The organism is Rosenbergiella metrosideri (assembly GCF_022602565.1).
GTDB lineage: Bacteria > Pseudomonadota > Gammaproteobacteria > Enterobacterales > Enterobacteriaceae > Rosenbergiella > Rosenbergiella metrosideri.
The window spans coordinates 115344-169123 of record NZ_JALBCV010000006.1; the positions used below are offsets into that span (position 1 = coordinate 115344).

The 53780-nt window shown below is 47.3% G+C and carries 47 protein-coding genes and 2 tRNA genes; 20 read left to right on the forward strand and 29 right to left on the reverse strand.

Annotated features, from left to right (window positions below; translation table 11 throughout):
• Positions 1-125 precede the first annotated feature (125 nt).
• A complete protein-coding gene (gene mmuP / locus MKR94_RS08135) occupies positions 126-1529 on the forward strand; it encodes an S-methylmethionine permease (protein WP_241646513.1) in 1404 nt (467 codons plus the stop codon).
• Positions 1516-2466 (forward strand): homocysteine S-methyltransferase, encoded by a 951-nt coding sequence (gene mmuM / locus MKR94_RS08140; protein WP_241646462.1) that lies wholly within the window; start codon positions 1516-1518, stop codon positions 2464-2466. The genes mmuP and mmuM overlap by 14 nt, the downstream gene beginning before the upstream one ends.
• Here mmuM and oxlT read toward each other — a convergent pair.
• Positions 2456-3712, reverse strand: coding sequence for an oxalate/formate MFS antiporter (gene oxlT, locus MKR94_RS08145; protein WP_241646463.1), 1257 nt, complete (start codon positions 3710-3712; stop codon positions 2456-2458). The genes mmuM and oxlT overlap by 11 nt on opposite strands.
• Positions 3713-3862: 150 nt before the next feature.
• Here oxlT and MKR94_RS08150 point away from each other — a divergent pair, with 150 nt between their 5' ends.
• Both MKR94_RS08150 and MKR94_RS08155 read left to right on the forward strand, forming a co-directional pair.
• Positions 3863-4864 (forward strand): LacI family DNA-binding transcriptional regulator, encoded by a 1002-nt coding sequence (locus MKR94_RS08150; RefSeq protein WP_241646464.1) that lies wholly within the window; start codon positions 3863-3865, stop codon positions 4862-4864.
• A 252-nt stretch (positions 4865-5116) separates the two neighbouring features.
• On the forward strand, positions 5117-6430 hold the full coding sequence (locus tag MKR94_RS08155) for an MFS transporter (protein WP_241646465.1): 1314 nt from the start codon (positions 5117-5119) through the stop codon (positions 6428-6430).
• Positions 6431-6495: 65 nt separating this feature from the next.
• Here the strand turns inward: MKR94_RS08155 and MKR94_RS08160 are convergent, their stop codons facing one another.
• The 7 genes from MKR94_RS08160 to MKR94_RS08190 all read right to left on the reverse strand — a co-directional run bounded on the left by MKR94_RS08160 (position 6496) and on the right by MKR94_RS08190 (position 14818).
• Positions 6496-7326: a fumarylacetoacetate hydrolase family protein gene (locus MKR94_RS08160; RefSeq protein WP_241646466.1), complete on the reverse strand. Its 831-nt coding sequence runs from the start codon at positions 7324-7326 to the stop codon at positions 6496-6498.
• A 178-nt stretch (positions 7327-7504) separates the two neighbouring features.
• The gene (locus MKR94_RS08165) at positions 7505-8350 is read right to left on the reverse strand and encodes an aldo/keto reductase (protein WP_241646467.1); all 846 of its coding nucleotides are present in this window, start codon (positions 8348-8350) and stop codon (positions 7505-7507) included.
• A 254-nt stretch (positions 8351-8604) separates the two neighbouring features.
• Positions 8605-9417: a helix-turn-helix domain-containing protein gene (locus MKR94_RS08170; RefSeq protein ID WP_241646468.1), complete on the reverse strand. Its 813-nt coding sequence runs from the start codon at positions 9415-9417 to the stop codon at positions 8605-8607.
• A 30-nt stretch (positions 9418-9447) separates the two neighbouring features.
• Positions 9448-9759 carry a DUF6506 family protein gene (locus MKR94_RS08175; protein WP_241646469.1) on the reverse strand — a complete coding sequence of 104 codons (312 nt, stop codon included), beginning with the start codon at positions 9757-9759 and terminating at the stop codon, positions 9448-9450.
• A gap of 365 nt (positions 9760-10124) precedes the next feature.
• A complete protein-coding gene (locus MKR94_RS08180; RefSeq protein ID WP_241646470.1) occupies positions 10125-12554 on the reverse strand; it encodes a glucose/quinate/shikimate family membrane-bound PQQ-dependent dehydrogenase in 2430 nt (809 codons plus the stop codon).
• Between the two features lie 82 nt (positions 12555-12636).
• Complete coding sequence (locus MKR94_RS08185) at positions 12637-13800, reverse strand: TDT family transporter (protein ID WP_241646471.1); 1164 nt, start codon at positions 13798-13800, stop codon at positions 12637-12639.
• A 130-nt stretch (positions 13801-13930) separates the two neighbouring features.
• Complete coding sequence (locus tag MKR94_RS08190) at positions 13931-14818, reverse strand: LysR family transcriptional regulator (protein WP_241646472.1); 888 nt, start codon at positions 14816-14818, stop codon at positions 13931-13933.
• A 129-nt stretch (positions 14819-14947) separates the two neighbouring features.
• Here MKR94_RS08190 and lldD point away from each other — a divergent pair, with 129 nt between their 5' ends.
• A complete protein-coding gene (gene lldD, locus MKR94_RS08195) occupies positions 14948-16087 on the forward strand; it encodes an FMN-dependent L-lactate dehydrogenase LldD (protein ID WP_241646473.1) in 1140 nt (379 codons plus the stop codon).
• Positions 16088-16224: 137 nt separating this feature from the next.
• Here lldD and MKR94_RS08200 read toward each other — a convergent pair whose 3' ends face one another.
• On the reverse strand, positions 16225-17430 hold the full coding sequence (locus MKR94_RS08200; RefSeq protein WP_241646474.1) for a BaiN/RdsA family NAD(P)/FAD-dependent oxidoreductase: 1206 nt from the start codon (positions 17428-17430) through the stop codon (positions 16225-16227).
• A gap of 229 nt (positions 17431-17659) precedes the next feature.
• Here MKR94_RS08200 and pitA point away from each other — a divergent pair, with 229 nt between their 5' ends.
• Both pitA and uspA read left to right on the forward strand, forming a co-directional pair.
• Positions 17660-19147: an inorganic phosphate transporter PitA gene (gene pitA / locus MKR94_RS08205; protein WP_241646475.1), complete on the forward strand. Its 1488-nt coding sequence runs from the start codon at positions 17660-17662 to the stop codon at positions 19145-19147.
• 209 nt (positions 19148-19356) lie between these two features.
• Positions 19357-19788 (forward strand): universal stress protein UspA, encoded by a 432-nt coding sequence (uspA, locus tag MKR94_RS08210; protein WP_241646476.1) that lies wholly within the window; start codon positions 19357-19359, stop codon positions 19786-19788.
• Positions 19789-19834: 46 nt separating this feature from the next.
• On the opposite strand, the gene rsmJ is transcribed toward uspA, so the two are convergent.
• On the reverse strand, positions 19835-20596 hold the full coding sequence (gene rsmJ, locus MKR94_RS08215) for a 16S rRNA (guanine(1516)-N(2))-methyltransferase RsmJ (protein ID WP_241646477.1): 762 nt from the start codon (positions 20594-20596) through the stop codon (positions 19835-19837).
• Between the two features lie 3 nt (positions 20597-20599).
• On the reverse strand, positions 20600-22642 hold the full coding sequence (prlC, locus tag MKR94_RS08220; protein WP_241646478.1) for an oligopeptidase A: 2043 nt from the start codon (positions 22640-22642) through the stop codon (positions 20600-20602).
• Positions 22643-22835: 193 nt separating this feature from the next.
• Here prlC and MKR94_RS08225 point away from each other — a divergent pair, with 193 nt between their 5' ends.
• A complete protein-coding gene (locus MKR94_RS08225; protein WP_241646479.1) occupies positions 22836-23678 on the forward strand; it encodes a 23S rRNA (adenine(2030)-N(6))-methyltransferase RlmJ in 843 nt (280 codons plus the stop codon).
• A gap of 62 nt (positions 23679-23740) precedes the next feature.
• On the opposite strand, the gene rnz is transcribed toward MKR94_RS08225, so the two are convergent.
• Complete coding sequence (gene rnz / locus MKR94_RS08230) at positions 23741-24652, reverse strand: ribonuclease Z (RefSeq protein ID WP_241646480.1); 912 nt, start codon at positions 24650-24652, stop codon at positions 23741-23743.
• A 141-nt stretch (positions 24653-24793) separates the two neighbouring features.
• Between rnz and gorA the strand changes: the two genes are divergently transcribed.
• Positions 24794-26146 carry a glutathione-disulfide reductase gene (gorA, locus tag MKR94_RS08235; protein WP_241646481.1) on the forward strand — a complete coding sequence of 451 codons (1353 nt, stop codon included), beginning with the start codon at positions 24794-24796 and terminating at the stop codon, positions 26144-26146.
• Between the two features lie 76 nt (positions 26147-26222).
• Here gorA and MKR94_RS08240 read toward each other — a convergent pair whose 3' ends face one another.
• From MKR94_RS08240 to mntP, 6 genes are all read right to left on the reverse strand, one after another.
• Positions 26223-27923, reverse strand: a complete 1701-nt coding sequence (locus MKR94_RS08240) for a DUF2534 family protein (protein ID WP_241646482.1) — start codon at positions 27921-27923, stop codon at positions 26223-26225.
• A gap of 61 nt (positions 27924-27984) precedes the next feature.
• Positions 27985-28401: a DUF2946 domain-containing protein gene (locus MKR94_RS08245; protein WP_241646483.1), complete on the reverse strand. Its 417-nt coding sequence runs from the start codon at positions 28399-28401 to the stop codon at positions 27985-27987.
• A gap of 68 nt (positions 28402-28469) precedes the next feature.
• Entirely contained in the window at positions 28470-28973 is a 504-nt protein-coding gene (locus MKR94_RS08250) for a TIGR00645 family protein (RefSeq protein ID WP_241646484.1), read from the reverse strand.
• A 78-nt stretch (positions 28974-29051) separates the two neighbouring features.
• Positions 29052-30887 (reverse strand): ABC transporter ATP-binding protein, encoded by a 1836-nt coding sequence (locus tag MKR94_RS08255; protein WP_241646485.1) that lies wholly within the window; start codon positions 30885-30887, stop codon positions 29052-29054.
• A gap of 198 nt (positions 30888-31085) precedes the next feature.
• Positions 31086-31448 (reverse strand): protease inhibitor I42 family protein, encoded by a 363-nt coding sequence (locus tag MKR94_RS08260; protein WP_241646486.1) that lies wholly within the window; start codon positions 31446-31448, stop codon positions 31086-31088.
• A 33-nt stretch (positions 31449-31481) separates the two neighbouring features.
• Positions 31482-32054, reverse strand: a complete 573-nt coding sequence (gene mntP / locus MKR94_RS08265) for a manganese efflux pump MntP (protein ID WP_241646487.1) — start codon at positions 32052-32054, stop codon at positions 31482-31484.
• A gap of 247 nt (positions 32055-32301) precedes the next feature.
• Between mntP and MKR94_RS08270 the strand changes: the two genes are divergently transcribed.
• A complete protein-coding gene (locus MKR94_RS08270; RefSeq protein WP_048914050.1) occupies positions 32302-32550 on the forward strand; it encodes a DUF1158 family protein in 249 nt (82 codons plus the stop codon).
• A 378-nt stretch (positions 32551-32928) separates the two neighbouring features.
• Complete coding sequence (mqo, locus tag MKR94_RS08275; RefSeq protein WP_241646488.1) at positions 32929-34554, forward strand: malate dehydrogenase (quinone); 1626 nt, start codon at positions 32929-32931, stop codon at positions 34552-34554.
• A 33-nt stretch (positions 34555-34587) separates the two neighbouring features.
• Here the strand turns inward: mqo and MKR94_RS08280 are convergent, their stop codons facing one another.
• Entirely contained in the window at positions 34588-35172 is a 585-nt protein-coding gene (locus tag MKR94_RS08280; protein WP_241646489.1) for a LysE family translocator, read from the reverse strand.
• Between the two features lie 141 nt (positions 35173-35313).
• Here MKR94_RS08280 and MKR94_RS08285 point away from each other — a divergent pair, with 141 nt between their 5' ends.
• From MKR94_RS08285 to MKR94_RS08310, 6 genes are all read left to right on the forward strand, one after another.
• Complete coding sequence (locus MKR94_RS08285) at positions 35314-36804, forward strand: aminotransferase-like domain-containing protein (protein ID WP_241646490.1); 1491 nt, start codon at positions 35314-35316, stop codon at positions 36802-36804.
• Between the two features lie 53 nt (positions 36805-36857).
• Positions 36858-37871, forward strand: a complete 1014-nt coding sequence (yhjD, locus tag MKR94_RS08290; protein ID WP_241646491.1) for an inner membrane protein YhjD — start codon at positions 36858-36860, stop codon at positions 37869-37871.
• A 219-nt stretch (positions 37872-38090) separates the two neighbouring features.
• Positions 38091-39425: an MFS transporter gene (locus tag MKR94_RS08295; RefSeq protein WP_241646492.1), complete on the forward strand. Its 1335-nt coding sequence runs from the start codon at positions 38091-38093 to the stop codon at positions 39423-39425.
• Positions 39426-39869: 444 nt separating this feature from the next.
• Complete coding sequence (locus tag MKR94_RS08300) at positions 39870-40358, forward strand: peptidoglycan-binding protein (protein ID WP_241646493.1); 489 nt, start codon at positions 39870-39872, stop codon at positions 40356-40358.
• Between the two features lie 28 nt (positions 40359-40386).
• Positions 40387-40638, forward strand: coding sequence for a glycoside hydrolase family protein (locus tag MKR94_RS08305; protein ID WP_241646494.1), 252 nt, complete (start codon positions 40387-40389; stop codon positions 40636-40638).
• Positions 40635-41009: a hypothetical protein gene (locus tag MKR94_RS08310; protein ID WP_241646495.1), complete on the forward strand. Its 375-nt coding sequence runs from the start codon at positions 40635-40637 to the stop codon at positions 41007-41009. The genes MKR94_RS08305 and MKR94_RS08310 overlap by 4 nt, the downstream gene beginning before the upstream one ends.
• Before the next feature lie 161 nt (positions 41010-41170).
• On the opposite strand, the gene ilvC is transcribed toward MKR94_RS08310, so the two are convergent.
• The gene (gene ilvC, locus MKR94_RS08315) at positions 41171-42649 is read right to left on the reverse strand and encodes a ketol-acid reductoisomerase (protein WP_241646496.1); all 1479 of its coding nucleotides are present in this window, start codon (positions 42647-42649) and stop codon (positions 41171-41173) included.
• Between the two features lie 155 nt (positions 42650-42804).
• Here ilvC and ilvY point away from each other — a divergent pair, with 155 nt between their 5' ends.
• Positions 42805-43689 (forward strand): HTH-type transcriptional activator IlvY, encoded by an 885-nt coding sequence (ilvY, locus tag MKR94_RS08320; RefSeq protein WP_241646514.1) that lies wholly within the window; start codon positions 42805-42807, stop codon positions 43687-43689.
• Here ilvY and ilvA read toward each other — a convergent pair whose 3' ends face one another.
• The 6 genes from ilvA to ilvL all read right to left on the reverse strand — a co-directional run bounded on the left by ilvA (position 43690) and on the right by ilvL (position 50247).
• Positions 43690-45237 (reverse strand): threonine ammonia-lyase, biosynthetic, encoded by a 1548-nt coding sequence (gene ilvA / locus MKR94_RS08325; RefSeq protein ID WP_241646497.1) that lies wholly within the window; start codon positions 45235-45237, stop codon positions 43690-43692.
• A 4-nt stretch (positions 45238-45241) separates the two neighbouring features.
• Positions 45242-47092: a dihydroxy-acid dehydratase gene (gene ilvD, locus MKR94_RS08330; RefSeq protein WP_241646498.1), complete on the reverse strand. Its 1851-nt coding sequence runs from the start codon at positions 47090-47092 to the stop codon at positions 45242-45244.
• 62 nt (positions 47093-47154) lie between these two features.
• Positions 47155-48084 carry a branched-chain amino acid transaminase gene (locus MKR94_RS08335; protein WP_241646499.1) on the reverse strand — a complete coding sequence of 310 codons (930 nt, stop codon included), beginning with the start codon at positions 48082-48084 and terminating at the stop codon, positions 47155-47157.
• A gap of 16 nt (positions 48085-48100) precedes the next feature.
• Positions 48101-48358: an acetolactate synthase 2 small subunit gene (ilvM, locus tag MKR94_RS08340; RefSeq protein WP_241646500.1), complete on the reverse strand. Its 258-nt coding sequence runs from the start codon at positions 48356-48358 to the stop codon at positions 48101-48103.
• Positions 48355-50001, reverse strand: a complete 1647-nt coding sequence (gene ilvG / locus MKR94_RS08345) for an acetolactate synthase 2 catalytic subunit (protein ID WP_241646501.1) — start codon at positions 49999-50001, stop codon at positions 48355-48357. The genes ilvM and ilvG overlap by 4 nt, the downstream gene beginning before the upstream one ends.
• A 147-nt stretch (positions 50002-50148) precedes the next feature.
• On the reverse strand, positions 50149-50247 hold the full coding sequence (gene ilvL / locus MKR94_RS08350) for an ilv operon leader peptide (protein ID WP_099824934.1): 99 nt from the start codon (positions 50245-50247) through the stop codon (positions 50149-50151).
• A 273-nt stretch (positions 50248-50520) separates the two neighbouring features.
• On the opposite strand from ilvL, the gene MKR94_RS08355 reads away from it, so the two are divergent.
• Positions 50521-52032, forward strand: a complete 1512-nt coding sequence (locus tag MKR94_RS08355; protein WP_241646502.1) for a YifB family Mg chelatase-like AAA ATPase — start codon at positions 50521-50523, stop codon at positions 52030-52032.
• Between the two features lie 29 nt (positions 52033-52061).
• On the opposite strand, the gene MKR94_RS08360 is transcribed toward MKR94_RS08355, so the two are convergent.
• Entirely contained in the window at positions 52062-52400 is a 339-nt protein-coding gene (locus tag MKR94_RS08360; RefSeq protein WP_048912960.1) for a MaoP family protein, read from the reverse strand.
• 121 nt (positions 52401-52521) lie between these two features.
• Here MKR94_RS08360 and hdfR point away from each other — a divergent pair, with 121 nt between their 5' ends.
• Positions 52522-53346: an HTH-type transcriptional regulator HdfR gene (gene hdfR, locus MKR94_RS08365; RefSeq protein ID WP_241646503.1), complete on the forward strand. Its 825-nt coding sequence runs from the start codon at positions 52522-52524 to the stop codon at positions 53344-53346.
• 112 nt (positions 53347-53458) lie between these two features.
• Here hdfR and MKR94_RS08370 read toward each other — a convergent pair.
• Positions 53459-53534, reverse strand: a tRNA-Trp gene (locus MKR94_RS08370).
• A 7-nt stretch (positions 53535-53541) separates the two neighbouring features.
• Positions 53542-53618, reverse strand: a tRNA-Asp gene (locus MKR94_RS08375).
• Between the last annotated feature and the right edge of the window lie 162 nt (positions 53619-53780).

Sequence of the window (53780 nt, forward strand, 5' to 3'; positions counted from 1 at the left end):
GGAGGAAATAAACATCAACTTTCAGTTATTTTTTTGCACACGTAAAGTGGAACTTTGCATTCTAAAAAAATTCAACGTATAAAGTGCTTATAGCTATTTAGATGTCTAAACGTTTAGAAGGTCGTATGCAACCAGAAGCAGAACAGAGCAAAACCTTACACCGCACAATGAAAGCCCGCCATTTGGTTATGCTGTCATTGGGGGGGGTGATCGGCACAGGATTATTTTTCAACACCGGTTATATCATCTCCACTACCGGTGCCGCAGGAACACTACTTGCCTACCTAATCGGCGCCTTGGTGGTGTGGTTAGTGATGCAAAGCTTAGGCGAACTTTCCGTCGCAATGCCTGAAACGGGAGCCTTCCATGTCTATGCCACCCGCTATTTAGGCCCTGCTACCGGCTATACCGTGGCTTGGCTGTACTGGCTGACTTGGACGGTAGCCTTAGGGTCTAGCTTTACCGCCGCCGGATTTTGTATGCAGTATTGGTTCCCGCTGGTCCCTATCTGGCAATGGTGTCTGCTCTTCTGCGTGATCATTTTTGGATTGAATATTATTTCGACCCGCTTTTTCGCGGAGGGTGAGTTTTGGTTTTCTCTCGTTAAAGTCATCACCATTCTGGTCTTTATCATCTTGGGAGCTGCCGCCATCTTCGGTATTCTGCCGATGCACGACGGTACCCCAGCACCTTTCTTACACAACCTCACCGTTGAAGGCTGGTTCCCCCATGGCACCTTACCCATCTTAATGACTATGGTTGCCGTCAATTTTGCGTTTTCAGGTACTGAGCTGATTGGCATCGCGGCGGGTGAAACAGAGAATCCAGAGAAGGTCATCCCGGTCGCGATTCGTACCACAATTGCCCGCTTAATTATCTTTTTCTTAGGTACCGTCTTTGTCTTAGCCGCACTCATTCCGATGCAGCAGGCGGGTGTGGAAAAGAGTCCTTTCGTACTGGTGTTTGAGAAAATCGGCATCCCTTATGCCGCCGATATCTTTAATTTCGTGATTTTGACGGCCATTCTGTCAGCAGCAAATTCCGGACTTTATGCTTCAGGTCGGATGCTATGGTCATTGGCAAATCAGCGCACCTTACCTCGCGCCTTTGCACGGGTGAATCGGCGGGGAATACCGGTCTTTGCGATCAGCATCAGTATGCTGGGTGGTATTTTAGCGCTCTTTACCAGTATTATCGCCCCGGATACGGTGTTTGTGGCTCTCTCTGCTATCTCTGGCTTCGCCGTTGTTGCCGTATGGCTTAGTATCTGTGCCTCACACTACCGTTTCCGCCGTCGTTACGTGGCCTCGGGACAATCGGTCGAGGCGCTGGCTTACCGGGCCCCATGGTTCCCAGTACTGCCTATTTTAGGGTTTATTTTGTGCCTCATCGCCTGTTTAGGCCTCGCTTTTGACCCTAGCCAAAGAATCGCGTTATGGTGTGGTATTCCCTTTGTTGCGTGTTGTTATGCGGCCTACTATTTAACTTCTGCAAAAAAATCTAAGGACGTGAAGCATGTCTCTGACTAATCCACTTACTTCGTTACTGGAACAGTCTCCCTTTATCGTACTGGACGGGGCCCTGGCAACCGAGCTTGAAACACGCGGCTGTCAGATCACCGACAGTCTTTGGTCAGCAAATGTCTTAATTAATCAACCCGACATTATCCGCCAAGTTCATCTCGACTATTTTCGGGCCGGCGCACAGTGTGCCATTACCGCCAGTTATCAGGCTTCATTGGCAGGCTTTGCACAACGAGGGTTGGATCGCGAAGAAGCCGAAGCGCTTATCGCACGCAGCGTAGTCCTGGCCGTCGACGCCCGCACGGAGTTTCTCGCCGAGTCGCCAAGTTCGCCTCGCCCATTAGTCGCAGGTTCCGTAGGCCCCTACGGCGCTTACTTGGCCGATGGTTCGGAATATCGTGGCGATTATTCGCTAAGCCGTGAGGCCTTTATTGATTTCCATCGCCCACGCATTACCCAGCTTCTGGCCGCAGGTGCCGATATCTTGGCGTGCGAGACCCAGCCCTCTTTCGCTGAAATCCAAGCCTTATGCGAGCTGATCCGAACGTTTCCTGAGGCAAGCGCATGGTTTAGCATGACGCTTAAGGATGCGTATCATCTGAGTGATGGTACGCCATTGACCACGGTAGTGAGTTACCTAACCGCTCAGCCACAAGTCGTCGCCCTAGGCATTAACTGTATTGCCTTGACGGAGACGACGGCGGCATTGAACCATCTGCATACCCTTACCGCGTTACCATTAGTGGTGTACCCTAACTCCGGTGAGACCTACGATGCGCAGAGTAAAACCTGGCACCAAGGTGGCGATCACTGCCAACAATTAACGGATTATCTTCCTGATTGGCTTGCCGCGGGCGCCAAGCTTATCGGAGGCTGTTGCCGGACTTCGCCAAAAGATATCCAAGCACTGGCTTCACAGCAGCATGCGCGCTCTAGCGACTGATAAAGCGTTGACGCCAAGGCTTCAAGACCGCTATTGCTAATAATGCGGTCAAAATATCAAGTCCAATCGCTAAACTAAACACGGGGACCCAACCGTGGCTTGCTTGATAGAGCAGCGCTGCGAGGGGGCCTCCTAGTATTGAACCCACCCCTTGTGACATATACAACCAGCCATAGTTACTGGCGGCATGTTGGCTACCAAAGGTATCGGTCAACGTGGCCGGAAAAAGAGAGAATATCTCGCCCCATCCTAAGAAAACCACCCCCGAAAGGAGAATAAATAACAACGGATCATGGCGGAACGTTAGCCATAAGCTCATCGCACCCGCTTCGAGGATAAAGGCGACAAACATCGTATTCTCACGGCCAATCCGATCAGAAACCCAACCAAATAATGGCCGCGTTAAGCCATTGGTTAAGCGGTCAAGACTCATCGCCAAGGGTAATGCTGCCATGCCCCAAATCAGAACTTGCCCCACCCCGACATCTACGGCAAAGCTTGCCAGCTGGGAAGTGACCATAAGCCCTGAGGTTGACATACAGGCCATCATAAAAAACAGTAGCCAGAACAGTGGTTGCTTGAGCATTTGCGAAGAGGAGTAGTGGCGTTCAACGCACGCTTGATGACTGATCACAGGACTGACACTGGGGGCATCGCGTAGCCCTCGGCTGGCCACTCCGCCAAGTGCGGCAAAGCCCACGCCAAAGATCAGTAGTGTTGAAGTAAGTCCATAATGGCTGAGCGATAGTGAAATCGGTAGCGTCGTCACAATAGCGCCCATTCCATACCCTGCTGCAACCATACCGGCTGCAAAGCCGCGTTGCGCCGGAAACCAGCGTACGACTTGTCCCACTATCCCGATATACACAATACCGGTACCAATTCCGCCAACGACTCCATACAGCACATAGAGTGTCCACAGGGAGTGGCTGTAAGCGGCACCCACCCAGCTCGCCCCAGTAAACAGTGTCCCAACACCGATCAAGCGCCGTGCACCAAAGCGGTCAATCAACTTGCCCTGCAATGGTGACAAGAAGGTTTGAAAGATAATCAGTAAGGAAAAGGTCACTTGTAACAGCGGTAAGTGAACGTCAAGACGCTCGAGAAACGGCTTAGTTAATAGCGTCCAGACGTACTGCGGGCTAGATATGGAAGCCATACAGAGTAACCCTAAGGCTAACTGTTGCCATTTTTGTGCGGAGCGGATATGAATCGGGTTAAGGCTGACGTCGGTCTGTACGCTCATTGGCTATTCTCCCCTGGTGTCGAACGTTAATCGAAGCAAACTTTGTGCCAGCCTCAATTGGTAAAAATAACTTAAGCGTCTTGGCGCCAGACATATCTTTTTTATGTGGCTCACGGCATAATGTGTGCCCAACCTCTCGATACGTAATCTATGAAAAAACAACGTATTACCTTAAATGACATCGCGGTACTTGCGGGTGTGACCAAAATGACGGTAAGCCGTTTTCTGCGCACGCCCGAAAAAGTGAAAGCCGATACGGCCGAACGAATCGCCAGTGTTGTTAAGGAGGTGGGGTTTGAACCCGATTCTGATAATCCGCAGATCACTAGCCAATCAATCCCGCGGATAGGCATACTTATTCCCTCATTTAATAATCAGATATTTAGCGAGTTATTAGCGGGGATTGAGGCCGTCACGGAAGCTCAGGGCTACCAAACGCTAGTCGTCACCTACGACTATTCTCTTCAAAAAGAAGAGGAACAGATTGCGGCGTTACTTGCCTTCAATATCAAAGCGTTGATATTGACCGACACCGCCCATAGCCTTAGAGCTGAGAAATATTTACACGCTGCTAAAGTCCCTATTGCCGAAGTCATGGGAATTGCCACACAGCCTGAGCGTATTAATGTCGGCTTTGATAACTTCCGTGCGGGCTACGAGGCGACACAAGCCTTGATCGAAGCGGGTCGAAAGCATATCGCTTACTTCGGTTCTATGTCTGATTTACGCGATCAGCAACGCTACCAAGGCTACTGCGATGCACTCAGTGCCGCTGGCTTAGCGATAACCCACATTAGTCCTCAAAAAGTGTCGTCCATCGAAACCGGAGCGACGATGATGCAGGAAGCTTTAGATAGCGTGCCGAATCTTGACGCCATTTTTTGCACCAATGATGATTTGGCGATCGGCGTGTTACGGGCTTGCCAAGCCGCTAATATTGACATTCCACAGCGTATCGCGATAGTTGGATTTCATGGCTTGGAGATAGGACAAATCACGACGCCCCGCCTCACCAGTATCAAAACCCCCCGCTATGAGGTCGGTAAACAGGCCACTGAGCTGTTGTTGCAACGTGTTCAGGGGCATGAGACCGTCAGCCAGGTCATCCTTGAGACGCATTTTCTCATTGGCGATACTTTCCCACTTTCCTGATAACTTGGGAAAACGCCCGCCGGATCACGTTATCCGTAACATCATTTGTTAACACGATTCAGCGTGATGCAACTCGCAAAAACATTTGTAAAAACATTGTTTCATAGTCGTCATAAAATAACCGTCCTTTTACCGAAGATAATGACTATGCTTATAAACTAAGAAAGTAAAAGATGACGATAATGGAATATTTTTCACGGAAGATAAGCGAAGATTTATTTCAGAAAACTGTTTTCTGAAGGGAGGAGTACTATGAGTCATAATGTTCCACGGACCCGCTGGTATCGAATAATTGTCCCCATACTGATTGCTTGTATTATCTCATTTATGGATCGGGTAAACATCAGTTTTGCCTTACCGGGGGGGATGGATCAAGAGTTAGGGATCACCAGCCAAATGGCTGGAGTGGTGAGTGGGATCTTCTTTATTGGCTATCTCTTCCTACAAATACCTGGTGGGCGCATCGCCGTCCACGGTAGCGGTAAGAAATTTATTGCCGCCTCGCTAACGGCTTGGGCGGTTATCTCTGTCACCACTGGCTTTGTCACCCACGAGTATCAACTCCTAATTTTACGTTTCTTGCTCGGTATCGCCGAGGGGGGAATGCTGCCGGTGGTGTTAACCATGGTCAGCAACTGGTTCCCTGAAAAAGAATTAGGCCGTGCAAACGCCATCGTCATGATGTTTGCCCCACTGGGTGGTATTTTCACTGCGCCAGTCTCTGGAGCCATCATCTCGGCGCTGGATTGGCGCTGGCTATTCTTTATTGAAGGGATCCTCTCCGCTATCGTGATGATGTTATGGTGGGCGCTCATCAGCGATCGCCCAGAAGAAGCGCGTTGGTTGCCTGAAAAAGAACGTGAATACTTACTAACACAACTCAAAGCGGAACGTGAAGCACGTGAAGAAAAAGTTAAAGTGAGTAATGCACCGTTACGCGATGTTTTCAAAAACCGAGGGCTAGTAACGCTTATTTTCCTCAACTTCTTTTACCAAACGGGCGATTATGGTTACACCCTATGGCTACCTGCCATTCTTAAGAATCTGACGGGGGGAAATATGGCTGATGTCGGCGGACTGGCGATTCTTCCCTTTGTCGCCATGGCAGCGGGTATCTACGTCATCTCGCTCTTCAGCGATCGTTCAGGTAAGCGCCGCTTATGGGTTTGCGTGTCACTGCTTTGCTTTGCCGCCTCGTTGGTTGCCTCGGTGGTTCTGCGCCACCACGTGGTCGCAGCCTATATTGCCTTAGTGGTCTGTGGGTTTTTCTTGAAAGCTGCCACCAGCCCATTCTGGAGTATTCCAGGACGCATTGCGTCGGCAGAAGCCGCAGGGGCCGCACGGGGAGTAATTAACGGATTAGGTAATTTGGGCGGGTTCTGTGGACCCTACTTAGTCGGCGTGATGATTAACTTCTACGGCCAAAACGTTGCCATCTATGCGCTGTCTCTCTCACTCCTGATTGCAGCAATCTTATCGGTAACACTACCTAAACAGTGTGATATTCAGCCTGATGATGAGGCGGTCAACCACCCGGGAAAGGAGATCGCCGCGTCTAACCGTTAAGCGTTTTGCGGTAGGGAAGACTTACCGCACTTCAACCGATAGCGACTCCCTGCTATCGGTTCTTTTTAACGTATTACGTGTGATAAGCGGCCAATCTGACTAATTTCGACAGCGACATCGTCGCCAGGGAACATAAACAGTTGTGGTGTTCGGGATTTACCGACACCGCCTGGCGATCCGGTAATAATGACATCACCCGGTGACAGAGGCGTGAAGTGCGTAACATAGGCGATGATCGCTGCAACGCTGTGGACCATATTTTGTGTGGAGTCTTTTTGAACCTGTACACCGTTTAAGAACGTTTTTAATTCAAGTTGTTGCGGATCAGGGATTTCATCGTGAGTCGTCATCCAAGGTCCAAATCCCCCAGTGGCTGGCCAGTTCTTACCCGCGGTAAACCACGTAAACTGCATGTCACGCACGGTGGCGTCCATAAAGCAGCTGTATCCAGCAACGTAATCTAAGGCTTCATCTTCAGTCACTTGGTGAGCCGGTTTACCGATCACTACGGCCAGCTCGCCTTCATAGTCAAATTGCTCACTGCTCACCGGTTTTTGGATCGGTTGGAGATGCGCGGTAAGGCTATCAGCAAAGCGGATAAATAGGGTCGGTGCTGGATTGGTTTCACCAAATTCGATGCGCTTTTCTGAATAATTCATCCCCACACACAAAATTTTATTAGGGGTCTTAATCACTGGCAGAAAACTAATCTCATGGAACGCATAATCTGCAGAGCGCGCAGCGAGTGGCTGTAATGCGGCAAGGCCATCATCTTCCAGTAGGTGTTTAAAATCGCAATAGTCGAGCAGTTTTCCTGCATCAATTACACCTTGTTCACAGACCAGACCAAAGGATTCATGGCCACTACTATTAATAATAAAGCTACATACCTGCATAAAATTCGGCTTTCGTTGATGTCTATGAGAAAATCGTCATCTCCCTGCATGCGAATTCTTGATGTCATTGAGCATTGCGGTGGTGACGCCGTGAGCGGCTGATTCTAACAGCCCGATGATCCCGCAGCTAATCTTTTCACCACCCTTTTACTAAAAATACCCTCTTTATTGACGCGACTTAGCGAATTTCAAGCGGTTCGGCGATCTCAGGGGCGGGATAATAGCGCGTGAGCTGCGCGCAATCTTGCTCGCTGATCTCAAGTTGTAGGGCGCGTGCGTTGTCTTCAACATGCTGAACACTGCCGGATTCAGGTATCGCCAAAATCTTATTCTGCCGGATCACCCAAGCGAGTAATAACGCTGCAGGCGTCACCTGATAGTGAGTGGCAAGCGTTTTGACTTCCTCCATATCGAGCAAGTGTGATCCCGCGCCGCCGAGCGGACAGTACGCCATCATGGTAATGTCATGCTCTGCGCACCACGGAGCAAGATCGTATTCAATACCTCGACCCGCAAGGTTGTAGAAGACTTGGTTAACCGCACATTGCTTCCCACCGTCAACCTGTAATAGGGATTGCATCGCGGGTAAGTCGAAGTTAGAAACGCCCCAAGCGGTAATCTTTCCTTTCTGCTTCATCTCTTCCATAAGATTAACCACTTCTTGTAGATCATTACCGGACTGCCAGTGTAAGAGGTAGAGATCGAGGTTGTCTGTGCGTAGCCGATGAAGGGATGCATCGAGGCTGGCTTCAAGCTGTTTCCCCGTCGCGTTCCAAGGATAGACTTTTGAGACCAGATAGGTCTGGTCTCGACGGCCTTTGATCGCTTTACCGATCAACGTTTCAGATTTCCCGTCACCGTACATTTCAGCGGTATCAATAACCCGTAATCCAAGGTCTACCCCACGGTGTAGGGCGGATATTTCTTGCTGTTCACTATAACGGCCTTGACCTAACCGCCAACTCCCCATACCTAGTGATGGAAGTGTATGGCCTGCTATCTGTAGCGTTGCATGGTGCGTCATGGGTCGCTCCTAAGTCGTGACGGGAAATCCTAAGCGTAGCCCATCATTACCGCTGGTGCAGCGATAAATGTTAAATTCATTTATTTTAAAATGATATTATCTTAGAAAGATAAAATAACTGCATCAATCGCCGTTGCCACTTAAAAAAATTCCTCAACAGCTATTCTATTATAAATTTACATGTGGAAACTATCTTTAAATACATGGGGGGGGGTTGTTCAATGAATGTTTCGAAAAATAGTTCTAAATTACTGCTAAATATAGCCAGCTATGATATAGGTATTAACATTATAATGATTTAAGGTAATATGCTGATTAGTGAACAGTTTTTTAGGAGACAACGAAGTATAGGTGACACAGTTTTTAATAAAGTGAGATTGATCATAAAATCCATAATCTAGTATTGTATTAAGTAGTGGCCTTCCTTTGAACAACTCCTTTATAACCTTCTGAAATCTGGCATTTTTTTGTAAAGATCGAATATCCACACCCACATGGTGATGTATTTTTCTTTGTAATGTTCGTTTGTTAAATACTACACTTCCGAATAATAAATCGTAATTGAAATTATGATAAAATTTTTCTATCGGCTCCAACAAAATCAATTCGTTGTTTTTCTTTACTGAAATTTTTTTTCTTAACCATTCTCCCAGTGTTTCGGCTTTATTAATTAACAAATTATTAATATTAGGATAATCGATATTTAAATCATTTAAGGAGATAATACAGTCTTTAATTAGATTAACAGGAATACCGAATATATCGAAAAAAGCTGCCGTTTTAAACCTCAAGGTTAAAAAATGAATTTTTCTACTTGACGAAAATTTTACTCTATATTCTCTTGGTGTTATTATCACTGCTGCTCCCGAAGCAATGATCGTTTGAGATACGGTTGTATTATCTTTCAATACAGAAACATTCATTTCATCGCCTAGATTGAATAATATCTCATTACCTGTTCCAGGAAATATCTCAGGAATAAAATCACCTTTATCAAAAAACCACTCTAAACATAAAGACAACCAAGGTGATATGTCTCCGTAAGGAATATATTTGTTACATTTCATACTGAGGATCTATCACCTTGATTATCGTCTCTACTTGTTAAATAAACTATCACCACTGGTATTGTTCAGACAAGGATGATTATCGAATCTTACCACACCAATATTAAGCCTACCTGCTGAGGCTTTGGTTACCTCAGAAACACCTTGATTTCCAAAACCCGCACAGAGCTCAACGGCTTGTATACCTTCACTATGTAATGTATCAAGCAGTTCACACGCCTCTTTGTAGGTCTTCACACCGACCGTTTTCAGATGAACATTTTTTGTTTTTATCCAAGTAAAATCTGTAGAGGGTGATGCTTCTGGAGCGATGAAGATAAAGGCTGCTTTAAAAATAGTCATAATGAATAATCCTTAATATTTGTTTTTAAAAAAGATATCCAATTTTGACGAATAATTATTGTAAGATAACGACAACTAATTTCTAGCCAATTTATTCCACCTCATGAAATTTCTAATTACTATCCATCCTATAAAAACCACCAACAACGCTAGGATTACTACGTATTGCGAACTGATGTTTGTAACATTTGGTCTAGGCTAGGTAAGCCAATTGAGCACCCCCTCTAAAGGCTATTAGATTAATTATCTCTATACCACGAAAGGATAATGCTAAGAAAAAGCGCATAGGAATATGCATAATATGCAACAAAGTGTTGATTAATGTTCAACACTTTGTTGGCAATGCTTCTTATGCAAGAAGTATCTTAATTTAATGCATAGGCAATAACGTAATCACCCCGGTCTGGGGATTGACGCGCCCCACCCGCTGAAATCAAGATGTACTGCTTACCTGTTTTTGGGGAGACATAACTAATTGGACCACCTTGACTACCGACCGGTAGTCGAGCTTTCCAAACTTCCTTGCCGGTTGAACTGTCAAAAGCTCGCAAGTAGTAGTCTTGGGTCCCCGCAATAAAGACCAACCCCCCCTGTGTGGCGAGGCTCCCCCCGAGTGAAGGCATACCGATTGGCATTTTCATGCCCATCTTAATCCCCATCGGTCCGGTATCCTGAACGGTACCCAGTGGAACCTGCCACAGAATTTTTTGTGTGGTCATGTCGATAGCAGAAAGCGTCCCGAATGGCGGCGCTTGGCAAGGGATACCCAATGGCGACATAAAGCGATTTTTATTCACCGAATACGGTGCGCCTTTCATCGGTACGGCACCCATCCCAGTATTCACCGCCTCTCCACCTGTATTTGCTGATGTCGACGCGTTAGGATCAGCCTTGATCAGCTGCTGCCATAAGCCTAAGCGCATGTCGTTGACGAAAATCAGATGGTTATTCGGATCCGTTGAGAGGCTTCCCCAGTTCATCCCACCAAGTGAGCCTGGGAAACTTAACGACTTATCGGTCCCCGGCACAGTGTAAAGACCATCGTAACGCATCGATTTAAAGTTAACGCGGCAGATCAACTGATCGAAGGGTGTGGCCCCCCACATATCCGACTCTTTTAACGTTTGAGCGCCAATCTGTGGCATCCCCACTGAACGCGGCTGGGTGTCACTGTATTGTTCGCCCGGAATATTACCGCGCTTCACTTTTACATTGTCGACTTTGGTTAACGGTTGTCCCGTCAAACGGTCCAAAACGTAGATCTGCCCCGCTTTCGTGCCGACGACTACCGCAGGACGGTTTTCACCCGCGGGTGTTTTGAAATCGATAAGGCTCGGTTGCATAGGAATATCAAAGTCCCAGAGATCATTATGGACCGTTTGATATACCCACTTCTCTTTACCAGTATTCGCATCAACCGCCAGTATTGAAGCACCGTATTTATGGTCTAACGGTGTGCGATTCGCGCCCCAGATATCGACAGAAGAACTGCCCATCGGCATAAAGACGGTATTGGATTGCGGATCGTAAGACATTGGCGCCCACGAGTTCGGGGTGCTGCGAACATAGTGCTGTCCCGGTTGCAGCGTAGCATTCGGGTTTGGATTACCCGGATCGAAAGCCCAGCGTAATGCGCCCGTCAACACATCAAAGCCCCGCAGCACGCCACCAGGCATATCAGTACTGACATTGTCTGAGATACGCCCGCCAACGACCACAGTGGTGCCTGCAAGGGTTGGCGCGGAGGTCAATACATACTGTGGATCGGGAGCATTGCCCATTCCGGTTAATAAATTCACCGTCCCGTGATCGCCAAATCCTTCGCAGAACTGGCCATTATCGGCATTTAATGCAATCAGACGTCCATCAATGGTATTCATCAGAATACGACGTGGACAATTCGCAATGTCGGCACTGTTGACGGCGAGAGGCTGGCTGCTCCCTGGTAGATCAGGGTGTGGCAGAGACTGCGTTGCATCAAAATACGCTAGCCCACGGCAGCGCATCCAGACCGATGACTTCGCATTGATTTCGGCTTTCCACAGCGCCTTACCACTGTCAGCATCCACAGCGATAACGTTGTTATGCGGCGTACAGAGGAAGATTTTGTCGCCAACTTGTAGCGGAGTCTGTTGATCTTCGGCGCCATTACCGTCTGGACTCAGCGGGGTATCGCCCGTATGGAAGGTCCATACCGGTTTTAAGTGTTGGACATTATCACGAGTAATCTGGTCTGCCGCGACGAATCGGCTTCCCCCCGGGGTGTTACCATAATTATCCCAGTTGGTGAGTGGCGCTTGTTTTGAGACGGGCACTAATGGCTTAGGCTCGCCTTGGAACGCAACGGGATCATGAGGTTGAAACATACCTGCAAACGCCGCGATGAACCCTATGGTCGTCACTAAGGCAAGAAGATAACTGGCGATACTTATTCGCCGCGTTGCCAGGGGTTGGCGCAGTGAAGGTAATAGCAGGAACGCAACAATTGCTAAACCTGCAGGGAACATAAGACGTGAAATCAACGGCCAGAAAACGAAGCCCACTTCCATCACCGCCCACACCAGTGTCCCCAGTGCGAACAGAAGGTAGAGCACCGCACCTGACGCTTTTAAACGAAAGAGTTGAAGACTACTCACTAACAGGACTATGCCTGAAATGAAGAAGTACCCGCTACCGCCTAAACTCAATAATTTCCCGCCCTCGATTGTAAAGAAGAGTGCGGTTAACAACAGTATTAGGCCAAATAAGCGGGTAGTAATCTTTAGCCACAATGGCTTTAGACGTGTATTTCCCATGGAATTTTCCTGCCAAAAATATATAAAGAGCCGTTATAATACTGTTACAATCGATAACATCAATATTTCATTACGACAACCTCTACTCATGGTCGTTATTAATTGGTTTACTTTCTTGTAAGCAGGGTGCGAAAAATAGCTTGCCACTCCATGCTCCCCGAGCCGTTTTCATCATCACCAGTGCCCATATTCCACTTAAAAGGATAAGTAGCGCTACCGCAAGGTTCGAGAAAAAAGGGAATGCGGTCAGCTGAGCGAGCTTAAACGTTGCTAAAGTGAATACCCCCAATGGAAAGGTGTAGCCCCACCAACCCAAATTGAAAGGAATTCCCTGTTTTACGTAATGGCAAGTGATACCCTGTGCGAGCAGTAACCACCATGCACCAAATCCCCATAATAAAATCCCCATTATCCAGCCAAACCCTGAAATAACCTGACTAAAAGGCTCGAAGATTGGATTACTGGCGAGCAGCGTGCTCTGTTGGCTCAGTAAAAACATCCCCAATGATCCGGTGCCTATAGGCCCTAATGCAAGCCAAGTGGTGGCGGATAAGGCGACGGGGGGAAGCTTATGTAGCGCCATACGCAAGAGTAAAATAGCGAGTAGAGATAAGGCGACTGGCACTGAGAATGCCCACAACACCATACTAAAAATAACCATCGTCTGCTGTTGCGCCGGATCGGACACATGTGGTGCAACAATCCAACCACTGGCCGCGGCAACTTCTGCGGCAACGATCGGTAATAACCACAAACCTGTCATAGACGAAAGTTGATGAGATTGTCGCGTGAACATAAACAGCGGTAATCCAATGCCGCAGGCTATGGCGAGAATTGCATCGACGCGCCATAACTGATGAGCAATATCGACCGCGAGACTTCCGAAGACAGGGAGGCCGAAGCTGATAAAGCCATTAATAATCGTCGCTAGCCCCATAGGAATAGTGCCGAGAAACATCGACATTTGAGGATGGTCGAAAATTTTACACGCCTCTTGCGGATAGAGGAGCCAGCGCCCAAGATACAGCAGCGTAAATACGCTAAAGAGAGCAATATTCATCGCCCAGAGTAGCCGAGCGAGAGTTAATAAGAGGCTATTGGGTGTGGCAACTTGCGCGAGAACTAAGGCAAGGACGCCAGTCCCCATCGTCACCGCAAACCAATTTGGTGTAAAAAATCGCACGACCTCGTGAAATGAGGCCAAATGGGTTAAAGGCTTGTTGAACTTTTTTATTGTTAGCGACATAAGCTCCTCCTGTAGAGAAGCACTATAAACCTCACCCACGAATATAAAAAACGGGTAAATATTGTTATACCTACCCAATAAAGTGGTAAGTGGAGTGAGCGCCACCATTATTCGAGGGGTTGAAGAAAGCTTACTCTTGTGGCGGAGCCAACGTTTTTGCCAATTCCAACCAAGCTATCGCCGCGGGAGGGAGCTGCGTTCCCGTACGCCAAGCTAAAGCTATCCGCCAGTCAGTATACGGTTCATTGAGAGGCACCAACGAGATACCGGGATGACGATGCTTAGTAGCCAGCATCCTCGGTAAAAATGCAACCCCCAGTCCCGCTGTCACGAGATCGACGATAAAATCGATTTGCCCACTTCGAGCCGTTATCCGAGGACTCACCTTTCGCCGTTCACAAGCGGCCAATATTAATTGGTTAAGGGTGAACCCCTCTTCAAACAAAATAAAGGGTTCAGCATGTAAATCCTTAAAATTGAGTTGGTGATAGCCTGCTAAGGGGTGATCTGCCTGTAAGACCACAACGAGTGGCTCATTCCGCACATCTTGATAGGCAATGGCATCGTCCTTCGATACCAGTAATGCGGCGATATCTATCGTTCCGGCCTCTAGAAACTCGCGTAATCTATTTCCGCCATGTTCAATTAATTCAATATCCACTTGCGGGTAACGACGTCGATACTCTGTAAACATCTTAGCAAATAACACCCCACAGCCTACCGGCGGCAAGCCTATACGAAGCGTACCTCCCTTAAGTTCCTGTAACGCATCGATCTCTGCGAGGAGGTGATTTTTCTCCGTAAGGAGGACGAGCGCGCGTCGATAAACGATTTCTCCTGCAGCCGTTAATTCCGTTTTGTGGCCAATACGGTTTAGCAAAGGAACTCCCAGTTCAACTTCTAGCGCTTTCACCGCTTTACTGACTGACGATTGGGTCAGCGACACGACATCCGCAGCTTGGGTAAAGCCGCCTTGACGGACAACTTCGACAAAAACACGTAACGTTCTAAGGTTCATAACTATTCTTTTTTTGACTTATATTCAGTTGAAAAAGTTGTTTTTATCATAATTAAAAATACCTTATTTTAGCTTTTACGCAAGCCGCCCTTATAGGGGGGGAATAGAACCCATACAGGAACGATGACTATGATTATCTCATCCGCATCAGATTACCGGGAAGCCGCACGACGTAAGTTACCCAGATTCTTATTTGATTACATCGATGGCGGCGCCTATACCGAGCATACTCTACGAGCCAATAGCGCCGATTTAGCGACGATTAGTTTACGCCAACGTATTTTACGAAATGTTGAAAATCTTAGTCTTAAAACAACACTCTTCGGCCAGCAGCACGACCTTCCCATCATTCTTAGCCCTGTCGGGTTAACGGGAATGTATGCGCGACGAGGTGAGGTGCAAGCAGCAAACGCCGCGGCAGCCAAAGGGATCCCTTTCTGTTTATCAACCGTCTCAGTGTGTTCGATTGAAGAGGTCGCCGCCCAAAGTGTACAACCGCTCTGGTTTCAACTCTACGTACTCAAAGATCGTGGGTTTATGCGTAACGCGCTAGAGCGAGCCCAGGCTGCGGGGATTACCACACTTATTTTCACCGTTGATATGCCAACGCCAGGCGCTCGCTATCGAGATGCGCATTCCGGTATGTCGGGCCCCTTTGCAGCTTCGCGTCGGATCTTACAAGCCTGTACGCGGCCGGAGTGGGCACTGAATGTGGGTCTGCGGGGTCGCCCTCACGATTTGGGTAATATCTCAAAATACTTAGGTAAAGCTACGACGCTGGAAGATTACGTTGGCTGGCTAGGAAATAATTTCGATCCCTCAATTAGTTGGAAAGATCTCGAATGGATTCGGAAGTTTTGGAAAGGGCCGATGATTATAAAAGGCATACTGGACCCGCAAGATGCTAAAGATGCCGTTAACTTTGGGGCGGATGGCATCGTGGTATCGAACCATGGTGGTCGGCAACTCGATGGCGTTTTATCGACGGCGAAAGCGCTACCGACCATTGCAGATAAAATCGGTGATGACCTCACTGTGTTAGTCGATTCAGGCATTCGTTCCGGACTGGATATTGTACGTATGCTGGCATTAGGGGCCAAGGCCTGCCTAATAGGACGCCCAATGGCCTATGCCCTCGCGGCAGATGGCCAACGCGGCGTTGAAAATTTATTGGAGATATTCTCTCAGGAAATACGTGTTGCGATGACCCTTACGGGTGTGACGTCGATCGATCGGATTGATCGCAGCGCCTTAGTGCTACCGGAGTAAGGGATGCCTATCATGGTACAATGAAGATAATACACCGCGAACCCGCGGCTGAGGCCTGATTATTATCGTCTGTACCATGACAAGGTCGATTTCTGGGTTGGGGGGATAAAAAGCTTCACGTAAGCGTTGAGCTGCTGTTATCGACCTGAATTATTCGCTAACGCCTGCGCGCAAGCCCACGCTGAACTCCACGCCCATTGGAAGTTATACCCGCCCAGCCAGCCCGTGACGTCTACCACTTCACCAATAAAGTAAAGGCCGGGCACGTCGCGCGCCTCAAAGGTTTGCGAGGATAAATGCTGGGTATCGACGCCGCCTAAAGTTACCTCGGCGGTACGGTAGCCTTCGGTACCATTCGGATAAACCGCCCACATCGTGAGTTGTTCGATGAGTTGCTGTTGTTGACGCGAATTCAGCTGTTTGAGCGTGACTTCAGGTAACAGAGAAAGCTCGACTAAACTGTCCACTAATCGCTTTGGTAACAAACGGGCTAAACTGTTCTTCAGGGAAAGGTTAGGATGTTCTCTGCGCTGTGCCTCAATAAAATGATTCACATCAGTATCAGGAACAAGGTTGATCGTCACCGCTTGCCCCGGACGCCAGTAACTGGAAATTTGTAGTACTGCCGGCCCCGATAGCCCACGGTGGGTAAACAGCATCGACTCTTTAAAACGGGTGCCATCTGCCGCATCGATGGTAATGGGTACCGCGACGCCCGAAATCTGTTGCAGAGTATCCAGTATTGGCTTGTGCAAGGTAAAAGGCACTAATGCAGCACTGACGGGACGAACCGATAAGCCAAACTGCTCCGCGACTTTGTAGCCAAAGGGTGTTGCCCCTAAGCCCGGCATCGACAGTCCGCCTGAAGCAACAACAAGTTTGCGAGTACTTACATTAGTTCCATTCAGCTTTAATAGGTATTCACCTGAATCATCTCTCTGTAGGTCAAGGATTTCGCTGCGTAGACGTATCGTAACCTTACCTAACTCGCATTCCGCCAGCAATAATTCAACGATCTGCTGAGCTGAGTCATCGCAAAATAATTGGCCTAAGGTTTTTTCATGCCAATTAATATTGTATTTCCCAACCAAGTCAATGAAATCCCACTGTGTATAGCGAGCAAGTGCTGACTTACAAAAATGAGGGTTAGCGGAGAGATAGGCTGAGGGCTCAATGTATAAGTTAGTAAAGTTGCAGCGCCCACCACCGGACATCAATATCTTTCGGCCGATTTTCTTACCGTTATCCACCACCAGGACATTCAGTCCTTGCTGGCCCGCTTGCGCGGCACAGAATAACCCGGCAGCCCCTGCACCAATGACTACGACATCAAATTTTTCCACACTACCCCCCTCTAAAAGGCCAGATTGTAGTGACCTGATAGGCTGGTGGCTAGTCAGAAAAAAAAAACTTAAACAATTATTAAATAACCTACTCTTTTTTATAAGAAAATTGATAGACAGTTAAGTGAAAATGGTAGGTCAAGGTAAAAAAGTATGATTTTTTGCTTTCCTGCAAGGACCTAACTCGCCGATAATGCCTCGGGTATGTCCCTTAAAATGGCGTAACATTATGTTCCATCTGTTTACCGGTCTTGATTTAAGTACCAGTCTATTCTTAGTTCTGGCACTTCTGTTTGTTCTGTTTTACGAAGCAATCAATGGCTTCCATGACACGGCGAATGCGGTTGCTACCGTTATCTATACCCGTGCCATGCGTGCGCAACTAGCTGTAATGATGGCTGGTTTATTCAATTTCCTCGGCGTCTTACTCGGCGGGTTAAGTGTTGCCTATGCAATAGTGCACATACTGCCTACTGATCTGCTGCTGAATGTTGGCTCTTCCCATGGGCTGGCAATGATATTCTCAATATTGCTTGCGGCAATTATTTGGAATTTAGGGACTTGGTATTTTGGTTTGCCTGCATCCAGCTCGCATACGTTAATCGGTGCCATTATTGGTATTGCGGTAACGAATGCCTTGGTGACGGGTGGCTCGCTAGTCGAAGCGCTTAACCTACCGAAAGTAATCAATATTTTTCTCTCATTGATTCTATCGCCCATCGTCGGGATGGTGATTGCCGGTTTTCTTATCTTCCTGCTCCGTAAGTACTGGAGTGGTACCAAGAAGCGCCGCCGTAATCATATGACGCCTGCTGAGCGCGAGAAGAAAGATGGTAAGAAGAAGCCACCTTTTTGGACGCGTATTGCTTTAATCGTTTCAGCGATTGGCGTGAGCTATTCCCATGGGGCGAACGATGGTCAGAAAGGCATCGGGCTAGTGATGTTAGTGCTGATTGGTGTTGCACCGGCCGGATTTGTGGTGAATATGAATGCCTCAGGGTATGACATCACCCGAACCCGTGACGCGGTGAATCACCTTGAGCAATACTATCAACAACATAACCCACAAGTTTCAACGCTGATTGCCCCTCCTAGCATTAAGAACACGGCGATTGACCCTAATGAGCCTTTCCACTGTAGCAGTGAAAATGGCTTGGTGACGGTCCACCATGCGCAAGATTTGCTGAATAACTTATCAAGCTACGATCAGTTGAGCGTCGAAAACCGCTCTCAAGTCCGTCGCTTGTTATTATGCATGTCGGATACCGCCGATAAGATTGCCAAGCTACCTGAAACCTCATCTGACGATAAGCGTTTCTTAGGGAACCTGAAAAGCGATCTTAACGGTACAATCGAGTATGCACCGATTTGGATTATTCTGGCGGTAGCACTGGCCCTGTCTCTCGGGACGATGGTCGGTTGGCGTCGTGTTGCGACCACCATCGGCGAAAAAATCGGTAAGAATGGCATGACTTACGCACAAGGTATGTCTGCCCAGATTACTGCCGCCGTGTCGATTGGCTTAGCGAGTTATACGGGAATGCCCGTGTCGACCACGCATATCCTCTCATCTTCCGTTGCCGGTACCATGATTGTTGATGGCGGTGGTGTACAGTCGAAAACGATTCGTAGTATCGCGTTAGCCTGGGTATTGACCCTTCCAGTCTCTATCCTGCTGTCGGGTGCGCTGTACTGGATAGCACTACAACTGCTTTAAGCTTAGTAAGACACAGGTCATTGATCTGTGTCTTACTTTTCCCTCTGATTCACTGCTCTCCTTGCCAAGTCAGGCTATACTTCTCCTAAGTGTATTCAATCGTTTCATCATGACAGTCCCTGCGCTTAACGTTATGATTGGGGCTTCACAGAAACATCAATAAGCGCGAATCGCTGAGTCGTGACTATTGCGCCAATAAGGAGTTTATCATGTCATATCATCATGTTTTGGTGGCCGTCGATCTCTCACCAGAAAGTGAAGAACTAGTCCAGAAAGCGGTTTCTTTAGCGAAACCTTATAATGCCAAAGTCTCGATTATTCATGTGGATGTTAACTATTCCGATCTCTACACCGGTCTGATCGATGTGAACTTAGGCGATATGCAAAAACGTATCTCCCAAGAGACCTCGCAAGCTTTGACCACTTTGGCGAACCAAGCGGGCTATCCTTTCAGCGAAATTTTGAGCGGAACAGGCGAGTTAGCGCAAGTGTTAGTCGACGCGATTAATAAGTACGATATCGATTTAGTGATTTGTGGCCATCATCAAGACTTCTGGAGTAAATTGATGTCCTCAGCGCGACAACTGATTAATAACGTTCACGTCGATATGTTGATTGTGCCATTTTGTGACGAAGAGTAGTCAGTGAAGGTCTCCCGGTCGTTGTTATCGTGATCGGGAGCGTTCCTTAAGGCGTTTCAGGATTAAGCGAAGGGTAAATATCGAAGCGATGACTTTTCGTGACGACTGCGGAACTGGTCTCGACACCATTTAATGGCGGCGCATAATCTGGACGTTTTACCACAATTCGGCGTTTCGCTAAGGCCCTAGCGGGGTCTAATAGACTGTCAGCATCGTTATCCGGACCGACCAAGGATTGAAATATCCTCATCTCTTTTTTAACCAGGGCGCTTTTCTGCCGATGCGGGTACATTGGATCGAGATAGACGACATCGGGACGCGGGCTTAAGGTACTAAGTTGTTGTGCGCTCGGGCCATAGATCAGGGTCAGTCGCTGCTGTAACCACTCACCGATTTCAGGGTCGCGATATCCGCGTTGCAGTCCATCTTCTAGCAGTGCCGCTACCACAGGATGTCTTTCAATCATACGGACTCGGCAACCTAGCGATGCCAATACGAAGGCATCTCGGCCTAAGCCTGCTGTCGCGTCAACAACATCGGGCAGATAGGTGCCTTTAATTCCGACGGCTTTCGCTACCGCTTCGCCGCGTCCGCCGCCAAATTTACGGCGGTGCGCCATTGCACCCGAGACAAAATCGACAAAAATGCCACCGAGCTTAGGCTCGTCACGTTTACGCAGTTCTAATTGGTCACCGGTTAACACTAAAGCCAATGACGCATTCTCATCGTGCACTAAGCCCCAGCGGTCGGCAATTTCAGATAAGGCACCCGATTGGGTGCCTGTTTCATCAAGTAAGTAAATATTCACTTACTAACCTTCGATACCGTATTGCTTAAGCATCGCATCGATTTGCGGCTCACGCCCACGGAAACGCTTGAACAGCGCCATTGGCGCTTCAGATCCGCCACGGCTTAAGACGTTATCGAGGAATGATTGTCCAGTTTCACGGTTAAAGATCCCCTCTTCCTCAAAACGCGACCAAGCGTCTGCCGCCAATACGTCAGCCCAGAGGTAGCTGTAGTAGCCCGCTGCATAGCCGCCAGCAAAGATGTGGCTGAAAGCATGAGGGAAACGTCCCCACGCAGGAGAAGGCATCACGGCAACTTTTTTCTTCACATCTTGCAGGATATCGAGAACTCGAGCCCCTTTTTCCGGTTGATATTCGGCATGCAGACGGAAGTCGAAAAGTCCGAACTCAAGCTGACGGAGAATAAACATGGCGGCATTGTAGTTTTTCGCTGCCAGCATTTTTTCCAGTAAGGCCTGAGGCAGTGGCTCGCCTGTCTCGTAGTGACCTGAGATAAAGGCAAGTGCCTCTGGCTCCCAGCACCAGTTTTCCATAAATTGACTAGGGAGCTCGACGGCATCCCATGGCACGCCATTGATACCGGAAACACCTGCCGTATCGATCTGCGTCAACATATGGTGCAGGCCGTGACCGAACTCATGGAATAGCGTAACCACTTCATCGTGAGTAAAGAGCGCTGGCTTATTGCCGACTGGACGGTTGAAGTTACAGGTGAGGTAAGCCACCGGTTTTTGTAATGAGCCATCGGCTTTTTTCATACGCCCGACACAGTCGTCCATCCAAGCTCCACCACGCTTATGTTCACGCGCATAGAGGTCGAGATAGAAGCTCCCCACCAGCTGGTCATCACCATCAAACAGGTCAAAGAAGCGTACTTCGGGATGCCATACATCGACATCGTGACGTTCTGCTGCACGCAGTCCATAGACTCGACGAATCACTTCGAACAGGCCGCTTAATGCGCGTTGCTCAGGGAAGTAAGGGCGTAATTGCTCGTCGCTGATGGTATAGAGATGCTGTTTCTGCTTTTCGGCATACCACGTGATATCCCAAGGCTGTAAATCACTCACCCCATAGTGCTGCTGAGCAAACTCGCGCAGCTGGGCAAGTTCACGCTGGCCTTGCGGTTGAGCGCGATCGGCAAGGTCGTTGAGGAAGCTAATAACTTGATCCGATGATTCTGCCATTTTGGTGGCTAACGACTTCTCTGCGAATGAACCGAAACCAAGTAACTGCGCAATTTCATGACGTAAAGCCAGTTCTTCTTCAATCAGTGGGCCATTATCCCATTTTCCAGCATTCGGCCCTTGGTCCGAGGCGCGGGTGCTGTAAGCGCGATACATTTCTTCACGTAGTGCTTGGTTGTCACAGTAGGTCATGACCGGTAGGTAACTGGGAATATCGAGGGTTAATAACCACCCTTGCTGCTGCTTCGCTTCGGCTTGTGCCTGCGCGGCAGCAAGAGCGCTTTCTGGCATACCAGCCAGTTCGCTTTCGTCTGTGATCAGCTTGCTCCAGCCCATGGTCGCGTCTAATACGTTATTGCTGTAAGCCGCGCCAATCTCTGACAGGCGCGCAGAGATTTCACCGTAGCGTTTTTGTTTATCACTCGGTAAGCCAATTCCTGAGAGTTCAAAGTCACGTAATGCGTTATCCACCGCTTTCTGTTCTGCTAAGGATAATGCGCCAAACTCAGGACTTTCCTTTAAGCTGCGGTAGGCTTGATAAAGACCAGCATGTTGTCCGACCCATGTTCCATACTCTGACAAGAGGGGTAATACCCCTTCGTAAGCTTCACGTAGCTCGGGGCTGTTTTTGACCGAATTAAGATGGCTGACAGGTGAAAAAATACGTCCCAAGTGGTCATCCGCTTCTGCCAAAGGCTGGCAAAGATTCTGCCACGTGTAGGGGCCTGGCTGGGCGACCACGCGTTCAACCGTTGCTCGGCACTCGTCTAGCGCCGCCGTGACCGCTGGCACAACATGCTCAGGCTTTATTGCTGAGAAAGGTGGCAAGCTGAAAGGGGTGAGTAGTGGATTTGTCATAGCACCATCCTATAAAATTTGAGTTGAACGCTGATCGTATTATTACGATATGGGGACGATTAGAAAAATATCAATCATCCCCCCACTGATCTTGCGTAATGCTACTGCCGTAGAGCGCAATTTGTTATACTTATCCCTCATAGACAGCTGCGCCTGTCTCGTTTTTGTCGTGTTTTGTTATAAAGGAAATCACATGCTGAGCTATCGCCACAGCTTCCACGCGGGTAACCATGCCGACGTTTTAAAGCACACCGTGCAAAGCCTTATTATTTCGGCATTAAAAGAGAAGGATAAACCTTTTCTCTATTTGGATACTCATGCAGGGGCTGGCCGTTATCTTCTTAACAGCGAACAAGCTGAGCGAACTGGCGAATATATGGAAGGTATCGCACGTATCTGGCAGCAAAATGACACGCCTGCTGAACTCGCACATTATCTTCAAGCAGTACGTGATTTAAACCCTTCTGGACAACTCAAATACTACCCTGGCTCACCATTGATCGCTCGCCACTTACTGCGCGAGCAAGATCAGTTACAACTGACAGAGTTACACCCTAGTGACTATCCGTTGCTACGCGGGGAGTTCCAAAAAGATCTTCGTGCAGTTGTCGCTCGGGGGGATGGATATCAGCAACTGAAAGCGAAGCTGCCGCCACCTTCTCGTCGTGGTTTGATCCTTATCGATCCCCCTTACGAGATCAAAACGGACTATCAAGCGGTGGTACAAGGGATCGCTGAAGGCTATAAACGCTTCTCCACTGGCGTCTATGCCTTATGGTATCCAGTTGTGTTACGCCAACAGATCAAACGGATGATTGCCGATCTGAAGGATACCGGTATTCGTCGGATCCTACAGATCGAGCTTGCCGTTAAGCCAGATAGCGACCAACGGGGCATGACCGCCTCCGGTATGATTGTGATTAATCCACCGTGGAAGTTGGAACAACAGATGCGTTCAGTGCTGCCATGGTTGCATGAGCAGTTAGTCCCACAAGGTATCGGGCATACGTTAGTGGAGTGGATTGTTCCAGAGTAATGACTCACGAGCGCTATCTTATATAGCGCTCTGATAATGGTTAGGCATAAGCCTCCCACCGATTAAAGATTCACCACCATAAAGTCGTAAGCTAAATCAGTATTCGCAAATTCTGCTCGGCATTCTGCCAGCAGTCGCGGCATATCTTGTTGACGGTAACGTGAACTAAAATGTGTCGCGATCAATTTACCCACCTGTGCCTGATGCGCAATCGAAGCCGCTTGCGCTGTCGTCGAGTGCCCCCTGCCATTCGCTTTCTCTGCCATCGCCGCTTCGAGGGTGGCTTCGTGCACTAAAATATCTGCCTGTTTCGCCAAAACAACCGCGTTATCACAAGGGGCGGTATCGCCGAGTATAGTGACAACCTTTCCTTTTTTGCTCGGTCCAAGATAGCGTTCTGCGATGATCTCACGCCCATCGGGTAAGCAAATATTTTTTCCTTTTTTAAGCTGCTGTAGCCAAGCCCCCGCAGGAATGTCATCGTCCTTTAAGCACTGTGGGTCCAATCTTCCGGGACGATCTCGCTGCTCAATGCGGTAGCCAAAACACGGGATAACGTGGTTCAATGGCTGGGCGATAACCCGATACTCGTCGTTCTCTATAACAATACCCGGCTCGACTTCAATAATCTCAAGCGGAAAATCTACCCATGATCCACTCACTGTCAGCGCCGTATCGATAAAGGTTTTCAAGCCTTTCGGGCCATAAATTGTCAGAGGTGTTGCGATGCTGCTCATCGAGCGACTGGTCAAGATACCGGGAAGACCAAAAATATGATCCCCATGAAGGTGAGTTATGAAAATTTTTTCTAAACGCCCCGGCTTCAAGTCCGTGCGCATAAACTGGTGCTGTGTCGCTTCACCGCAATCAAATAACCATGTCTCCCCCTTAGGAGAGAAGCTGAGTGCTATACTGGTGACATTACGTTGTATACTGGGTGAGCCCGCACAGGTACCAAGAAAAGTTAAATACATCGCTGCATCTCATTAGGTTTTATTTCATGATCTAAGCCTATCACAGCTATAGAAGCAAACTTTGCATAGTTTTTCTGCCGCAGGTTACACTGTACTGAGAAATTTATTCATTTATCGACCTCAACTAAGATGGAAGGAACGATGACGAAACATTATGACTATCTCGCTATTGGTGGCGGGAGTGGCGGTATCGCCTCGATCAATCGCGCAGCCATGCACGGTAAAAAATGTGCCTTAGTCGAAGCTAAAGCACTAGGCGGCACCTGTGTTAACGTAGGCTGTGTCCCTAAAAAAGTCATGTGGCACGCCGCGCAAATCGCAGAAGCGATTCATATGTACGGCCCAGATTATGGTTTCGATACCACAGTGAATAAGTTTGATTGGAAAACGCTGATCAAAAATCGCTCTGCGTACATTGATCGTATCCATCACTCCTACGACAACGTATTGGGAAAAAATAATGTCGACGTCATACGTGGTTTTGCGACCTTTGTCGACGCCCACACTGTTGAAGTGAATGGTGAAACCTATACAGCCGACCATATTTTGATTGCTACAGGCGGTCATCCTGTCCTGCCTAGCATCCCAGGGGCAGAATATGGGATTGATTCCGATGGTTTCTTCGAATTGGATGAACTTCCTGCACGCGTTGCGGTGATTGGTGCGGGCTATATTGCCGTAGAAGTGGCGGGCGTACTGAATTCGTTGGGTGCAGAAACAGACCTCTTCTTACGTAAAGATAAGCCATTACGGAGCTTTGACCCACTGCTTTCCGACACCTTGGTGGAAGTGATGGAAAAAGAGGGGCCTCAGCTGCATAAAGAGTGTGAAGCAGAACGTATCGAGAAGAATAGCGATGGCAGCTTAACTATCCATTTCACCAACGGTGAAGAACACAATACCGACTGCCTGATTTGGGCAATTGGCCGTGCGCCATCAACCGATAGCATTAATCTTTCGGTGACGGGCGTTGAACTGAACGATAAAGGCTACATTACTGTCGATAAGTTCCAAAATACCTCTGTCCCAGGGATTTATGCAGTCGGCGACAATACTGGTGCGGTGGAATTGACCCCCGTCGCGGTTGCTGCGGGACGTCGTCTGTCTGAGCGTTTATTCAATAATAAACCCGACGAGCATTTAGACTACTCTAATATCGCCACCGTCGTGTTCAGCCATCCACCGATTGGTACTGTTGGACTAAGCGAGCCAGATGCGCGTAAACAGTTCGGCGATGAGCAAGTGAAGGTTTATACCTCTTCGTTTACCGCGATGTATACGGCGGTCACCCAATATCGCCAACCTTGCCGGATGAAGTTGGTTTGCGTAGGTAAAGAAGAAAAAATTGTCGGTATCCATGGGATTGGCTACGGTATGGATGAGATGCTACAGGGCTTCGCCGTGGCATTGAAGATGGGCGCAACGAAGCGTGACTTCGATAATACGGTGGCGATTCACCCGACTTCTGCGGAAGAATTTGTAACCATGCGTTAAGTCACTTAAACGAAAAAAACCACCTTCGGGTGGTTTTTTTATACGTGTTATGCCGAGCGTCCTTGCTCAGCATCTACTATTGCCCTTGGGGATCACTTTCACCGAGGAAGAAATACCAGAGCGGGATCGACATTAAACCGGTGAAGACGCTGGTGTAAATGATGATCATCATCCCTTGCATGGCATACATACCGCCGGACCATTCAGTAAAGGGAAGGTGGTACTCGTCGATCACACCGCCGATGATAGCCCGACTCATCACGGTACAGGTGATTAACCAGATAACGATAACGCCACGGATAAAGTTACGCTTCTTCTTCCGCTGTTGATGCTGCGCTGCTGACTGGGATGACTCGCTTATCGATGTTTGTTGCATGGTTAACGCCCTCTTCCAGCGATAGATATCAATCAAAATAAAGAGTACAAGACTCACTCCAAGCACCGGTAAGGCATAACTTATCAGTGCAGCAAAGACGAGCACGAGACTGCGCGTGACAATCGGACAATTTCGCCACGCCTCACTTAAGGTCTGTGCGGGTGAGTGATTGGCCGGTTGAGGCCGACGTCGCCACCACTGACGATAACCCATGATAATCAGCGCGCAGAGCCCCAGTGCGAACAGGGCAAGTATTAACTGATTTACCCAGCCAAAAAGGAGTCCCATATGTGCATCAACTCCCCAGCGGGTTAATTTTGCCAGAAGGGGATAGTCACGAAACTCGACGTGATCAATAACGGCGAGAGTTTTAGGATCCAAGGCGACAGCATCGACCTGCACCGGCCAACGATGGTCAATTTCAGTGACGGTCCAAGTGTGGTGGCTATCCTTAGGGGGACGGATTTCAATTTTCGCGGCATGTATTCCATTTTGTCGTGCCCTGAACAGTGCGCGATCCCAGTCGTTATCCACCACATTATAAGTCGGTGCAGGGGTTGGCGAGGGTCGGCTCATATCCATACCGGGCATACTGCCCATGTCCATGGCCTGATGCGCGGCATGCGCATTTTTCGGAGCGGGCTCGGTGACGTCCCCAATAACTGCGGTCACTTGTGGAGTTAACCATCCAAAGGCATGTCGCAGTTGATTAACGTTGTCGCCCGCCCACTGTGACCAGGTAATTCCCGTCGCGGACAGAAACACCATCCCTAATAGTAACACCCCACCCAACCGACGGTGCCAACGCATGCTAAAACTCGCCTTACGGGGACGTTGTATAGTAGCTCGAACAGCACCTATCCAAAGAATGATTCCGCCCAGTGCAGCGATCCACATCCACGACGCGGCAAGTTCACTGTAAGCGCGTCCCACACTCCCTAATAGCAGGCTTTGATGGAGGTGATCCAGTGTGGTTCTAAACGGCAATATTCCTGATGTGCCATAGACGATGTAATCACCTGTTACCGTAAGACGATAAGGATCAATAAAGATAGCCCGAGTCTCCGAAGGGCCGAGTCCCGCCTGGGAGAATTGAACACGAGTGGTATCCGTCGCGCCCGGTGCAGGACGCACCGCGGCAAGCGTGGCAGGTTGATGGATCGCACGCTTCGCTGCGGCGACTTGCGCGGCAAGGGGCTGAGCCGTGCCATGCGGAACCACCTTAAGCGTCGAGGCGTATAGCCCACTCTCCACACTAGGGGTGATAACATAGAGCATTCCTGTTAGGGATGCAGTAAAAATAAACGGTCCGATAAACAGGCCAATATAGAAATGTAAACGACGAAGCAATAGCATAAAAGCATTGTTGCTATTCGACGTCGCTTTTACAGACTGAGTCATAGCGATCTCGCGGGTTAAAAAGAAAGTCAACGCACTGTATTCAGTACACTATTGATTTACTTCAGGCCCGCGGAGGCCCCCTCGAGAGTTGAGGCGGATAGCAAGGGGTCAAGATAATGGTACGATAAGGTAACGATGGAGGCGTTAACGATAAAGCGCTCAGAAGCCAAAGGATCGCCGCAGCAATCCATGCGAAAAAGGGGAAGTGAACCAGTAACTCACAGTAGCCACAAACCATCCCCGATGCTGGAAGTGTGGCATGGTCGCTTTTTTCAGCCGACATACTGTGTGACATCATCGCGTTAGACATCTCCCCACTACCCATTGTGTCGTCATTACAACGTTGTTCTGTCTGGGAGTTACGCGAAGCGTGGGCGAGATACAGTGACTGCGAGATTAACGGCGCAATAAACAGCAGTAAAATCGACAGTACGGCAAGTACTGCTGCAAGTCGATACTTTACGGGGGTCAAGAACATGAGCGCTGTCTATTTTATCAAGCCTTGGGACGAGAGTATAAACTGCCCCAAGACATAGGCGTTAATGTTTAGTGTGCAGATTTGTCATGACGGGAAAGTTTATCCAAATAGCCCATCACAAATGCAGAGAAAACAAAGGTAACGTGTAGCACGACATACCAAAGTATTTTGCTATTATCGATGGTGCGTACTTCCATAAACACACGCAGGAGATGAATTGACGAGATGGCAACGATTGACGCTGCAACCTTATTTTTCAGCGACCCGGCATCCATTTTTCCTAACCAGCTCAACTTTTCTTTGCTTTCATCGATATCAAGACGGGAAATAAAGTTCTCATACCCAGACAGCATCACCATAATCAGTAGTCCGCCCACCAGCGACATATCAATCAGCGATAGCAGTAATAAGATGAGGTCATTTTCACTTACCGTGAATAACTCAGGAAGAACGTGAATGACTTCTTGGAAAAATTTCACCGTTAACGCCAGTAGCCCAATTGATAGGCCAAAATAGACAGGCGCTAAAATCCAGCGGGTGGCATACATTAAATTTTCTACAAAACGTTCCATAATAATCCGAGCAAGAAAAAGACGTGTGGGCCAGTATAGCAAACCGTGCAGGCAAACTGCCCCACAAATATTCACCAATCACTCATCGACGCCCACAAACCCGCCGGTCTGACGCTGCCATAGCCGGGCATAAATACCTTGGTGTGCCAATAATTGTTGGTGAGTCCCCTGTTCCGCAATTCGTCCTTGATGTAATACAATAAGGCGATCCATACGCGCGATAGTCGAGAGACGATGTGCAATAGCGATAACGGTTTTCCCGCTCATTAACGACTCTAGGCTCTCTTGTATCGCCGCTTCAACCTCGGAATCCAACGCTGATGTCGCCTCATCCATAATCAAGATGGGTGCATTTTTTAATAGCACACGGGCAATTGCAATCCGTTGGCGCTGCCCACCGGATAATTTAACCCCGCGCTCCCCGACTTGAGCATCAAGCCCGACACGTCCTTCATTATCGGAGAGTTGGGGAATAAACTCGTCGGCGCGAGCACCGATAATTGCCGTAGCAAGCTCTTCCTCTGTCGCGTCAGGGCGGCCATATAATAGGTTATCCTTGATAGAACGATGCAGGAGTGAGGTATCTTGGGTAATCATCCCGATTTGACTGCGTAAACTATCTTGAGTGACCTGTGCAATATCCTGATGATCGATACTGATTTTGCCTTGGTCGACATCGTACATCCGCAATAGTAGGTTCACTAAAGTCGACTTACCCGCCCCCGAGGAACCGATTAAGCCAATTTTTTCACCTGGTTGGATAGTTAATGTGAGGTCATCAATGATGGTACGTTCTGTCGAGTAGCCAAAACGCACATGGTCGAACACAATCTCACCTTGTGTCACGACCAGCTGCTTCGCCTGAGGTGCGTCTTGCACACTGAGGGGTTGAGAGACGGTTTTCATCCCATCTTGGACGGTACCAATATTATCGAAAATACCGTTAACGACCCACATAATCCATCCAGACATATTAACCAGACGAATGACCAGCCCAGTCGCGAGCGCGATGGCCCCGACGGAGATCAACGATTGGCTCCACAGCCATAATGCTAATCCAGTGGTGGTTACGATTAATGCGCCATTCATGGTTGAAAGCGTAACGTCCATTGCCGTAATCATTCTACCGGCTAACTGCGTTTTTTCTGTCTGGTCTTGCAGGGTCTCGCGGGCGTTTTGCTCTTCGAGCGCACTGTGCGCAAACAGTTTTAAGGTAGCAATATTGGTGTAACCATCAACAATAAATCCCATTAATTTGGAGCGAGCTTCCGAAGAGACCACTGAGCGTTGTTTGACCCGTGGAACAAAGTAGCGCAATGCCGCTATGTAGATCACCATCCATATAACTAACGGGATCATCAATTTCCAATCGGTTTCGGCAAAGAGCACCAGAGAGGTCACGGCATAGATCACAACGTGCCAAATCGCATCGACAAGCTGTACCGCAGAGTCTCGTACCGAGTTACCGGTTTGCATAATACGTTGTGCAATGCGCCCGGCAAAATCGCCTTGGAAGAAGGATAGGCTTTGGCGTAAAACATACCGATGGTTTTGCCAGCGAATCATGCTGGTCATTCGCGGGTTAATCGTTTGGTGAATGAGTAAATCGTGCAACCAAATCATCACTGGGCGGATCACCAATGCGACTGCCCCCATCCACAAGAGAATCGGCCAATGCTCATGGAATATTGTTGCTGGCCGACTGTGGTTTACGAGGTCAATGATGGTACTTAAATAGCTGAAAAGCGCGACTTCAATGAGCGCACCAAGAAATCCCACCACCAGCAAGCCTGCAAAGCAAGGCCACACTTGCCGTAAATAAAAAAGGTAGAAAGCGCCAATCGCTTTAGGTGGCTCGGCGCTCGGCGCCTCGCGAAAAATATCAATCAATCGTTCAAAACGCTCAGAAATCATAACTATACCGACTCTATGCAGTGCATGAACCAATAAGTTTACTGTAAAAATGATGGAACTGCCGCCTTCAGTGACGATTATTCGGGCCGTAGTCTGTGCGGGGGATGAATCCGTAGCATGAAGAAAAGAGAGGATAGAATAATGATTTATTCATGATCAGGCTGTCCCACAAAGAGGAGCAGCCTGATGCAAGGAGACTTACTTGATCACCACAGGTACCGTTTTTTCTTGCCACGATGTTTTATCGAAAATACGACCGTAGATCAGCTGTAAGTGAACCGTCCCTGCTTGTTGAGCAAGGAAAGTGAAGATTTGTTTACCTGAGCAGCCTACCGTGCCTTTGGGGCAGTCTTTATTTTGTTGGAAATCACTTGAGACAAAAATTAAGGCTTGGGGCAATTTACTCATCATCCACTGATAACCGGTGGTGGGGTTACTCTCTACAGCTAATCGAACGATGTCCCCCTGCACAGCTTCAATTTTCGGCAGGGTATCTGCGGCGAATACAGGTAACGATGAGAGCATCATAGCGCCCGTAAGCAGTGGAGGGATAATCTTCATACCGTATTCCTCAAGTGTCAGCCGTAATAAGCGTTAGCTTAGTAAACCGAGGTGTTCAATCAAGATCGATGTGCCAATGCCTATCAGCACAATCCCCCCTAGGATTTCCGCCCACTTTCCTAAGACAGGGCCGATAAATCGTCCGATAAGCATACCGGTGGTCGCCATAATGGTGGTGCTAATGCCAATGGTCAGTGCGGTCAGTACAATATTGACCTGCAGAAACGCTAGCCCAACGCCGACAGCGAGCGCATCTAAGCTTGTCGCCACCGCTGTTAAGGCCAGTACCATAAATCCATGCCGCTCAGGGGGAGTGACTTCCTCATCATTACGATGTCGTAATCCACCAATGACCATACGGCCGCCGAGAACGGTGAGTAATACAAAGGCGATCCAGTGATCCCAAGCCATCACATATTTACTAGCAGCAATACCGAGGACCCATCCCAGTAAGGGAGTCAATGTTTCAATTACACCAAAAATCAATCCTGTACGTAAGGCTTCTTTAAGAGTGACCTGTTTGAGTACAGCGCCCTTACCTAAGGCTGCGGCAAAAGCATCCATCGACATGCCTAAAGCAAGAATAAATGTAGTCAGTATGTTCATAATAATCTGAGTTGCTATAAAAAGTAACAGTGATATTCCCTGTTAGGGAAGTCGTTATGCAGAGGAGTCTACCATGCAAAGCGTAAAATAAAAAAGTAATAAAATCATGAAGTTAAGTATAGCAAAGGCTATAACTTTTACCCTACTACATAAACGGGGCGCAAGCCGAGGATATTCTTGGTAAAATTAGTTTTTGTTTAAGAGTCAGTTGACATCACGCTCAACCTGAAGAAAAAACGAGTGCCCCATGAAAAATCCGCTTGAAACGCTCTTTATCCCCGCTGGAATCTTATTGCTGGGCTTTCTTTCGGCACTGCTGCTGCCTGCCCCGACGTTCGGTATTGGCGTGGCCAAATCCATCATGCAATGGTTCCATCTTATGGACCTTAATCAGCTCTATACCATTGTTTTTGCCTTGTGGTTTCTCTTTCTCGGGACGCTCGAGTACTTACTGATACGGTTTATTTGGCGGCGTTTTATCTCCAACGCATCGTGATCATTACGTGTTAAATTTAACAGTTAATTAACTGATATGTGACATAAGTCACATTCACGATAAGACGATAATTATAATGAGTACTATCATTAGCTTATGGAATAAAAGAGTAATTATTAGCAACACATCTAATAATAATGCCAAGCGTGCCAATAATAAGAGAATAAATGAATAATTTATTGATTTATCGCTTAAAAAATTACAGATAATTCTAGTTTTTTAGCGAAAATGACTGCGGCCGTTTTTCGAAAAATACTTCAAATCCGATGTTTAAATTAGACAGGGAAATGTTATATTTATCGGTATCTTACCGAGAGCTTCATTTACTGTCACCACGCTGTAAGCGGATCGGCGTCTTACAGAAGAGGATATTGCCTCATGTCGAAATCACCATTACACCTCTCCCTCTCAATGAGTGCGAGCCACGCTATGACTGCTAATGTACCCGACTCAGCTCCCCTCGATATGTTATTGATTGGCGCGGGGATCATGAGCGCCACACTGGGTACTTTTCTGCAAGAAGTTGAACCGACTTGGCGTCTTGAGATAGTGGAACGCCTGCCTGGCGTTGCCGAAGAGTCCTCAAATGGTTGGAATAATGCTGGGACTGGCCACTCGGCGTTGGCTGAGTTGAACTATACGCCGCAACGCGCAGATGGCTCGATTGATATCACTAAAGCGATTTCAATTAACGAAGCATTTATGGTTTCTCGTCAATTCTGGGCGTCGTTAGTCGAACAAGGGCGTTTAGGCCAACCGAGTAGTTTTATCAACACCACGCCACATATGAGCTTTGTGTGGGGAGACGACAATGTCAATTTCCTCAGAAAGCGCGCAGAGAGTTTACGTAACAGTTGCTTATTCCGTGGCATGGCCTTTTCTGATGAAGCCGAAACGATCCAACATTGGGCACCATTGATTATGAAAGGGCGTCGACCGGGAGAGAAAGTGGCGGCGACTTACTCGCCTTTCGGTACGGATGTCAATTTCGGTGAATTGACCAAACAACTTATTGATAGCTTACGTCAACGCGATAATTTCACCTTATCCCTACGCCAAGAAGTACGCACTATTACTCGCTTAGAGAATGGCTTGTGGCAAGTCACGCTGCAAAACCTGATGAACAATACCTCGCGTACAGTGACCGCGAAACACATCTTTATTGGTGCGGGCGGTGGTGCGCTCCCTCTTTTACAAAAAACTGGAATTGAGGAAGCGAAAAAGTACGCCGGTTTCCCAGTTGGTGGCTCCTTCTTAGTGACCGAAAATCAAGCTTTAGTCCAGCAGCACTTAGCTAAAGTTTACGGTAAAGCCAGTGTCGGGGCACCGCCTATGTCGGTTCCCCATGTCGACACACGCGTCCTTGATGGTAAACAGGTACTGCTGTTTGGACCTTTCGCCACGTTTTCTACCAAGTTTCTAAAACAAGGCTCTTTACTCGATATGTTTGGCTCGATGACGCCGAATAATATTGTCCCGATGATGCAAGTCGGGGCGCGTAATTTCGGCCTAGTGAAGTATCTTATCGGGCAAGTGCTGCTCACCGATAACGATCGCCTCGATGCGCTACGCGAATATGTTCCTCACGCGAAGGCGGAAGATTGGCGTTTAGTCGTTGCCGGTCAACGTGTTCAAGTGATTGAAAACGATGGAAGTAAAGGAGGTACCTTAAAACTGGGGACCGAAATTATTACCTCGCAAGATGGAACAATTTCAGCGCTACTCGGAGCGTCGCCGGGTGCGTCAACCGCCGCACAAGCGATGCTTGAGGTGATGGGGAGAATTTTTAAGGATGAGATCGCGTCAGAAAGCTGGCAACAGAAGATTAAGCAATTGATCCCTTACTGGAAAATTACGCTTAACGACGATGAAAAGGCCACAGAGCAGGTATTGAAACATACGAGCGAAGTGTTAGCACTCGATTATCCAACTCCGGATAGTGAGCAAGCGACTGTTACGCTTAGCCCTTTACCTATCACTGAAGGTGAACCTCTTTCAGTGTGATAGAAAACGGCCTGCTTAAGCAGGCCGCCTATGTTATGCCATGATCACTTCTACCAGCATCCAACTTGCTGTCATGACTAGCGTCAACGCCATCACGCTATTAAAGACCCAGCGTTTACTGGCATCTTGCAATAAGCCACTCATCTTATCGCCCAATATCGCCCAAATAATTACGCAAGGCAGCGTCATCAAGCCGTAGCTAAGTAACATCCAACTCAACGGAATATCGGCAGCGTAGACCAGGGCAACGTTTAAACACATTAACCATGCTTTAGGGTTTACCGCCTGAAACAAGACTGCCCCAAAAAAACTCATTGGTGTTGAAGCTTGGGTAAGTTCGGGCGCAGCAGAACGGAAAATTTTCCATGCTAGCCAGATTAGATATCCACTGCCTGCTAGCGTCAGCGGTATACGGATCATCGCCATCCAATGGAGGAGTTGCTCAAAGGCTAAAATGGAAAATAGCAGTTGCACCAGACACCCTGCAATAATCCCTAGTATCATGGGTAAGGTCTTTTTCAAACCATAATTAACCCCAGAGGTCGCCAACATCACGTTATTCGGGCCAGGTGTGACCGACATAACGACGACATAACTAATGTAAGAGGGATCAAGCATGATGAGTGTCCTGCAAAAAAAGAGTGAGGCTATGGTACCTCAGCGATAAAAAGGGTAACAGAGACAAAAAAGTATTATTGTAATGAGTACAATTTCAGTTAAAGTAAATTGTACCCATTAAACTGACAACAAGGTGTATCCATGACAGAGGTCACGACTCGCTATCAGCAGCTTGCCGACGAATTCGCCACCTTAATTCACCAAGGAAAGATCAAGGCTGGACAGAGGCTACCCGCCATTAGGCGTGTTGCTGAAACCCATCAAGTGAGTGTCAATACTGTACTTGCGGCATGGCAGCGCCTAGAGAATCGGGGGTTGGTTGAAGCTAGGCCTCAGTCAGGATTTTACGTACGCAGTGTACTCGCAGAGGTTGCCACCTCCGCACCTAGGCAGCTAAAGCCTCGCGAATTAGGACGGGAAAAGATGGCGTTAATCGAGGCGGTATTCGCCGCTCAGCGCAATCCGGCTTACACCAATATTTCCCTCGCCTGCCCTCAGCATGAGGACTTTTTCCCCACCGCTAAACTGACAAAAATTGCCGCCTCGCTATTACGCAGACGACCTGACATCATCTCCAAATATGCACTACCTAATAATGGTGAGCCACTACGCGAACAAATCGCGAAGCGCGCCCTTTATTCAGGCTTATCCCTGTCCGCCGAGGAGATCATTATTACTCACGGCTGTTCAGAAGCGATTCAATTAGCCTTGCGGGTAGTCACCTCTCCCGGTGACTGTATTGGCGTTGAGAGCCCGACCTACTTCTTCCTTTTTCCTTTACTGGCAGAACTGGGATTAAAAGCCGTCGAGATCCCAACGGATCCTCGAAAAGGGATCAAAATGGATGTGCTCGAATTGATGTTGAAAGAGAAACGGATCTCAGTGCTAATCACCATCCCGACGGTTCACAATCCATTAGGTTTTACCTCCTCTGTCGCAGATAAAAAAAGGTTGGCGCAGTTAGCACAACATTATCAATTACCGATAATTGAAGACGGTATTTATAGCGAGTTACAATTTCACACTCCGGAATCACCGGCGGTGAAAAGCTTTGATAAAGAAGGTTGGGTCATTTACTGCACCAGCTTTACCAAAACCCTCGCGCCAGATTTTCGTATTGGCTGGATGATGGCGGGCCGTTTTCACGATGCAATCTCTCGCCTAAAAGGCTTGAGCACCTTAGGCGAGTCGGCTCTTTTAACCTCTACCTTAGCCGAATTTATCGCTAATGGCGGCTATGACCACCATTTACGCTCACTGCGTAGGCGCTATGCCAGCAATATGGATAAGGTCAGAGATATGATTTCTCGCTATTTCCCTGAAGGGACGCAAGCGACTCGACCAACGGGTGGGTTCGTTTTTTGGGCAGAGCTGCCCGGTAAAATTAATACCGTTGATTTATTCGAACAGTTATTGAATGAACGTATCTGTGTTACCCCTGGATCGCTCTATTCCCTCAGCGACCACTATCACCATGCACTACGCTTATCCTGCTGCTATCCTTTTGATGAGCGCTACCGTTATGCATTGCGCCGTACGGGTGAACTGGCCTGCGAAATGACGGGGATCCCCCCGCAAGATTTTCAGATGACGGGAGCAATACCTCTCGGCGAAGGCAACAGCGAAGCATAAGCTATACTGTAATAAAAGGCGTTTAACGCCCAAACCACAATGATGGAATTTTTATGGTTGAGACAAAAAATAATTCGAAGAAGGATAACGAGGACCACGAAGCGTCGGTCATTCCCATTAAGACAGGAAATACCTCAGTGGATCACTCCATCAAGCAGGCTTCACGCTTTTATATTTGGTTCACTTCCCTTAAACCGGTCGCTCATTTTTTGCGTGCCATCGAGCGTTTTAATGATCGTTTGGGAAGCCAATTCGGTGCCGCAATCACCTATTTCTCCTTCCTTTCATTAATCCCGATTTTAATGGTTTCCTTCGCGGCCTTGGGTTTTGTCTTGGCTTCTAACCAAGCCCTCCTTTCGGAGTTGATTGATAAAATCGTTAACAGTATTAGTGATCCAACCCTGACCTCAACATTAAAAAATACTGTTAATACAGCTATCCAACAACGTACCACTGTCGGGATAACCGGATTGTTGCTGGCCCTCTATTCGGGGATCAGTTGGGTAGGAAATCTTCGCGAAGCCATTCGTGCCCAGTCCCGAGACGTGTGGGAACGCGCGCCGAAGGATCAGGAGAAAATATGGCACAAGTATTTACGCGATTTCATCTCGCTAACTGGCTTGGTGATGGCGTTGGTGATTTCCATTTCATTAAACTCCATCGCCGGTTCTGCACAATCGACGATCATTAGTGCATTAGGATTAGATCATATCAGCTGGTTACGCCCTCTGATCACGGTGAGCGCGTTGTGTATATCCATCGGCTGTAACTACCTTATCTTTTTATGGATTTTCTGGATTCTTCCTCGCCATAAGCCCCATAAAAAAGCCCTATTCCGTGGCACATTACTCGCGGCAATAGGCTTCGAGCTGATTAAGTTTATTATGACCTTTACGTTGCCTAAATTAGCCTCTTCGCCTTCAGGTGCGGCATTTGGTTCAGTATTGGGATTAATGGCGTTCTTTTATTTCTTTGCCCGCTTAACTCTATTCTGCGCAGCATGGATTGCGACAGCAAACCCTCCTGCTTCTAAAACAAAAGAAGATAATGCACCAACAACGCATTAATCTGTCGATAGGCTAAATTAAATAAACTATTTTTTTTAGCCTATTTTTAGCGTATCCCTCCAGCTTATTAACTATTCCCAGATAACTTCATTTGTCTAATGCCGTATCACTACGATTATTCGCTATAGAGCCTGTGCGGCGGCGTGTCAGTTAATTGAACCCTACGGCATGCCTGCGTAATATGATTTTCCGATGTAACAAAAATAAGAAAATGGAATTATGCAAACTTCAGAAACTCTGGCAGAAGCTGCTCAGCAGGCTCCCCCCATCAATTCACGCAATAAAGTGATCATCGCGTCTTTAGTCGGTACGGCAATTGAATTTTTCGATTTTTATATCTACGCCACAGCAGCGGTTATCGTTTTTCCGCATATCTTTTTTCCGCAGGGTGATCCGACCGTTGCAACGCTGCAGTCGTTAGCGACTTTCGCTATTGCCTTCGTTGCCCGCCCGATTGGCTCAGCACTCTTTGGCCATTTCGGCGATAAAGTCGGTCGTAAGGCAACCTTGGTTGCATCATTAGTCACCATGGGTGTCTCGACGGTGGTTATCGGCTTACTCCCTAGCTATCAAACCATTGGTGTAGTAGCACCACTGCTTTTGGCGTTGGCTCGATTTGGTCAAGGATTAGGGCTCGGTGGCGAATGGGGGGGAGCAGCATTACTTGCAACAGAGAATGCACCGGCTAAAAAAAGAGCATTATATGGCTCTTTCCCACAACTGGGCGCACCGATTGGCTTTTTCTTTGCCAATGGTACCTTTTTATTACTCTCTTGGCTGCTGACCGACCAACAGTTTATGCAGTGGGGATGGCGTGTACCCTTTATCCTGTCAGCAGTCCTCGTCATTGTTGGACTTTATGTGCGGGTATCGTTACACGAAAGCCCTGTCTTTACTCAAGCTAAACAGTCACAGCAACACGTTAGTCTGCCTATCGGTACATTGTTTAGTAAACACTTTAGGGCCATGGTATTAGGGACATTTATCATGTTGGCGACCTATACCCTGTTTTATATTATGACGGTTTATTCCATGAGTTATGGCACGGCCCCTGCACCGCAAGGACTGGGCTTTTCTCGGAATAGTTTTTTATGGATGTTAATGGTGGCCGTGATCGGATTTGGTGTCGCGATCCCTATTGCCGGGATCTTGGCGGATCGCTTTGGTCGTCGTCCTACCATGATCGCTATTACCCTATTGATCATCGTATTTGCCTTAGCTTTTCCTTCTATTTTAGCCGGTGGTTCACAGTGGTTGGTAATGTTATTTCTGACGCTGGGATTGACCATTATGGGCTTAACTTTCGGACCTATGGGCGCTTTGTTACCCGAACTCTTTCCTACCGAGGTTCGCTACACCGGAGCATCCTTCTCCTATAACTTGGCATCAATACTGGGTGCTTCTGTCGCGCCTTATATTGCGACGTGGCTAACTGCCAAATGGGGACTTTTCGCGGTCGGCCTTTACCTTACATCAATGGCTGTGCTGACGTTAATTGCGTTGGTTATGAGCAAAGAGACTCGCCACACAATACTCTCGTCAAATCGTTCTTGATCTCCTTCCCAATCACGAGTAAAAACCACCTTATCAATGGGTGGTTTTTCCTAAGTGCCTTTAGCCTTAGCCATTGTTCTATTCTTTGTCACAACCCTCACTTTCATTTAACCCCTATTAAGTGCAAAAGTGGCTGCATAAAGGTGAGAGATTGTCATGTAAGAAAAGTTAGAGACTTTCAATGGGTAGCAAATTAAAATTTACGAGTGGAAAAAAATTCCTAGAAAATAAGATTACACTTACTTTTTATTATTTTTTAGAAAAATGATGATATCAATGCAAAAACATATAACGATAATATAGAAGTCTTACTATTAATAAATTTCATCCTTATTAAAATCACATTCGAGGTCGTTAAGCTCGGCTATAAAAAATACTCTCTTTAGATAAAGAGAAATCGCTCGTTATATATTATAAACAATAATAAAAAGGGAGTTAGGTTGTATGTTATTAGAAGATTCTGTTGGTCTTAACGCAAACACTAAATACAGCGATGTAATAATTATTAAAAATCTATTAGTTAAACATGGTTTTAATCTAAGGATTGATGGCATTTGTAGAAATAATACAATAAGTGCGATTAGAACATTCCAAAGTAGAATGAAGCTATTACCTGATGCTCGCGTTGACATAAATGGGAAAACCATTAAGTTTCTTGAGAAGAAAAAAAATAATTTAATCAAAATCTCACCCCAGTTTTCTGAAGGCATTGGCGCAAAATACGATGTAGCGACGATGGAATTGAGCCAAGCCGGAGTTAGGTTATTAGCAGATTATGAACAGTTAAGGCTAAAAATTTATGATGACCAAACGGGTAAAGAGATAAAACATTACACGCCAGGTACGACGATCGGTTATGGCCATCTAATCGTTGATACTAAAGAGTTTGAACGATATAAAGAGGGTATTAGTGCTTCTCAGGCGCTGTCGTGACTAAGACAAGAATTAACAAAGTACGAGAATGGTGTTAAAACGTTTACTTACCCAAAGCCAATTCGATGCATTAACTATTTTTTTTAACATCGGTATCGGTAATAGAATAAGTGGATTGGGAGGTTCTACCGTTGTTAAAATAATTAACGGTGAAAGTAATGATAATCTTGATACTGCATGGAAAATGTGGAGTAGAAGCCAAGGGAAAGTGATGAAAGGATTAATTAATCGCCGTGAATCGGAATTAAAACTCTATTATAAGGCTGATTATTCAAGATGATTAAAAAATATAGAGCCCTCTTGTTTTTTTACTTAGTTATTACAGCTGGTTTAGCGTATGCCAAATCTACTTATCATTTCGAGGGAAGAACTTTTAAGGCAACAATAGACTATGATTGTAGTGAGGGGAATGTTTCTTGTAATAAACTACGCCTCACCTCCACAAAAATTAAAGATAACTCAACGATCAAACTTAATGGAGAAACTATAAATGTTAATTGCCCTGACGTTTGTGATTTTAGAGGCTATCGGTTTAAAAACGGTAAGTATATGTACTCATTTTACCCTAGCCTTGAAGGAGATGATTTGTGGAGTTATATCGTTACGCTGAATGAAAAAGCTATCGCTAAAGACTCGGGTACAATACATTAGCGACAATTACCCACTATTGCCTTTGGAAAAAAAAGTTGGGATAAAATACCTCAATGATGGCTAACTCCCGTCAAAGTACATCATTTATTATAGAAATAAAAAAACCCCTACATTGTTAAACAATATAGGGGCTTGAAAGAGATGTCTGGTGCTACAAGCTATTAGCCTGCTACAGCGATACTCTTCATATCCGTCATGTAACCACGTAGTTTACGGCCCACTTCTTCAATTGGGTGATGACGAACGGCTTCGTTCATTTCACGTAACTGTGCATTATCAACGTTGTTGTCTGTTGTCGCAGGTTTACCTAAGTCACCAGGCTTCAAGTTAGCCATAAAGTCTTTTAATAATGGTACGGCTGCGAAGCTAAATAGGTAGTTACCGTATTCTGCGGTATCTGAGATTACAACGTTCATTTCATACAGACGCTTACGTGCAATGGTGTTGGCAATCAGTGGTAATTCGTGAAGAGATTCGTAATATGCTGACTCTTCAATGATGCCCGCATCAACCATAGTTTCGAAGGCTAATTCAACGCCTGCTTTAACCATTGCGACCATCACCACACCTTGATCGTAGTATTCTTGCTCAGCAATCTTACCTTCGAACTGTGCCGCATTTTCGAAAGCGGTTTTGCCCGTCTCTTCACGCCAAGTCAGAAGATCTTTATCATCGTTGGCCCAATCGGCCATCATACCGGATGAGAATTCACCAGAGATGATATCGTCCATATGTTTTTGGAATAATGGTGCCATTAGCGTCTTCAGTTGCTCTGAAAGCGCATAAGCTCGTAATTTAGCTGGGTTAGATAAACGATCCATCATCAGAGTGATACCACCAAACTTCAGTGATTCGGTGATGGTTTCCCAACCAAACTGAATTAATTTTTCAGCGTAAGCCGCATCAGTGCCTTCAGCCACTAATTTATCGAAGCATAGAATTGAACCTGCTTGCAGCATACCGCAAAGGATAGTTTGCTCGCCCATCAAGTCAGATTTTACTTCTGCAACGAAAGAGGATTCTAATACACCCGCACGGTGACCACCTGTGGCTGCGGCCCATGCTTTAGCGATCGCTAATCCCTCTTTTTGTGGATCATTTTCTGGGTGCACCGCTAATAATGTTGGAACACCGAAACCGCGTTTGTATTCTTCACGTACTTCAGTACCTGGGCATTTCGGTGCAACCATGACGACGGTGATATCTTTACGGATCGTTTCGCCCACTTCAACAATGTTGAAACCGTGAGAATAGCCTAATGCTGCACCTTCTTTCATCAGAGGTTGAACCGCTTGAACCACTGCTGAGTGTTGTTTGTCTGGAGTCAAATTAATGACTAAGTCAGCTTCAGGGACTAACTCTTCATATGTGCCGACGGTAAATCCATTATCTGAAGCTTTACGCCATGATGCACGTTTCTCATCGATAGCTTCTTGACGCAATGCATAAGCAACATTCAGGCCAGAGTCACGCATATTTAACCCTTGGTTTAAGCCTTGCGCACCACAGCCTACGATAACGACTTTTTTGCCTTTCAGATAGTTAGCTTCATCAGCAAACTCTTCACGAGACATGAAACGACACTTACCTAATTGCGCCAGCTGATTACGTAAATTCAGCGTATTAAAATAGTTAGCCATGAATACTCCAGATAATGTTGTGCATATTTTGTGTAGTTATTGAAACGTCTCTCGTTTCATTATAATCCCATCATATGACAGGAAATTCAGTGCTTAAATTGATATATTGACAATATTACATTGCATTTAACGCAACATTAAAAGGCATGACGATGATGGATTTACGCGATTTAAAACTGTTTCTCCATTTGGCTGAGTCTTGCCATTTCGGGCAGACATCCCGTGCAATGCATGTCAGCCCGTCTACACTCTCCCGACAGATCCAACGCTTAGAAGATGAGCTAGGTTATCCATTATTTCTGCGGGACAATCGCTCGGTCTCCCTCACTGAGGCGGGTGAGCAGTTAAAGGCCTTTGCCCAACAAACATTATTACAATATCAACAGATGAAGCATGCGATGGCGGTAGACAGCCCCTCTTTGAATGGGGAATTAAAAATTTTCTGTTCGGTCACTGCGGCTTATAGCCATTTACCGCCAATACTTGATCGATTCAGGGTCGCCCATCCGCAGGTGGAAATTAAATTATTCACGGGTGACCCAGCCGATGCGGTCGAGATAGTGAGCTCGGGTCATGCCGATGTGTCCATTGCAGGCAAGCCTCTTTCTCTGCCTGCCGGAATCGATTTTACGCCTCTAGCAACATTACCACTGGTGATGATCGCCCCTGCTCTACCTTGCCCTGTACGACAGTTAGCGATAAATCACGAGGCACGTAATTGGCACGAGATTCCTTTTATTATCCCTGAGCAGGGGCCGGTGAGACGCAGTATCGATCTGTGGTTCCGCCGACAACGAATGACTAATCCGATTATTTACGCTACCGTTTCAGGACATGAGGCGATTGTTTCCATGGTTGCATTAGGCTGTGGCGTGGCGCTACTTCCAGCGGTAGTGATCGAAAATAGTCCCGAGATGATCCGTAACCGGATCATGATGTTAGAGGGTGAAGATTTAGGTGCCCCTTTAGAACTAGGGATCTGTGTACAAAAACAGCGGCTACGAGAGCCGCTGATTGAGGCTTTTTGGAATCTTCTCTAGCTATTTCCCTGCTAAGAAAAATTTAAACGCCGGATTTTCGGTTTCGTCGTGATACGCATACCCCAAGGCATCGAGGTGGGGGTCGAAATCCGTTTCTCGCGGGTTTTGTTCGAACCCGGCTAAGACTCGCCCATAATCGGTGCCATGGCTGCGATAGTGAAACAATGAGATATTCCAATGCGTTCCAAGAGTCTCCAAAAACTTGAGTAATGCACCGGGGGACTCTGGAAATTCAAAACTAAAGAGACGTTCCTCTAAGGCTTTACTTGGACGCCCACCAACCATGTAGCGCAAATGCAACTTGGCCATTTCGTCATCGGAAAGATCAACGACTTGATAGCCATGATTCTGGAGCTGAGTAGCTATCTCTTTGCGCTCTTCATCGCCTCGCGTCAGTCTGACACCCACGAAAATACAGGCATTCCCTTCATCGGCATAACGGTAGTTGAATTCAGTGATTGAGCGCCCACCCAATGTTTGGCAAAAGGTCAGGAAACTCCCTTGCTGTTCTGGAATCGTCACCGCTAAGAGGGCTTCACGTTGTTCGCCCAATTCACAGCGTTCAGAAACATAGCGTAGACCATGGAAATTAACATTCGCCCCAGAGAGGACATGCGCTAAGCGTTCCCCCTCAATCCCATGCTGTTGAATGTACTTCTTCATTCCTGCTAGCGCTAACGCGCCAGAAGGCTCTGCTACCGCTCGCACATCTTCGAATAGATCTTTCATCGCAGCACAGATGGCGTCACTGTCGACCGTAACAATGTCGTCGATATATTGCTGACATAAACGGTAGGTTTCGTTACCAATACGCTTGACTGCAACGCCTTCCGCAAAGAGGCCTACGCGTGGTAGTTCGACAGGCTGCCCGGCTTCCAGTGCAGCGGCTAAGCAAGCGGAATCACTGGCTTCAACGGCAATCACTTTTATTTCAGGCATTAGCTGTTTGATTAAAACAGCCACCCCTGCAGCCAAGCCTCCTCCGCCCACCGGCACGAAAATACGGTCTAAGTGTGCATCCTGCTGAAGAAGTTCCATCCCTATAGTGCCCTGTCCAGCGATGACTGAAGGGTGGTCGAAGGGAGGAATAAAGGTCAGGCCGTGATCTGCTGCAAGCTCGATCGCTTTGGCTTTCGCCTCATCGAAGTTAGCACCGTGTAAAAGAGCTTCTCCGCCAAAAGCACGCACCGCATCCACTTTGATATCCGCTGTTGCCAGCGGCATCACTATCTTCGCCTTAATACCCAGTTTCGCGGCAGAAAGCGCCACACCTTGCGCATGGTTTCCTGCGGAGGCGGTTACCACACCACGAGATTTCTGCTCTTCACTAAGTCCCGCGATCATGGCATAAGCACCGCGCAGTTTGAAACTATGCACGGCCTGCCGGTCTTCACGCTTGACCAAGATGGTGTTACCTAAGCGCTCTGAAAGCTTATTCATCACTTGGAGCGGAGTGACCTGTGCAACATCGTACACAGGAGACCGCAGAATAGCGTGAAGATATTCGCCTGCTGACGGCTCAGCAGGCAAGGGTTTAACTGTCGCCATCGACTTATCCCCCAAGTTTACTCTTATCACGCACCGCACCTTGGTCAGCACTGGTGGCTAAAGATGCGTAGGCTCGTAATGCAAACGAGACTTCCCGCTCACGATTATTTGGTGTGTAAGCTTGCTCACCACGCTGAACTTGTGCGGCCTGGCGTTCGGCAAGTTCTGCATCGCTAATATCTAAGGTGATCCCACGCTGCGGAATATTTATCGAGATCATATCCCCTTCTTCCACCAGCGCGATAATCCCGCCACTCGCCGCTTCAGGTGAGACGTGACCGATTGAGAGTCCAGAAGTACCGCCAGAGAAACGACCGTCAGTGATTAAGGCACATTGTTTGCCCAATCCCATAGATTTTAAGTAGGTGGTTGGATAGAGCATTTCTTGCATACCCGGACCGCCCTTCGGACCTTCGTAGCGGATAACAACCACATCGCCGGCAACAACTTTACCGCCGAGTATCGCCTCAACTGCATCATCTTGGCTTTCGTAAACTTTAGCTGGGCCACGGAAGGTTAGAATGTCTTCATCTACACCCGCGGTTTTAACGATGCAACCTTTTTCAGCCAAGTTACCGTAAAGTACAGCCAGTCCACCATCTTGAGAGAAGGCATATTGTCGCTCACGGATACAGCCATTTTGGCGATCATCGTCAAGCGTATCCCAACGGCATGATTGCGAAAACGCTTTGGTGGTACGGATCCCCGCAGGCCCTGCACGGTACATGGTTTTGATCGCTTCGTCTTGAGTCAACATAATGTCGTACTGCGCTAAGGTCTCTTTCAATGTTGAGCCCAATACGTTAGGGACATCGGTTTTTAATAACCCGGCACGATCAAGCTCACCCAGGATACCGATAACCCCTCCAGCACGGTGGACATCTTCCATATGATATTTTTGGGTACTTGGCGCGACTTTACAAAGGTGTGGAACTTGACGAGATAAACGATCAATATCGGAAATATCGAAATCAATATCCCCTTCCTGTGCCGCAGCCAGTAAGTGTAATACGGTATTTGTTGAACCACCCATCGCGATATCCAACGTCATCGCATTTTCAAATGCTGCTTTTGAAGCAATATTACGAGGTAAAGCACTGGTATCGTCTTGTTCGTAATAACGCTTAGTCAGGCTAACAATACGTTTACCTGCATTGATAAATAATTGCTCACGATCGGCATGAGTCGCCAAAAGTGAACCATTACCGGGTTGTGAAAGACCTAAGGCTTCAGTCAAACAGTTCATTGAGTTGGCGGTGAACATTCCTGAGCATGAACCACAAGTTGGGCACGCTGAGCGCTCGATCTGTTCACTGTCGGCATCACTCACATTAGGGTTAGCACCTTGGATCATCGCATCAACCAAGTCGAGCTTGATGAGTTGATCGGATAGCTTCGTTTTACCGGCTTCCATTGGGCCACCCGATACAAAAATAACAGGAATATTTAGGCGCATTGAGGCCATTAACATCCCTGGGGTGATTTTGTCACAGTTTGAAATACAAACCATGGCATCCGCACAGTGAGCATTCACCATGTATTCAACAGAGTCAGCGATAAGTTCACGAGAAGGCAAGGAATAGAGCATTCCTCCATGACCCATGGCGATCCCATCATCGACGGCGATGGTGTTAAATTCTTTCGCTACACCGCCCGCCGCTTCAATCTGTTCCGCGACCAGTTTACCGAGATCCCGTAAATGAACATGACCGGGGACGAATTGAGTGAAGGAGTTAACAACGGCTATAATAGGTTTACCAAAATCATTGTCGGTCATTCCAGTTGCTCGCCATAAGGCACGAGCGCCAGCCATATTTCGGCCATGGGTGGTGGTTGCAGAACGGTACTTAGGCATGCTCAATCTACTCCAAATAACAGCAAAACGGGCATGTCATGCCCGTTATAAAATGAATAAGGTTACGCGTTGACCGGGTCTAACCAGCCCCATTTATCTTCTGTCTCACCAGTAAATAACCCGAAGAAAGCTTGTTGGATGCGCTCAGTCACTGGTCCACGTTTACCTGCGCCAACAGTGATACCATCCACGCTTCTCACCGGCGTAATTTCTGCGGCCGTACCAGACATAAAGACTTCATCAGCTAAGTAAAGTGACTCGCGAGAAAGCACTTGCTCACGCACTTCAATGCCCAGTGATTTTGCGAGAGTGATAATAGCGTCGCGAGTGATACCCGGTAACGCTGAAGAGGTGAAAGGTGGGGTAAATAAGACACCATCTTTAACTTCGAATAGGTTTTCACCTGCTCCTTCAGAAATATAACCTTGGGTGTCTAGGGCGATACCCTCTTGATAACCATGACGACGGGCTTCACTCCCTACTAGTAATGAGGATAGGTAATTCCCCCCCGCCTTCGCTGCAGTAGGCAGAGTATTGGGTGCAACACGGTTCCAAGAAGACACCATCGCATCGATACCTTGCTCCATCGCTTCTGCACCTAAGTAAGCGCCCCATGGGAAGGCTGCGATGATCACATCCATACTGAACCCTTCAGGCGGGTTTACACCCAAGCCAACATCACCAACAAATGCTAGGGGACGAATATAGGCGCTTTTCAGATCATTTTTACGGAGTACCTCACGGCATGCCGTCATCAATTCGTCGACAGACTGCGTGATAGGAAAACGATAAATTTTGGCGGAGTCGTGTAGGCGCTGCATATGTTCACGGTGGCGGAAAACCACTGGGCCTTTGTGCGAATCGTAGCACCGGACGCCTTCGAATACTGAGGTGCCGTAATGCAGGGAGTGAGACATAACGCTAATTTTAGCATCTTCCCATTTAACCATTTCGCCATTAAACCAAATGAATTCTGCTTTTTTTGTACTCATTGTCTGTCCTTTACGATTATGCACGTATTTGTTGTGTTTTATTTTTTATGACGTTCACGCTGTTCACGTCGATTAATTTAGTCAGCTGTGTCGAAAGTAACTCAATACCCCGGTGGCTGGCGACTATCATTTCGATATTAATCTGCTCAGGCCCCAGAGTTTGTGCCATTTGCATGGTTTTAATTTCAAATCCGCGATGGCGTACCACCCGTAAGATGCGTTCTAATACTTCAGGACGATGACTCGCGGCGATAGTGAGTTGATGCTGATTCATGCGCTTTTCTCCATCATATTAGTGTTACTCGCACCCGGTGGGACGAGAGGCCAAACATTTTCGTTTTCATCGATCTGAATATGTAAAAAATAAGCGGTCGGTGCATTTAAGAATTCATCCAGTGCAGCGTCGATCTCATCCTTTTTACTAATACTTCTGCCAGGGATATCAAAAGCACGAGCGAGCATCAAAAAGTCGGGATTATCGGTCAGCAATGTTTCGCTATAACGCTCTTCAAAGAACAGTTCTTGCCACTGACGTACCATGCCCAGTCGCTGGTTATCCAACAGAAGAATTTTTACCGGTAATTGCTTGCGCTTTATCGTCCCCAGCTCTTGAATATTCATCATGATCGACCCATCACCCGACACACAGATCACGGTATCTTCTGGGCGAGCCACTTGGGCACCAATCGCTGCAGGTAAGCCGAACCCCATGGTGCCAAGTCCGCTCGATGTAATGAAGTTTTCCGGCTGATTGAAGAACATATGTTGTGCCGCCCACATTTGGTGTTGGCCAACATCGGTCGTTACTACGGTACTGTGTGGCATTTTTTCAGAAAGCTTTTTGAGTAATGCTGGCGCAAAAATTGGTGCACCTGGGTGATCGTAATTAGGCGCAGTCGTCTTTTTTAGATCAGCTAGATGCTCAACCCAAGGAGCAATCGATACGGTTGTCGCCAACTGAGGTAATATCGCTGCAATGCTTCCCTGAAGGGTTACGTGCGCTCGACGTAATTTATTCAATTCTGCCGGGTCAATATCGATATGAATAACCGCAGCATGAGGAGCAAAAGTATCAAGCTTTCCAGTAACGCGATCGTCAAAACGCGCACCAATAGCAATCAGTAAGTCGCTTTCCTGTACCGCTAAATTTGCCGCTTTACTTCCATGCATACCCAGCATGCCTAGGTAGGTCGGTTCATCATGAGGTACAGTTCCCAATCCCTTCAACGTACTAACGGAAGGCAGGGAGGTGGTCGATAAAAAGGTTCTCAGTTCATCAACTGCATCAGCCATACCGACTCCACCGCCGACATAGACAATCGGTTTTAGTGCCTTATGAAGTAACTCTTTCGCAGCGTCGAGCGATCCTAAGAAAGAGACATTATCTTGAGCTACAGCGCTAAGAACAGGTTGAAAATCGGCAGCGCCCATTTGGATATCTTTGGGAATATCGACTAAGACAGGACCTGGACGGCCTGATTGGGCTATGGCAAAGGCATCGGCAAGAACTTGCGGTAACTCTTCAGCACTTTGCACCATAAAGCTGTGCTTAGTACAAGCCAGAGAAAGCCCTAGTACATCAATTTCTTGGAAGGCGTCAGTACCAATCACCGCCGAAGAGACTTGGCCTGTGATGGCGACAATTGGGACTGAATCCATCATGGCATCAGCCAGACCTGTAATAAGATTAGTCGCCCCCGGCCCCGACGTTGCGATACAGACACCTGTTTTCCCTGTCGCTCGGGCATAACCGATTGCTGCGACGACTGCCCCTTGCTCGTGTCGGCATAATAAATGTTCAACACCGCCGTCGTATAACGCATCGTACACTGGCATGATTGCACCACCAGGGTACCCAAATACCGTCTTAATTCCTTGCCCTTTCAGAGCATGAACTACCCACTGCGCTCCAGTCATCACTAAACCTCTGCCTTATTTGGGTTATACAGAATTTTATGCTAAAAACTCTGTTGCCTCAGATTTTATTATTTTGTTGTGTTTGGACCAAAAAAAAACCCCCGAACTTTTAAGTGCGGGGGTTTTCTTTAGATTACGACTTGATTTTTAAGCCTTTTCTCTTCCGAACGTAGCCCCGCAGGATGGGAGAATAATCACCACCACGCTAATGAGAATAAGGCTAATCACTCGTAAAAGGGCTTTCATAATCAGTTCAGATATTCGTCTTAATCGAATCAATACCTACAGAGTTATCATAGTTTTTAGATATGATGCAATGTTTTTTTGTCTTTGTGTAGAACAAGACTTTTTACGTATTCAGGTAACCTCATGATTACTATTAATTAAAAGAGATATCTCGCAAAAAAAATAAATACTTTGAAATTGTTACTTAATTTATCGATGCGTCTCGCAATAAAGAATCTGAATGTGAGAAGAACCTTCTATTTTTAAGCATACTTCGGTGAGGAGGAGAGGATCATGTCACTTGCAGAAGTTCGCACTCGTTATATCGTGGGTATAAACACCACACCAATCACGGTTGAGGTTGATATCAGCCAAGGCCTACCCGGATTTATCTTGATTGGGCTTTCAGATAGTACCGCACGTGGTATTAGAGCGCGTGTGCGGAGTGCTATGCTGAACAGTGGTTTCCATTTCCCCGCGAAGAAAATAACGCTAAGCCTAACCCCTGGCCCTCATCTCGGCGATACGGCTGGCTACGACTTACCCATAGCGCTTGCAATCCTTATCGCCTCAGGGCAGGTTCAGTTAAAGCGTCATGGCCACGTAGAATTTTATGCCGGATTATCACTCAATGGCTCGCTGACAGGTTGTAAAGGAGCGATTTCAGCTATGCTTGCGGCTGCCGATGCGAAACATCCAATTGTTGTCGCTCAACAACTCTTTTCACCGGAGTTAATTTTTGCTCCCGAAACCGTTTATTATGCCGAGAACCTTCGACAAGTATGCCGCTATCTGCAAGGTGAACCTATTTCGACGACGCGCACACTCAATAAACAAACTATTTGTCCTGAATCTCCTTTTATCGATATACAGTCTATCGTTGGGCTGTACCATGCTAAACGCGCCTTAGAAATCGCTGCCGCTGGCGGACACAGTCTATTAATGGTCGGCCCTCCTGGTAGCGGGAAAACGACTCTAGCGCGTTGCTTACCAAGCCTATTGCCCGAACTGACATCTGAAGAAAAGATCGCCATAGCACAAGTGAAAAATTTGTCTAAAAGCCACCTAGTGCAGCCGTTATCACGCCCTTTCCGAAACCCACACCATAGCATTACCACGGCAGGGTTGATTGGGAGCACTCACCCCGAAGCCCCCGGTGAGATTACACTCGCCCATCGCGGAGTACTTTTTCTGGATGAATTATTAGAATTCGATAAGAAAACTTTAGATGCTTTAAGGACTCCATTAGAACAAGGATATGTTCTCCTATCACGGGCTGGGGCAAAGATTATTTATCCCGCCTGTTTTCAATTAGTCGCAGCAACGAATCTTCCTTGCGGCTATGCGCTATCAGAACTTAAAGCTAAGAATGCTCGAAATGCTTTAGGAAAAAGCGTTGAGATACTTTCTGCCGCGCTTATAGACCGGTTTCAACTCTCTATAGCAGTTTCAACACCATTAGACGGTTCGACATCATTTCATAATGAATCCAGCCTAGCGATTAAGTCCCGAATTTGTACAGCGAGAACGCTTCAGAATAAACGACAAGGAAAAGAAAATGCACGGCTCAATTACCGCGAGATAAGTCTTTATTGCCAGCTAACGTTAGAGGATTGGGATTGGTTGAAAGAGAGTCTTCATCAACTATCGCTGTCTCATAGAGCTTTTCACCATATATTAAGAGTGGCGCGAACGATCGCCGACCTAAACGGTGAAGATGAGATAACGAAGGTAGCATTACAGGAAGCCTTAAGTTATCGATATACTGATCGTATTGTTAAACACCTCACTCAACTATACCAATAAAAAAAGGCCCACCTCGGTGAGCCCTTCTATTAATCGTCGCTATCACTGTAATCTTCAACCGTATCCATTTGTGGCTTACCGCCGGACAAAGTATGAAAGCGTTTAGGCCGCTTAATACGAGCCATATACTTAGACCAAACCTTCTCTGCTTCAGTCTCTGCAGGACGCTGTCCACGACATACTTCTACAAACTGTTTTTCTTCTTCATTAGACGGCTCACGCTTAGCGAGATCGAGCTCATTCATCGCGAAACCGTAACGTTCTAAAAATTGGGCTTCTTTAATCGTAAAGTCTCCATGGCGGGAGAATCCACGTGGGTAGTGCTTATTATCAAAAAAACGGTGGGTAGTTACAAAGCTTTCCGCCATATAACACGCTCCTGCTTCTATTAATAGCTGTGTGGTTCATGCCGCGGAGTATTAGTTAGGCTTGACAAAGTGTAAAACAAAAGATTTAAATTGATACGATAAATTTTTTTGGAGATGCACTTTGGACACCGAATTACTGAAAACTTTTTTGGAAGTCAGTCGTACACGACACTTTGGTCGTGCTGCAGAAGCGCTCTATCTCACACAATCGGCGGTGAGTTTTCGAATCAGACAGCTTGAGAATCAGCTAGGAGTCAGCTTATTCACCCGCCATCGCAATAATATCAGATTAACGACTGCAGGCGAGAAGCTAAGGCCTTACGCTGATGCACTGATGTCAACATGGGCCCAGGCGAAGAAAGACGTCGCATTGGCCTTACAACATCATGAGCTGTCTGTAGGGGCCAGCACAGCCTTATGGGAGGGTTATCTAACGAATTGGCTTAAATCCCTCTATTCAGAGTATGAAGAACTGCATATCGAAGCCAGGGTCGCACAGCGCCACTTACTCGTGAAACAGATACATGAGCGTCAACTAGACCTACTCATCACCACAGAAGCGCCGAAAATGGACGAATTGGCCAGTCAGCCTATTGGTTCCTTAACTTTAGCGTTATTCCGTTCAAAGAATAGTATTGAAGGCGAAAAAAGTCGCTATATCAAAGTCGAATGGGGTGCCGATTTCCAATACCATGATGAATATCTTGCCGAAATCGATGACTCATATCTTTTGACCACGACCTCTGCGAATATTGCGCGAGACTTACTTAGCTCGACTAATAGCTGCGCTTTTCTGCCTGACTACTGGGATGAACTTTATCCCGACCTTGTCAAAGTTGAAAATTCTCCGTTAATTCCGAGAACGCTTTATGCAGTGTGGTTACAAAATAGTGACCATCTCCAAGAATTAAAGCAGTTAATTGATATACCTGTCAGTAATAGTTAGGAACTAGGTGTTAGACGTCGAAAGGCGGATAACACCTTTTTGACGGAGATAGAGTGAAACGTAAATTTTAGGCAAAAAAAAATCCTTTACATAAGTAAAGGATTCTACTTTCTGGCAGGGGCGGAGGGACTCGAACCCCCAACACCCGGTTTTGGAGACCGGTGCTCTACCAATTGAACTACGCCCCTAAAAAGGTGGCGGAACGGACGGGGCTCGAACCCGCGACCCCCTGCGTGACAGGCAGGTATTCTAACCAACTGAACTACCGCTCCACCGATTCTGTCTCAAAGCAGCACTGCTGCTTTGCTTGTTTCTCCCGCACCGTGTCAAGGGTGTGGTCATGACCTATTGGTCTTAATTGGATGCCTGGCAGTTCCCTACTCTCGCATGGGGAGGCCCCACACTACCATCGGCGCTACGGCGTTTCACTTCTG

What these genes read in the sequence shown, in the direction of transcription:
- mmuP (WP_241646513.1), top strand. Translation starts at nt 126, where the DNA reads ATGCAACCAGAAGCAGAACAGAGCAAAACCTTACACCGCACAATGAAA.
- mmuM (WP_241646462.1), top strand. Translation starts at nt 1,516, where the DNA reads ATGTCTCTGACTAATCCACTTACTTCGTTACTGGAACAGTCTCCCTTT.
- oxlT (WP_241646463.1), bottom strand. Translation starts at nt 3,712, where the DNA reads ATGAGCGTACAGACCGACGTCAGCCTTAACCCGATTCATATCCGCTCC.
- MKR94_RS08150 (WP_241646464.1), top strand. Translation starts at nt 3,863, where the DNA reads ATGAAAAAACAACGTATTACCTTAAATGACATCGCGGTACTTGCGGGT.
- MKR94_RS08155 (WP_241646465.1), top strand. Translation starts at nt 5,117, where the DNA reads ATGAGTCATAATGTTCCACGGACCCGCTGGTATCGAATAATTGTCCCC.
- MKR94_RS08160 (WP_241646466.1), bottom strand. Translation starts at nt 7,326, where the DNA reads ATGCAGGTATGTAGCTTTATTATTAATAGTAGTGGCCATGAATCCTTT.
- MKR94_RS08165 (WP_241646467.1), bottom strand. Translation starts at nt 8,350, where the DNA reads ATGACGCACCATGCAACGCTACAGATAGCAGGCCATACACTTCCATCA.
- MKR94_RS08170 (WP_241646468.1), bottom strand. Translation starts at nt 9,417, where the DNA reads ATGAAATGTAACAAATATATTCCTTACGGAGACATATCACCTTGGTTG.
- MKR94_RS08175 (WP_241646469.1), bottom strand. Translation starts at nt 9,759, where the DNA reads ATGACTATTTTTAAAGCAGCCTTTATCTTCATCGCTCCAGAAGCATCA.
- MKR94_RS08180 (WP_241646470.1), bottom strand. Translation starts at nt 12,554, where the DNA reads ATGGGAAATACACGTCTAAAGCCATTGTGGCTAAAGATTACTACCCGC.
- MKR94_RS08185 (WP_241646471.1), bottom strand. Translation starts at nt 13,800, where the DNA reads ATGTCGCTAACAATAAAAAAGTTCAACAAGCCTTTAACCCATTTGGCC.
- MKR94_RS08190 (WP_241646472.1), bottom strand. Translation starts at nt 14,818, where the DNA reads ATGAACCTTAGAACGTTACGTGTTTTTGTCGAAGTTGTCCGTCAAGGC.
- lldD (WP_241646473.1), top strand. Translation starts at nt 14,948, where the DNA reads ATGATTATCTCATCCGCATCAGATTACCGGGAAGCCGCACGACGTAAG.
- pitA (WP_241646475.1), top strand. Translation starts at nt 17,660, where the DNA reads ATGTTCCATCTGTTTACCGGTCTTGATTTAAGTACCAGTCTATTCTTA.
- uspA (WP_241646476.1), top strand. Translation starts at nt 19,357, where the DNA reads ATGTCATATCATCATGTTTTGGTGGCCGTCGATCTCTCACCAGAAAGT.
- prlC (WP_241646478.1), bottom strand. Translation starts at nt 22,642, where the DNA reads ATGACAAATCCACTACTCACCCCTTTCAGCTTGCCACCTTTCTCAGCA.
- MKR94_RS08225 (WP_241646479.1), top strand. Translation starts at nt 22,836, where the DNA reads ATGCTGAGCTATCGCCACAGCTTCCACGCGGGTAACCATGCCGACGTT.
- rnz (WP_241646480.1), bottom strand. Translation starts at nt 24,652, where the DNA reads ATGTATTTAACTTTTCTTGGTACCTGTGCGGGCTCACCCAGTATACAA.
- gorA (WP_241646481.1), top strand. Translation starts at nt 24,794, where the DNA reads ATGACGAAACATTATGACTATCTCGCTATTGGTGGCGGGAGTGGCGGT.
- MKR94_RS08240 (WP_241646482.1), bottom strand. Translation starts at nt 27,923, where the DNA reads ATGACTCAGTCTGTAAAAGCGACGTCGAATAGCAACAATGCTTTTATG.
- MKR94_RS08245 (WP_241646483.1), bottom strand. Translation starts at nt 28,401, where the DNA reads ATGTTCTTGACCCCCGTAAAGTATCGACTTGCAGCAGTACTTGCCGTA.
- MKR94_RS08250 (WP_241646484.1), bottom strand. Translation starts at nt 28,973, where the DNA reads ATGGAACGTTTTGTAGAAAATTTAATGTATGCCACCCGCTGGATTTTA.
- MKR94_RS08255 (WP_241646485.1), bottom strand. Translation starts at nt 30,887, where the DNA reads ATGATTTCTGAGCGTTTTGAACGATTGATTGATATTTTTCGCGAGGCG.
- MKR94_RS08260 (WP_241646486.1), bottom strand. Translation starts at nt 31,448, where the DNA reads ATGAAGATTATCCCTCCACTGCTTACGGGCGCTATGATGCTCTCATCG.
- mntP (WP_241646487.1), bottom strand. Translation starts at nt 32,054, where the DNA reads ATGAACATACTGACTACATTTATTCTTGCTTTAGGCATGTCGATGGAT.
- MKR94_RS08270 (WP_048914050.1), top strand. Translation starts at nt 32,302, where the DNA reads ATGAAAAATCCGCTTGAAACGCTCTTTATCCCCGCTGGAATCTTATTG.
- mqo (WP_241646488.1), top strand. Translation starts at nt 32,929, where the DNA reads ATGTCGAAATCACCATTACACCTCTCCCTCTCAATGAGTGCGAGCCAC.
- MKR94_RS08280 (WP_241646489.1), bottom strand. Translation starts at nt 35,172, where the DNA reads ATGCTTGATCCCTCTTACATTAGTTATGTCGTCGTTATGTCGGTCACA.
- MKR94_RS08285 (WP_241646490.1), top strand. Translation starts at nt 35,314, where the DNA reads ATGACAGAGGTCACGACTCGCTATCAGCAGCTTGCCGACGAATTCGCC.
- yhjD (WP_241646491.1), top strand. Translation starts at nt 36,858, where the DNA reads ATGGTTGAGACAAAAAATAATTCGAAGAAGGATAACGAGGACCACGAA.
- MKR94_RS08295 (WP_241646492.1), top strand. Translation starts at nt 38,091, where the DNA reads ATGCAAACTTCAGAAACTCTGGCAGAAGCTGCTCAGCAGGCTCCCCCC.
- MKR94_RS08300 (WP_241646493.1), top strand. Translation starts at nt 39,870, where the DNA reads ATGTTATTAGAAGATTCTGTTGGTCTTAACGCAAACACTAAATACAGC.
- MKR94_RS08305 (WP_241646494.1), top strand. Translation starts at nt 40,387, where the DNA reads ATGGTGTTAAAACGTTTACTTACCCAAAGCCAATTCGATGCATTAACT.
- MKR94_RS08310 (WP_241646495.1), top strand. Translation starts at nt 40,635, where the DNA reads ATGATTAAAAAATATAGAGCCCTCTTGTTTTTTTACTTAGTTATTACA.
- ilvC (WP_241646496.1), bottom strand. Translation starts at nt 42,649, where the DNA reads ATGGCTAACTATTTTAATACGCTGAATTTACGTAATCAGCTGGCGCAA.
- ilvY (WP_241646514.1), top strand. Translation starts at nt 42,805, where the DNA reads ATGGATTTACGCGATTTAAAACTGTTTCTCCATTTGGCTGAGTCTTGC.
- ilvA (WP_241646497.1), bottom strand. Translation starts at nt 45,237, where the DNA reads ATGGCGACAGTTAAACCCTTGCCTGCTGAGCCGTCAGCAGGCGAATAT.
- ilvD (WP_241646498.1), bottom strand. Translation starts at nt 47,092, where the DNA reads ATGCCTAAGTACCGTTCTGCAACCACCACCCATGGCCGAAATATGGCT.
- MKR94_RS08335 (WP_241646499.1), bottom strand. Translation starts at nt 48,084, where the DNA reads ATGAGTACAAAAAAAGCAGAATTCATTTGGTTTAATGGCGAAATGGTT.
- ilvM (WP_241646500.1), bottom strand. Translation starts at nt 48,358, where the DNA reads ATGAATCAGCATCAACTCACTATCGCCGCGAGTCATCGTCCTGAAGTA.
- ilvG (WP_241646501.1), bottom strand. Translation starts at nt 50,001, where the DNA reads ATGACTGGAGCGCAGTGGGTAGTTCATGCTCTGAAAGGGCAAGGAATT.
- ilvL (WP_099824934.1), bottom strand. Translation starts at nt 50,247, where the DNA reads ATGAAAGCCCTTTTACGAGTGATTAGCCTTATTCTCATTAGCGTGGTG.
- MKR94_RS08355 (WP_241646502.1), top strand. Translation starts at nt 50,521, where the DNA reads ATGTCACTTGCAGAAGTTCGCACTCGTTATATCGTGGGTATAAACACC.
- MKR94_RS08360 (WP_048912960.1), bottom strand. Translation starts at nt 52,400, where the DNA reads ATGGCGGAAAGCTTTGTAACTACCCACCGTTTTTTTGATAATAAGCAC.